This is a genomic window from Lachnospira hominis (ex Liu et al. 2021) (genome assembly GCF_014287955.1).
In the GTDB taxonomy this organism is placed as follows: Bacteria; Bacillota; Clostridia; order Lachnospirales; family Lachnospiraceae; genus Lachnospira; species Lachnospira hominis.
In genome coordinates this window covers 172,853-230,523 of record NZ_JACOPD010000003.1, presented here as the reverse complement: position 1 = coordinate 230,523, position 57,671 = coordinate 172,853, and the positions used below count along the sequence as shown (strand labels likewise).

Annotated in this window: 58 protein-coding genes, 1 pseudogene and 1 riboswitch (2 of these 60 running past the window's edge); of the genes and pseudogenes, 2 read left to right on the top strand and 57 right to left on the bottom strand. The window is 35.2% G+C overall.

What is annotated here, in order from left to right; translation table 11 throughout:
• The 22 genes from H8S01_RS05710 to H8S01_RS05605 all read right to left on the bottom strand — a co-directional run.
• Window positions 1–129 carry the 5' end (the start) of a hypothetical protein gene (locus H8S01_RS05710; protein ID WP_186836496.1) on the bottom strand. It extends 1,116 nt beyond the left edge of the window, so the window shows 129 of its 1,245 coding nt (coding positions 1–129); its start codon is at window positions 127–129; the stop codon falls past the left edge of the window.
• A 40-nt stretch (window positions 130–169) separates the two neighbouring features.
• Window positions 170–1,414 carry a hypothetical protein gene (locus H8S01_RS05705; RefSeq protein ID WP_186836495.1) on the bottom strand — a complete coding sequence of 415 codons (1,245 nt, stop codon included), beginning with the start codon at window positions 1,412–1,414 and terminating at the stop codon, window positions 170–172.
• Between the two features lie 83 nt (window positions 1,415–1,497).
• Window positions 1,498–2,034, bottom strand: a complete 537-nt coding sequence (locus H8S01_RS05700) for a hypothetical protein (protein ID WP_186836494.1) — start codon at window positions 2,032–2,034, stop codon at window positions 1,498–1,500.
• 132 nt (window positions 2,035–2,166) lie between these two features.
• Window positions 2,167–2,886, bottom strand: a complete 720-nt coding sequence (locus H8S01_RS05695) for a LytR/AlgR family response regulator transcription factor (RefSeq protein WP_186836493.1) — start codon at window positions 2,884–2,886, stop codon at window positions 2,167–2,169.
• Between the two features lie 71 nt (window positions 2,887–2,957).
• The gene (locus H8S01_RS05690; protein WP_186836492.1) at window positions 2,958–3,716 is read right to left on the bottom strand and encodes a hypothetical protein; all 759 of its coding nucleotides are present in this window, start codon (window positions 3,714–3,716) and stop codon (window positions 2,958–2,960) included.
• A complete protein-coding gene (locus H8S01_RS05685; RefSeq protein ID WP_186836491.1) occupies window positions 3,709–4,770 on the bottom strand; it encodes a hypothetical protein in 1,062 nt (353 codons plus the stop codon). Before H8S01_RS05685 ends, H8S01_RS05690 begins: the two co-directional genes overlap by 8 nt.
• The gene (locus tag H8S01_RS05680; RefSeq protein ID WP_186836490.1) at window positions 4,767–5,930 is read right to left on the bottom strand and encodes an ABC transporter permease subunit; all 1,164 of its coding nucleotides are present in this window, start codon (window positions 5,928–5,930) and stop codon (window positions 4,767–4,769) included. Before H8S01_RS05680 ends, H8S01_RS05685 begins: the two co-directional genes overlap by 4 nt.
• A 5-nt stretch (window positions 5,931–5,935) precedes the next feature.
• On the bottom strand, window positions 5,936–6,808 hold the full coding sequence (locus H8S01_RS05675) for an ABC transporter ATP-binding protein (protein WP_186836489.1): 873 nt from the start codon (window positions 6,806–6,808) through the stop codon (window positions 5,936–5,938).
• Between the two features lie 14 nt (window positions 6,809–6,822).
• Window positions 6,823–7,995: a hypothetical protein gene (locus H8S01_RS05670; protein WP_186836488.1), complete on the bottom strand. Its 1,173-nt coding sequence runs from the start codon at window positions 7,993–7,995 to the stop codon at window positions 6,823–6,825.
• A 90-nt stretch (window positions 7,996–8,085) separates the two neighbouring features.
• Complete coding sequence (locus H8S01_RS05665) at window positions 8,086–8,538, bottom strand: hypothetical protein (protein WP_186836487.1); 453 nt, start codon at window positions 8,536–8,538, stop codon at window positions 8,086–8,088.
• A gap of 51 nt (window positions 8,539–8,589) precedes the next feature.
• On the bottom strand, window positions 8,590–9,597 hold the full coding sequence (locus tag H8S01_RS05660) for a hypothetical protein (RefSeq protein WP_186836486.1): 1,008 nt from the start codon (window positions 9,595–9,597) through the stop codon (window positions 8,590–8,592).
• A 183-nt stretch (window positions 9,598–9,780) separates the two neighbouring features.
• Window positions 9,781–10,476: a LytR/AlgR family response regulator transcription factor gene (locus H8S01_RS05655; RefSeq protein ID WP_186836485.1), complete on the bottom strand. Its 696-nt coding sequence runs from the start codon at window positions 10,474–10,476 to the stop codon at window positions 9,781–9,783.
• A gap of 293 nt (window positions 10,477–10,769) precedes the next feature.
• Window positions 10,770–11,795, bottom strand: coding sequence for an aldo/keto reductase (locus tag H8S01_RS05650; RefSeq protein ID WP_186836484.1), 1,026 nt, complete (start codon window positions 11,793–11,795; stop codon window positions 10,770–10,772).
• Between the two features lie 26 nt (window positions 11,796–11,821).
• The gene (locus H8S01_RS05645; protein WP_186836483.1) at window positions 11,822–12,673 is read right to left on the bottom strand and encodes a hypothetical protein; all 852 of its coding nucleotides are present in this window, start codon (window positions 12,671–12,673) and stop codon (window positions 11,822–11,824) included.
• 123 nt (window positions 12,674–12,796) lie between these two features.
• Window positions 12,797–16,549 (bottom strand): phosphoribosylformylglycinamidine synthase, encoded by a 3,753-nt coding sequence (locus H8S01_RS05640; RefSeq protein ID WP_186836482.1) that lies wholly within the window; start codon window positions 16,547–16,549, stop codon window positions 12,797–12,799.
• 128 nt (window positions 16,550–16,677) lie between these two features.
• A complete protein-coding gene (locus H8S01_RS05635) occupies window positions 16,678–17,613 on the bottom strand; it encodes a M14 family metallopeptidase (protein WP_021867210.1) in 936 nt (311 codons plus the stop codon).
• Between the two features lie 3 nt (window positions 17,614–17,616).
• Window positions 17,617–18,558 carry a M14 family metallopeptidase gene (locus H8S01_RS05630; RefSeq protein WP_021867209.1) on the bottom strand — a complete coding sequence of 314 codons (942 nt, stop codon included), beginning with the start codon at window positions 18,556–18,558 and terminating at the stop codon, window positions 17,617–17,619.
• A gap of 40 nt (window positions 18,559–18,598) precedes the next feature.
• Complete coding sequence (locus tag H8S01_RS05625; RefSeq protein ID WP_021867208.1) at window positions 18,599–20,011, bottom strand: DUF342 domain-containing protein; 1,413 nt, start codon at window positions 20,009–20,011, stop codon at window positions 18,599–18,601.
• A gap of 15 nt (window positions 20,012–20,026) precedes the next feature.
• A complete protein-coding gene (locus H8S01_RS05620) occupies window positions 20,027–20,989 on the bottom strand; it encodes a hypothetical protein (protein ID WP_186836481.1) in 963 nt (320 codons plus the stop codon).
• Window positions 20,990–21,084: 95 nt separating this feature from the next.
• On the bottom strand, window positions 21,085–23,559 hold the full coding sequence (locus H8S01_RS05615; protein ID WP_186836480.1) for an ATP-dependent DNA helicase: 2,475 nt from the start codon (window positions 23,557–23,559) through the stop codon (window positions 21,085–21,087).
• Window positions 23,560–23,586: 27 nt separating this feature from the next.
• Window positions 23,587–24,153 carry an HdeD family acid-resistance protein gene (locus H8S01_RS05610; RefSeq protein WP_186836479.1) on the bottom strand — a complete coding sequence of 189 codons (567 nt, stop codon included), beginning with the start codon at window positions 24,151–24,153 and terminating at the stop codon, window positions 23,587–23,589.
• Window positions 24,154–24,169: 16 nt separating this feature from the next.
• Window positions 24,170–24,916 carry a hypothetical protein gene (locus H8S01_RS05605; RefSeq protein ID WP_186836478.1) on the bottom strand — a complete coding sequence of 249 codons (747 nt, stop codon included), beginning with the start codon at window positions 24,914–24,916 and terminating at the stop codon, window positions 24,170–24,172.
• Between the two features lie 123 nt (window positions 24,917–25,039).
• Here H8S01_RS05605 and H8S01_RS05600 point away from each other — a divergent pair, with 123 nt between their 5' ends.
• Window positions 25,040–26,104 carry a glycosyltransferase family 2 protein gene (locus tag H8S01_RS05600; RefSeq protein ID WP_021867203.1) on the top strand — a complete coding sequence of 355 codons (1,065 nt, stop codon included), beginning with the start codon at window positions 25,040–25,042 and terminating at the stop codon, window positions 26,102–26,104.
• An 18-nt stretch (window positions 26,105–26,122) separates the two neighbouring features.
• Here H8S01_RS05600 and H8S01_RS05595 read toward each other — a convergent pair whose 3' ends face one another.
• The 16 genes from H8S01_RS05595 to H8S01_RS05520 form a co-directional block, all read right to left on the bottom strand.
• Window positions 26,123–26,527, bottom strand: coding sequence for a hypothetical protein (locus H8S01_RS05595; protein WP_186836477.1), 405 nt, complete (start codon window positions 26,525–26,527; stop codon window positions 26,123–26,125).
• Window positions 26,528–26,649: 122 nt separating this feature from the next.
• Complete coding sequence (gene yfcE, locus H8S01_RS05590; protein ID WP_186836476.1) at window positions 26,650–27,189, bottom strand: phosphodiesterase; 540 nt, start codon at window positions 27,187–27,189, stop codon at window positions 26,650–26,652.
• 14 nt (window positions 27,190–27,203) lie between these two features.
• Window positions 27,204–28,208, bottom strand: coding sequence for a folate family ECF transporter S component (locus tag H8S01_RS05585; RefSeq protein WP_186836475.1), 1,005 nt, complete (start codon window positions 28,206–28,208; stop codon window positions 27,204–27,206).
• Between the two features lie 70 nt (window positions 28,209–28,278).
• Window positions 28,279–28,375, bottom strand: a riboswitch (THF riboswitch).
• 75 nt (window positions 28,376–28,450) lie between these two features.
• Window positions 28,451–29,128 (bottom strand): hypothetical protein, encoded by a 678-nt coding sequence (locus H8S01_RS05580; RefSeq protein WP_186836474.1) that lies wholly within the window; start codon window positions 29,126–29,128, stop codon window positions 28,451–28,453.
• Between the two features lie 17 nt (window positions 29,129–29,145).
• On the bottom strand, window positions 29,146–29,808 hold the full coding sequence (locus tag H8S01_RS05575) for a hypothetical protein (RefSeq protein WP_186836473.1): 663 nt from the start codon (window positions 29,806–29,808) through the stop codon (window positions 29,146–29,148).
• A gap of 102 nt (window positions 29,809–29,910) precedes the next feature.
• Window positions 29,911–30,570 (bottom strand): epoxyqueuosine reductase QueH, encoded by a 660-nt coding sequence (locus H8S01_RS05570; RefSeq protein ID WP_021866539.1) that lies wholly within the window; start codon window positions 30,568–30,570, stop codon window positions 29,911–29,913.
• Window positions 30,571–30,572: 2 nt separating this feature from the next.
• Window positions 30,573–31,637: a histidinol-phosphate transaminase gene (gene hisC, locus H8S01_RS05565; protein ID WP_186836472.1), complete on the bottom strand. Its 1,065-nt coding sequence runs from the start codon at window positions 31,635–31,637 to the stop codon at window positions 30,573–30,575.
• A gap of 84 nt (window positions 31,638–31,721) precedes the next feature.
• A complete protein-coding gene (locus tag H8S01_RS05560; protein ID WP_186836471.1) occupies window positions 31,722–33,554 on the bottom strand; it encodes a DUF2079 domain-containing protein in 1,833 nt (610 codons plus the stop codon).
• 26 nt (window positions 33,555–33,580) lie between these two features.
• A complete protein-coding gene (locus H8S01_RS05555) occupies window positions 33,581–34,729 on the bottom strand; it encodes an ROK family transcriptional regulator (RefSeq protein ID WP_186836470.1) in 1,149 nt (382 codons plus the stop codon).
• A gap of 2 nt (window positions 34,730–34,731) precedes the next feature.
• Window positions 34,732–35,385, bottom strand: coding sequence for a fructose-6-phosphate aldolase (gene fsa / locus H8S01_RS05550; RefSeq protein ID WP_021866535.1), 654 nt, complete (start codon window positions 35,383–35,385; stop codon window positions 34,732–34,734).
• A 51-nt stretch (window positions 35,386–35,436) separates the two neighbouring features.
• Complete coding sequence (xylB, locus tag H8S01_RS05545) at window positions 35,437–36,912, bottom strand: xylulokinase (RefSeq protein ID WP_021866534.1); 1,476 nt, start codon at window positions 36,910–36,912, stop codon at window positions 35,437–35,439.
• 26 nt (window positions 36,913–36,938) lie between these two features.
• Window positions 36,939–38,426, bottom strand: a complete 1,488-nt coding sequence (locus tag H8S01_RS05540; protein WP_186836551.1) for an L-fucose/L-arabinose isomerase family protein — start codon at window positions 38,424–38,426, stop codon at window positions 36,939–36,941.
• A gap of 30 nt (window positions 38,427–38,456) precedes the next feature.
• Window positions 38,457–39,068: a DUF4867 family protein gene (locus tag H8S01_RS05535; RefSeq protein ID WP_021866532.1), complete on the bottom strand. Its 612-nt coding sequence runs from the start codon at window positions 39,066–39,068 to the stop codon at window positions 38,457–38,459.
• A gap of 192 nt (window positions 39,069–39,260) precedes the next feature.
• Window positions 39,261–40,121, bottom strand: a complete 861-nt coding sequence (locus tag H8S01_RS05530; protein WP_186836469.1) for a putative manganese transporter — start codon at window positions 40,119–40,121, stop codon at window positions 39,261–39,263.
• Window positions 40,122–40,134: 13 nt separating this feature from the next.
• Window positions 40,135–40,344 (bottom strand): hypothetical protein, encoded by a 210-nt coding sequence (locus H8S01_RS05525; protein ID WP_021866530.1) that lies wholly within the window; start codon window positions 40,342–40,344, stop codon window positions 40,135–40,137.
• Between the two features lie 99 nt (window positions 40,345–40,443).
• On the bottom strand, window positions 40,444–41,028 hold the full coding sequence (locus H8S01_RS05520; protein ID WP_021866529.1) for a phosphatase PAP2 family protein: 585 nt from the start codon (window positions 41,026–41,028) through the stop codon (window positions 40,444–40,446).
• A gap of 128 nt (window positions 41,029–41,156) precedes the next feature.
• Between H8S01_RS05520 and H8S01_RS05515 the strand changes: the two genes are divergently transcribed.
• A complete protein-coding gene (locus H8S01_RS05515) occupies window positions 41,157–42,560 on the top strand; it encodes an alanine/glycine:cation symporter family protein (protein ID WP_186836468.1) in 1,404 nt (467 codons plus the stop codon).
• A gap of 68 nt (window positions 42,561–42,628) precedes the next feature.
• On the opposite strand, the gene H8S01_RS05510 is transcribed toward H8S01_RS05515, so the two are convergent.
• The 19 genes and pseudogenes from H8S01_RS05510 to H8S01_RS05420 form a co-directional block, all read right to left on the bottom strand.
• Complete coding sequence (locus H8S01_RS05510) at window positions 42,629–43,216, bottom strand: viroplasmin family protein (RefSeq protein ID WP_186836467.1); 588 nt, start codon at window positions 43,214–43,216, stop codon at window positions 42,629–42,631.
• 5 nt (window positions 43,217–43,221) lie between these two features.
• Window positions 43,222–43,527, bottom strand: coding sequence for a thioredoxin (trxA, locus tag H8S01_RS05505; protein ID WP_186836466.1), 306 nt, complete (start codon window positions 43,525–43,527; stop codon window positions 43,222–43,224).
• Window positions 43,528–43,639: 112 nt separating this feature from the next.
• Complete coding sequence (locus H8S01_RS05500; protein WP_186836465.1) at window positions 43,640–45,325, bottom strand: S8 family peptidase; 1,686 nt, start codon at window positions 45,323–45,325, stop codon at window positions 43,640–43,642.
• 177 nt (window positions 45,326–45,502) lie between these two features.
• Entirely contained in the window at window positions 45,503–46,120 is a 618-nt protein-coding gene (locus tag H8S01_RS05495) for a sugar O-acetyltransferase (protein WP_186836464.1), read from the bottom strand.
• A gap of 128 nt (window positions 46,121–46,248) precedes the next feature.
• Window positions 46,249–47,151, bottom strand: a complete 903-nt coding sequence (locus H8S01_RS05490; RefSeq protein ID WP_186836463.1) for an ABC transporter permease — start codon at window positions 47,149–47,151, stop codon at window positions 46,249–46,251.
• Window positions 47,151–48,062, bottom strand: a complete 912-nt coding sequence (locus H8S01_RS05485) for an ABC transporter ATP-binding protein (RefSeq protein ID WP_186836462.1) — start codon at window positions 48,060–48,062, stop codon at window positions 47,151–47,153. Before H8S01_RS05485 ends, H8S01_RS05490 begins: the two co-directional genes overlap by 1 nt.
• A gap of 172 nt (window positions 48,063–48,234) precedes the next feature.
• Entirely contained in the window at window positions 48,235–48,450 is a 216-nt protein-coding gene (locus H8S01_RS05480) for a helix-turn-helix domain-containing protein (protein ID WP_186836461.1), read from the bottom strand.
• Window positions 48,451–49,066: 616 nt separating this feature from the next.
• The gene (locus tag H8S01_RS05470; RefSeq protein ID WP_186836460.1) at window positions 49,067–50,134 is read right to left on the bottom strand and encodes a GGDEF domain-containing protein; all 1,068 of its coding nucleotides are present in this window, start codon (window positions 50,132–50,134) and stop codon (window positions 49,067–49,069) included.
• A 321-nt stretch (window positions 50,135–50,455) separates the two neighbouring features.
• Window positions 50,456–51,382 (bottom strand): sensor histidine kinase, encoded by a 927-nt coding sequence (locus H8S01_RS05465; RefSeq protein WP_186836459.1) that lies wholly within the window; start codon window positions 51,380–51,382, stop codon window positions 50,456–50,458.
• 252 nt (window positions 51,383–51,634) lie between these two features.
• A complete protein-coding gene (locus H8S01_RS05460) occupies window positions 51,635–52,033 on the bottom strand; it encodes a bacteriohemerythrin (protein WP_055288227.1) in 399 nt (132 codons plus the stop codon).
• 597 nt (window positions 52,034–52,630) lie between these two features.
• On the bottom strand, window positions 52,631–53,173 hold the full coding sequence (gene rbr / locus H8S01_RS14420; protein WP_117947600.1) for a rubrerythrin: 543 nt from the start codon (window positions 53,171–53,173) through the stop codon (window positions 52,631–52,633).
• Window positions 53,174–53,215: 42 nt separating this feature from the next.
• A pseudogene (locus H8S01_RS14415) lies at window positions 53,216–53,797 on the bottom strand (flavin reductase); the annotation flags it as partial.
• Window positions 53,798–53,804: 7 nt separating this feature from the next.
• The gene (locus H8S01_RS05445; protein ID WP_186836457.1) at window positions 53,805–54,212 is read right to left on the bottom strand and encodes a Fur family transcriptional regulator; all 408 of its coding nucleotides are present in this window, start codon (window positions 54,210–54,212) and stop codon (window positions 53,805–53,807) included.
• Window positions 54,213–54,339: 127 nt separating this feature from the next.
• Entirely contained in the window at window positions 54,340–55,089 is a 750-nt protein-coding gene (gene yaaA / locus H8S01_RS05440) for a peroxide stress protein YaaA (RefSeq protein ID WP_186836456.1), read from the bottom strand.
• Window positions 55,089–55,544: a thioredoxin-dependent thiol peroxidase gene (gene bcp, locus H8S01_RS05435; RefSeq protein WP_186836455.1), complete on the bottom strand. Its 456-nt coding sequence runs from the start codon at window positions 55,542–55,544 to the stop codon at window positions 55,089–55,091. Before bcp ends, yaaA begins: the two co-directional genes overlap by 1 nt.
• A 3-nt stretch (window positions 55,545–55,547) precedes the next feature.
• The gene (locus tag H8S01_RS05430) at window positions 55,548–55,757 is read right to left on the bottom strand and encodes a DUF6219 family protein (RefSeq protein ID WP_186836454.1); all 210 of its coding nucleotides are present in this window, start codon (window positions 55,755–55,757) and stop codon (window positions 55,548–55,550) included.
• Window positions 55,758–55,826: 69 nt separating this feature from the next.
• The gene (locus H8S01_RS14030; protein ID WP_330605501.1) at window positions 55,827–56,171 is read right to left on the bottom strand and encodes a zinc-ribbon domain-containing protein; all 345 of its coding nucleotides are present in this window, start codon (window positions 56,169–56,171) and stop codon (window positions 55,827–55,829) included.
• Between the two features lie 28 nt (window positions 56,172–56,199).
• Complete coding sequence (locus tag H8S01_RS14025) at window positions 56,200–56,736, bottom strand: zinc-ribbon domain-containing protein (protein WP_243204223.1); 537 nt, start codon at window positions 56,734–56,736, stop codon at window positions 56,200–56,202.
• A gap of 132 nt (window positions 56,737–56,868) precedes the next feature.
• Window positions 56,869–57,671, bottom strand: partial view of a MerR family transcriptional regulator gene (locus H8S01_RS05420; RefSeq protein ID WP_186836453.1) — the 3' portion only. 82 nt of this gene lie beyond the right edge of the window; the window shows 803 of its 885 coding nt (coding positions 83–885); the start codon falls outside the window, past its right edge — the gene reads right to left on this strand; its stop codon occupies window positions 56,869–56,871.

The window sequence follows — 57,671 nt, the reverse complement described above, 5'->3', positions numbered from 1 at the left end:
GGAAACATTATTTTTTATATCTTCTACTCTCACGCTCTGTGCCGATACAGCGTCAGCCTTACCTTTTCCACAGCCTGTAAGACTCATCAGAATACCTGTAACAATAATAAATGATGCTAATTTTTTCATAGAACCCCTCCACTACACTTTATATACAAGCACCAGCATATTACTTCTGCCATTCAGATTCACTCCACGTGTCGGCAGTATTAATTTCTGATTTCTTTATATATGTGAGTTTGTACAGGCTTGCATACTTTACTTCTTTTTTCTTTCCTACTTCAAAAAGCTTATATCTGTCATCACCAAAAAGTACTCTTCCCCTTGTTTCTATTGTATTTATTACGTTTCCGTCCTTATCAAGAACATATAATGTTCTCGTTAAATCTGCAGTCCTTGTAAACAGACACCATCTTGTATTATCAAGATATATATAATCTTCGTCAAAAGATATATAACATAATGTCGAATTTCTTTCTGCTTTATATATAAGATTTTCTTCTTTATCTTTGATTTTATATTTATATAACCCTTCGTTGATTACATAATAATAAATTATATTATCAGAGGTATCAATTATATAATCGCTTATGTTTTTATCTATTAATTTTGTTGTTTTTCCTGTCGATTCATTGTAACAGTATAAGCCATCACCCGTCATAACATTCTGTTTTGTCTCTTTTTTAAATTCTGTTGTTGAATATGTAAAGAAAACTTTATCACCATATGCCCTTACAGAATTAAATAAAACACTTTGCTCATCACTTGTTATAATATCTTCATTTATTTTATTATCAAGTGAAAATCTTTTTATGCTTATCTGTACTGTCTCAGGTAGTCTGCAATTTCCCGTATTGTTGTATACATATACACAGTCATTGTTAAATACAAGATCATAATCGTCCGCACTGTCTATAGGAACACTTCCTATATCAAACAATTCTTTTCTGTCTGTTCCATCAGGATTAATCTGCACAAGTACAGCCCGTCCCTCTGAACTGAATTTAATCATATATATATGATTTTTATAATACCATACTACCTCTGAATAATCAGAAAACACAGCAGTACAGTCTGGATTTACATGGTCACACTGTGCATTATTGCACAGTGGGATTAACTCGCAGGTTTCATCATCCATATAAGAGAGTATTTTACGCCCACCACTGCCAAATGTAACATAATAATATCCATACTCGCCTCTTGCTACAGAATGCACTGCTGATGAATTCCAATAAGGCTGGCTATCCTCAATATTGCCTGCAAATTCAATATCTTCTATACCGGAAACATTATTTTTTATATCTTCTACTCTCACGCTCTGTGCCGATACAGCATCAGCCTTGCCTTTTCCACAGCCTGTAAGACTCATCAGAATACCTGTAACAATAACAAATGATACTAATTTTTTCATAGAACCCCTCCTTTATACTTTATATACAAACGCCAGCATATGATATATTAAATATATCATATGCTGAGTTATAATTCAATTATTTAATTATGATCCTGGTCAACCAATTTAAAATATCCCTCACCTTCATCATCAGCAACATAAAATGTTCCTCCAGCTACTGTCCATACAGTATTTGGTGCTCTGAATATTCTCTGTCCATATAAATCGTATGCCTGGTCTCTTTGGACATGTAAATCATATTGCTTATCCCACTGGTCAATGCCATAAACATCGACTAAGAAATCGCATCGTACACTTGTATCCAAAGCAACCGTAAGACTTGGACAATAACCATATGATGCCTCAACATCATAGTAATGCTCCTGAAGTCTATAACTTCCACTTCCATATCCTGTAGGAGTTTCAATTTCTAAAATGTACTTATGAAAGTTATTTTCCGTTTGAGGCAAAATATAATCAAAATCTCCAAAATTTTCAAAATCAGGATTACTTCTGGTCTGACTGTACTCTGTCTCACTTTTTTCTTCTTCCTCAGCCGCAAATGTCTTCATTGGCATACACATCAATAATAAAGTCATTAACAGTGCCATTACTTTTAGTAGATAATTTTTCTTCATAGGCATCTTTCTCCTTATTGTAGTAATTATTTGTTTTCTCTTAAATTAACGTTAATTTTGATGTATATATATTATCATAAAAATCTTCCAAATTTTACTAAAAGGAATAACTTACAGTTTTAAAGGAATAACTTACATATTTTCCTTCTCATATTTTATAATTTTGCGAATTTCATCTTTAAAACTTCTTCCAACTTGTATCTCTTTGCCATTTGTCATAATAACATTCTCTAGCGTCATCCTTTTTATATAATAAATATTAACAATATAAGACTGACTCACAAATATAAAGTTATCCGGAAGTCTACTTTTTTCAGCTTTTAAAGAGCCTATAAATCTATGAGTATCCTCATTTTTCACATATATATTTATATACTTTTTATCACTCTCAAAATATAAAATGTCATCATATAAAATTTTATTTATACAACTATTGCTCACATATTTATAATTCTGCACACTAACTTTATCATACAAAATCAATTCTTCTAATATTCTAGTCACTTGTTCATATCCTTTTTTTACATTTAAAATATAATACGGATGTGTTTCAAATATTTTCAAATCAAATTTATCAGCATAAGTAAAATATATAATACTTATACATTTATCATTAAGAACATTTCTAATATACTTTCCTAATTCTGATGTAACTTTACCATCATCTTTCATTTCAATAAATATAATATTATATTTATTATTTAATATTAAGTTATTCTTTGCCACCTCAAATAAATTCCAAATATCAATATCCGGCTTGATTTTTTTACAGCTAAAAAAATCAATTATATTTTTCTCTATTAATGTACAAACATTCATTTGTGTTCCAAAAATACCTATGTGGTATTTCATATCTGAAGCCCTCCTATGTATTTATCTCTTGTTGCCGTTCACAAAAATACTTTTTATATTTATAATTCTTATTAATATATTTTATATATTTTCCATTTATTTATAAATATATCCTCATACATTACTCCCCCTTCTATTCCCCTTATCTTTTTTGCATATATATCATCAGCTTTGTGTGGTTTATAATCATTGACATTCATATAATACAATTCACCTATTCCATTTGTATAAAATATGCAATCATCAAAATTGGAAATAGCATTTACTTTCTCGGAAATTATGGTTTTTTCTGTTATACCATCATATATGGTTACTAACCCCTGTTTTCTTATTACTATTTTATTATTCATTATCAGAAAACCCATAATATAATTATCTGTTTTTGTTATTACATTATCATAATTATGAATTATATCTATTCCGAATAATTTGACTGATTCATCATAATTTTTAGATTTATATATAATTTTTTCCTCATATGTATCAAGTGATTTCTCTACTATATAATTGACATTATCTTTGCTTTCCAAAAAATAAACAATATTTGATTCACTACTTCCAACAAGATTAGTAACTGACTTATTACCTTCATCTATTTCCGGTATTAGTTTATATTTCAAATCATTTTCTTTTTGATTAACATAATAATTTTTGTTTTTAGTAATAATATAATCCTTTGTCTCTACCGCTTCACTAATATCCGACGTACTCCAATATACCTGTCTTATATGCAATTCACAGGATTTGATTCTAATAAATGTACCTGTAAAAAAAGTAACAATCAATAAAACCGCCATTATAGATATTTTTATTTTCTTTGATTTATTCATAATTTATTTCCCTCATATAATGAATAACCATAATTACAATAAGACATATACATATTAAAAAAGCTGTCATCAATATATAAATATGTTCTGATGTCAACATAAACCCTTTTGTCTGCATCATAGATACAGGATACGGCATTTTATATACATCATTGGATTTTCCAAATATAAAATCCAATAACAATATACTAAAAAATGTCAATACAAATCCAAGATATGATTTTTTTGTAAGTTCTGTTAAAAAAGCTGCTATTATTTCCAGATAAAACAAAGCAAATAACCGAACCAAAAATAAAATCACAAATGCTCCCACTATCGTTAAATCATATTTAAAATTTTTCATAGAAGGAACACTCCTTATAGGAGCATTTGCAAATGTAAAATCAAAAAACACCGCCACTCCGGTAAACTCAGCAACTACTGAAATCATTTCAACTAAAAACGATACTATTATCAGACATACAATTTTAGATAACAAAATATAATTTTTTCCATAATGTGTAGTTTTTATAATTTCTTCAAGTCCGCGATAACCGAATTCCGATGAAAAAATCATTGTTCCCGCCAATATTGCTATTATCGTCAATACATAATCTATTTTTTGCAACCCAAATAATATCTGCCAGGCATTAGCTTTTATAAGCCAGCCTCCATTTGACTCATTTTTACAATAACTATAACTTTTATAAAACTGTTCAAATATTGTGCTTTGTTGAATTAACGGAAATGTTTCATTTGTAACTTCCATATATTCTTCCGTTAATAGTTCTCCATTCACTTTCTTTGACATCATATCATCATATTTATTCTGTGCATTCTGTATTTGAACCAGCATATTTTCTATTTCACTGTTTTTTTGACTGTCTAATTCTCCTCCCCACCTGCTGTAATATATATCCATATACATTTTTTGTCTGATATTTTCTTTATTGTGCTGAACTCCGGGACTTGTTACAACGCTTATTATTTTAAAAATAAAATAAACTACAAAAATCAATATGCCTTTTTTCTGTACCATAAACTTATATAACTCATAACCAATACATCTAATCATATACGTTCCTTCTTCATGACTTTTCCCGATTCAGCCTCCAGCCACCACACTGCTGTATATACAGCTATAACAATCAATAATGCAAATATCATATTATAATTTGTTTTCAACATTGGCTTATTAAAAATTCTCACAATATCATATTCTTTAAGATATAGCTGCGGTGTTATCAGACACAATATATCCGTTTTGATTTTAATATTATTGAAAATCACTAATACAATAATAAATATAACCGCCAATACACTTGAAACAAAGTTTGTATCTGACATTGAAGATGCAAGAGCAACTAATGATGAAATCACAATAATTCCTGTAATTTTACATATAAATATATAAATACAAAACTGTAACATACTTACATTTAAAGGACACATTTTAAAAGTTCTTACAGAATATATTAAATTATCAAAACCATGTAAATTTGTCACGGTCATAAAAATAATAAAATCTTCAATATAAAAAACACACGCAATTATTAATGAAACTATTACACCGGCAATAATTTTATCCCTTATAAGATGTGTTTTACCACTTGATGTACTTATAATAAGAACTGCCATTTTTTCTTCTCGTTCATTACAAAATATTCCACAATTGATAAATATAATCAGCATAATTATTATTAAATTTGAAAAGCTGTATTTAAAATATATATCCCAACCTCTTGTATCATAAAATTCATCTATATACCTGTTTGAAAATATGACAGAATAATTTTTATAATACTCAACAAAATATTTATTATCTTTTATTTCATATATTTTTTCACATTCATTCGCTTTTTTACATATATTTTCTGCCTCTGTTTTATATTCTACATTGTATTTAAATTCATCATATATCTCTTTAAATATATTATAATCAAGAAATATATATCCCGAATATGTAGTCTCATCATATTCTTTTGAATAATCACCGCTTTCTATTGTTTTTTTTAATCTTTCATATTCTGTACTTATAAAATCAGCTTTATCCTGTGTTATCTTTCCTTCTATTTTTTTATATATATTTTTTTGACATTCCGACGCATTTTTATACTTTTTACTGTTTATTCTGTCAGCACTATTAAAACAATATATTCCGTTTATAAGCATTGACAATACTACAATTACATATACTATTCTTTTGCATACAAGTTTTTTAACTTCAAATTTCATTTAAGCTACTCTCCATAATAGTATAAAAAAGCATCTTCAAGTCCCGGCAACGACATAACTGCATTGTCGTCAGGTTTTTCATCTGATATAATTTTCAGTTCATATTTTTTATTATCTTCGACCATTCGTATGTTTGACACCATATATCTTACTATATACTCTTCTATTTTACTTTCATCTTCAACCTGTGTAATCCAGACATTTGTCTGCATTTTTCCCGGTAAATCAGAAAGATTATTTATTAATACAGCATGCTTGTCTTTTATAAATATTGCCTTTGAAGCAATACATTCCACATCTGAAACTATGTGTGTCGCTAATATAACTATTTTGGAACTACCAATCTGTGATATTATATTTCTGAATCTTATTCTTTCATTAGGGTCAAGTCCTGCGGTCGGCTCATCCAATATAAGAATATGTGGGTCATTAAGCAATGCCTGTGCTATACCAAGTCTCTGCCTCATGCCTCCTGAAAATGCCCCAATCTTTTTATTTCTTTCATCTCTAAGATTTACAAGTATAAGCAACTCATTGATTTTATTTTTCAGTTCTTTTTTTTCAATTCCTTTTAAAGTTCCCATATATTCAAGAAACTGAGCCGCAGTAAAATTTTTATAAAATTGTGGCATCTGCGGTAAATAACCTATATAGTCATAATATGATTCTTTTAATTTTCTAACATTATGATTATCATATATAACCTCTCCTCTATCAGGTTTATATAATGCCATTATTATATTAATAAGTGTTGTTTTTCCTGCTCCGTTGGGACCTAATAAAGCGGTCACACCTTTCTCAAGTACGATATTTATATCCTGTAAAACCTTATTTTTTCCATATGAAAAATCCACATTTTTTAAAATTAATTCTGCCAATCCCATTCCCTCTTTTAAAATTTATAAAAATATGCTTTTCTGATTCCTTCTTCAAAATATGAATATATAAAGCCATTATATTTTTCTGATATATTTATATTCTGCATTACAGCATTTTTATGTTTTTGTATATCTTTTTTGTATATACACTTATTTTCCTTTATATCATAAATAATAAATGTTGTTGTATCTTTGTCTTTAATATTATTCAAATCACTAAACAGAATATATTTACCATTTTCAGAAACAACAGACGTATATTTCATAATCCATTTATTATCTTCCATATTCAAGACTTCATTTTCCAAATTAACCGAACATAAACTTCTGACTTCATTTATCGTTATAGGATTTTCTAACGGATTTATCACATTTTTTATAATTAATCCACCATTATATGTAAATACCTCACTTGAATTATAATCAAATATTATTTCTTTTACATTACCTTGATTGTCAACCTGTCCATACAATCCATGAGTCTGTTGTCCTTTCCCTGTATTTTCAGCTAAACCGTTCCCATTAAATGAATAACCCTCTTCACCGTGTACAATATTATTTATAACTCTTATATTTAACGTATTCATTTCCGCAACAATTTCATCTTGACCTGTTTCTATATTATATTTTCTTATTTGTTTTTCATCATCGCATAAATAATAATACAAATATTTGCTTTCATAATTATTGGTATTTGATATATTCTTTTTTTCATTTACATCATATGTTCCAAGTACACTTTTTTTAATACTGCCGTCTTCCTGCAACTCGTAAACACTTCTCTCATATGTATTGTCATAATAATCTCTTGATTCAATAAGGACATCCGTTGCAATACCCTTATCACACTGCCATATGCTGTTTACTCTTCCAATTTTACACACATTTTCCTGACTAAATTCAGCCTCTTCAAAATTAATCGGATATATCTCATAACCACTGTCTTTCTTCTCTATTACAATCATTCCTGCGTCAAAAAAGACCTTATATCTTATTATATTATTGTTTTCTACAGCAAATAGTTTTGATATATCATATATATTATTATCAATTTGTGTATAACTATTTTTTATAACCTCTGGAATATTTGCATTTCTTTCCTCATTTGACACCTGATTATTATTTTTTTCCCCACATCCCACTAGTAAAATCATAAATAAACATATACCTGCAATTACTTTTTTCATAAATACCCCCACGTCATTAGAATGCAGCAATCAGTAGACGATTAACGCCTACTGAAACCACCTTCTAAATAGTTTTAAATTCACTTATTGTTATTCTTCTTCTTCATGACAATATACATTAGATGTATAAACAGCTTCTCCAACTTCGTATATAGATTCATGATTTCCATAAACTGTATATTTATTACCGTATGAATCATAATCATTCAAATCGAAAAATTCATAAAACCAATATGTCATACTCTGTCCATATACTGTGTTTGTTCTTTCTTTTCCAACGTAATCACCATTATAATAATCATACACTTCTATATTAGCTCTTATTAAACCTTCTTCCATTGGATTATCCACCTGTACAGTAAATTCCATTTGGTATCTGTCATCATCATATGCTTTCTCAAGCGTTCCTGTTAAAGTCCCAAAATAATCCACATCCTTACATTCTTCAACACGGTTTGACGCAAAAGCAATTGTAAATGACATTAATGTCATTACGACCACTAATACACTTAACACACATTTTTTAGTTACTTTCTTTAACATGTTATTACCTCCTCATTGTTGTTATATAAAATAGTCCTACTATTTAGAAGCTTACTTATATCCAAATGTACACACCCTTATTCTCTGACTTAAATTCTTTTTATTTCCAGATTCAGGAACTGCCACAAAAAACAAACTGTTATATTCATCTAATTTATATTTATTCTTATCTAATTTAGTCAAGTCAACATCAAATTCTTTTTTTGTTATGTATCTTCCTCCCTGAATCTGAAAAATAGCATTAAATATATCTTTTTCCAATACTACTCCGTTTACATATGCTGTTATATTATAATAGTCGTTATTACCTCCACAACCTTCAATTACAAAATTCAACACTCCATTATCTGTTTTTATGTAATTTTGTATTTCCTCATCGTTATTATTTTTCATTACAAAATCTGCTGTATCCAACGTATTCCTGTATTTTCCGTATTTATCATAAACTTTAGAATCATACTCTTCTTGTGTCATTTCTTTACATAATACAATATTTTTTTCTGTACCACCTTTATTTTTACTCTCTACATTCATATGTATATTAATCGGATATACCTGATTCATATTTGTATCATGAGCATATACAAAGCTTTCTTTATCAGGAACTGTATCAGGATTTATCACAAATAAAAATCTTAATGACAAATCATCCCCTTCATTACCTATATCCGGAACAAATTTTATCTCGTTTATTTTTTTTTCGCCGGCTTTTACATCATATATATGATTAATTCCTTCTTCTTTTGTTGAACAATCCTCATAGCTTTGTATTCTTCCGTCTGCAAACAAATATATTCCAATTTTAATATCCGTACTGCAATTCACAAAACTATGTAAACTTACAGGTTCACCGTTATATTCCAATCTAAAATCATTTTGCTTAACCTCTTCAATCCCATAACTAATATTAAAATCTGTACTCTTTGTATTATCCGACATTTCAATTTTCGAATTATTATCAGATTCGCCTTTTCCGTTTTCATTTCCAACTTTCGGACCACAGCCTGAAATTAAACAAACAATCAAAACCAAAAATACACCTTCAATTTTATATCTCACTTCCAACTCCCCTTTTTTATATTCTGATACTTATATATTAAACGTTTTAATATCAAAAGCATCTTTTAATCTTGTGTATATATTCCACACTCAAACATTACTTATAATTTCATTATATATGCCATTGTATTTATGTCAATACAACTTGCCCCAAATGCACTTTTTTTGCCCCAAATGCAAACATTAATTTTTGTTTGACCGTAAACTGTTTAATCTCTGAATAACCGTTTGTTTTTTCTGCCTGCTTAAAGGAACTCTTTGCCCGTTATTTAATATAACCTCATTTCTGATTATATCTTCTATCCAAAGATAATTTGCAATGTAACTTTTATGTACCCTGATAAAACCTTTCGCTTCCAAAGTTTTTTCAAGAATTTCTAATGTAGCTTTTATACGAACCTCTTTATCTTCCAGTTTTATTTTCAATTCGTGACGAAATACTTCAAACATCACTATATCTTTTATATTAAATCTTAGCGGTTTTCTCTCTCCCGGAATCTTAAAATTAATATATTGCAGTTCCTCTTCACTTTTTTCTTTTAAAACTGCAATTACCTCTTTAATATCTTCCTCCAAGTGTTCTTTTCTTATGAATCGATACGGATTATATTTCATAACTTCAACTACTGCATCCAGTTTTGATAATATAAATATCATCTTTGTAAATGTATATTTTTCTCTTATGCATCTTGCCATATCAATACCATTTATATCCGGCATATCCATGTACAGAAACACGCAATCATATACTTTGTCTGATTGCATAAGTAATTTACTGTCTGTATAAATATCCACATCAACACTACCAAGTTTCTCCTCTATCTTTAATTTAATAATTGACGCAAATTCTTTATCAATATCGCATATCGCTATATTCATATGTACCCCCTTATATTTCATAAAATATATTTTAAAATCCCCCTTCATATTTGTACCATATCACATATAATTTTTATGTGCAATAGCCTTGTAACGAACGGTACTGTATTTGCAACCAAAGGTATGTAATTTTACATTTATAAACTTTTTGTGCTATTTATTATATATTATGGATATTTTGAATCGTATAACAGCATCATAATGTTTCTGCTTTTTCTCATCACTGCAATACAAAAAAAGACGCGGAAATTTCCGCGTCATGAATACTCATATTTTCTATATTTATGCTACATTCAAATCTTCTTTCCGGCAAGAACCTCTTTATAATCCTTGTAATTTTCTGCAAGAAGTGTTGGTGTATCAAGACCGTAAGGACAGTGTGCCGAACATTGTCCACAATGTATACAGTCTTCTATTTTTTTCATCTTTGCCTGAACCGCTTCTGTAAGCTGAAGCTCTGATGGTGAACGGCGAAGAAGAAGTGACATTCTTGCACAGTTGTTAATTTCAATGTGAGCCGGACATGTCGGAACACAGTATCCGCAGCCCCGGCAGAAATTACCGGCAAGCTCTTTCTTATCTTTTTCTATAACCGCACGAATCTCATCGTCCATAACAGGCGGATTATCTATATAACTTATAAATTCCTCAAGTTCTGACTTTCTCTGTACACCCCATATAGGAAGAACATTATCATATTCTGCCTGATATGCGTATGCCGCTTTTGAATTGGTTATAAGCCCTCCCGAAAGTGCTTTCATAGCAATAAATCCCATATTTTTACTGCGACAGACTTCTACCAGCTCATGTTCTTTTTCTGTTGCAAGATAATTAAACGGAAATTGCAATGTCTCATATAAGCCTGATTCTATAGCTTCATTTGCAACATTAAGCCTGTGGTTTGTAATTCCTATATGTCGGATTTTCCCCTGTGCCTTTGCTTCAAGCATAGCCTCATAAAGTCCTGTTCCGTCTCCCGGCTTAGGACAAAATGACGGATTGTGGAACTGATAAATATCAATATAATCCGTTTTTAAATTATTAAGACTTGTATTTAAATCTTTCCAGAAATCATCAGAATTCTGTGCTGCTGTCTTTGTTGCAATATAAATATTTTCACGCACATCTCCAAGTGCTTCTCCGATTTTGGTTTCACTGTCAGTATAAAATCTTGCCGTATCAAAAAAATTAATTCCCGCATTATATGCCATTTTAAGAAGTTCTCCGGCATCTTCATGGCTTATTCTCTGAATCGGCAATGCCCCGAAACCGTTTTTATTAACCTTAATTTCTGTGCTTCCCAATACAACTTCTGTCATATTAATTTCCTCCTGCCTGTAATTTTTTAATTATTATTTTTCTTTATAACCTGTGCCACAACAATCATAACCACACCGGCTGCCACACAGATGCCACTGAACAGATACCAGCCATTCATTGAAAAATCAACTGTTCTTCCCACTATCCTGTTACTGAGCCTCATTCCGACATTTACAAACATTTTAGACAGAATAAATAATACAAGGCCTCCTGCTGTCGTTCCAAGTCCCAGACCTCTTATAACTCCTGCTTTTTCTTTGTATGCCGCAAATATCAAAAGTGCGTTAATAACTGTAAGGATTATACATATCACATGAGCTGCAACAGATGTAAACATTGCATATATTTTAATAATCATACGCTGCTTTGTGCTCATTCCATCCACAACTCCAGCCGTATAATACGACACTGCTTCTGTAACTTTCAATGAAACAGACTGTTTTACAGCGTTATATAATGTGGCTGCAATGCCGCTTATATTATTTGCTTCATCTCCAAAAACCTTACTTACAAGATTATCCGTAAATGAAGAGACTGCATTATTCATCTCTGATGTCTGCGTTTCACTAAGCATTTCCTCAAGAGTCTTATCCTTATTTTTATTGGATGATGCAACCTTTATTGCAGCATCAACATACATATCAGCTATTTTTCTTAAATCTTTGTCATTTTCAAGATAATCAAACACTTTATCAAGCTCATCGCCTTTGAGATTAGGATCTACTGACGCAATCGCATCTGTTATCTTATCCTCACTTTTGTATACAACTATATCCGATATTGCTGTCTTACATGTACTCCCCATAAGAAACGACACACCTGTAATTGCAAGCATCAGACAATATAAGCACAGAACAAATCCTCTTAAAACCTTCATAAATCTTCCTTCCTTTGCAAAGCAAAATCCCAATATGCATCTTTGATGCACTATATCCTTGTTTTGCGAAGCAAAATCCCTGAAAACCAGGCATATTATACCAGATTTTCAGGGATAATAATCTTACTTAAAATATGCTACGCCTGATTCAAATATTCTTAAATCCTGCTCGCCATAAATGTTAATTGCAACGCCATCGCCGCGTCTTTCTGAATGTGCCATCTTACCTAAGCATCTTCCGTCAGGACTTGTGATACCTTCAATAGCCATATATGAACCATTGACATTCCACTCCTCATCCATTGAAATATTGCCGTTGATGTCACAATACTGTGTTGCAACCTGTCCGTTTGCAAATAATTTGTCAAGCCATTCCTTAGGTGCAACAAATCTTCCTTCACCGTGTGAAGCAGGATTGCAATAAACACCGCCAAGCTCAGCACCTGCAAGCCATGGGCTTAAATTACTTACAACCTTTGTATATACCATCTTAGATATATGACGGTTGATTGTATTAAATGTAAGTGTAGGTGACTGCTCATTCTGACCTGTAATTGCTCCGTTTGGAACAAGTCCAAGCTTGATAAGTGCCTGGAAACCGTTACAGATACCAAGTGCAAGACCGTCACGCTCATTGAGAAGTTTCTCAACTGCTTCTTTCATCTTTGCATTTCTGAATGCAGTGGCAAAGAACTTAGCTGAACCATCAGGCTCATCACCTGCTGAGAATCCACCAGGGAACATAATAATCTGTGACTGTGCGATTGCTTTCTCAAACTCATCAACAGACTCTCTGATACCTGCCGCATCAAGGTTTTTAAATACCTTTACAATAACATCTGCTCCAGCTCTTTCAAATGCCTTTGTGCTGTCATACTCACAGTTTGTACCTGGGAATACCGGAATAAATACTGTAGGCTTTGCAACCTTATTCTTGCATACATGTACATTTTCAGCATTAAAAAGCTTTGTCTCAATAGAAGTTGTCTCCTTTGAAACCTTTGTAGGGAATACCTTTTCAAGCTTGTCTTCCCATACACTTAATGCCTCTTCTACATTGATTGAAACTTCCTTATATGTAAATGCAGCTTTTTCTTTAACTTCACCAAGCTTTGTATAAGCTGTCTTAATATTATCAAGCTTATCCTTTGCAACCTCGGCAACTATACATCCATATGCAGGTGCAAATAATGATTCTTCTTTCAAATCACTGTTTAATGCAAATCCAAGCTTATTACCGAATGCCATCTTGCAGAGTGCAGGAACAAAACCATTTGCATCACATACATAAGCAGATACGATTGTACCATTTTCAGTAAGTTCATGGATACTGTTGTAGAGTGCCTTAACCTGTTCAAATACAGGAATATCATATTCATCATGTTCTATATCAAACTTAACAAGAACATTTCCCGGAGTCTTTAATTCAGGTGTGATAATGTCGCCTTCTTTTGCCACATCTATAGCAAATGAACAAAGTGTTGGCGGAACATCTATCTCTTCAAATGTACCTGACATACTATCTTTACCGCCGATTGATGGAAGTCCAAATCCAAGCTGTGCCTCATAAGCACCGAGAAGTGCTGCAAATGGCTGGCTCCAACGTGATGGGTCTTCTGTCATTCTTCTGAAATATTCCTGGAAAGTAAATCTTATCTTGTTAAAATCACCGCCTGCCGCAACAATCTTTGCAACTGAATCTGTAACAGCATATATAGCACCGTGATATGGACTCCACTTAGAAAGATAAGGGTCAAATCCATAAGACATCATTGTAACTGTATCGCACTTTCCTTTAAGTACAGGAAGCTTTGCTACCATTGCCTGTGTCTCTGTAAGCTGATACTTGCCGCCAAATGGCATGTATACAGAACCGGCTCCGATTGAACCATCAAATCTTTCAACAAGACCTTTCTGTGAACACTCGTTAAGGTCAGAAAGAACTTTTAACCACTTGCCTCTTACATCTTCTATCTTTGAAGACTTAAGATATGAATCTTCTTTTGAAGGAATATCAACAAGAACAGATGTCTCCTGATGAGCACCGTTTGTATCAAGGAAAGCTCTTGAAATATTAACTATCTCTTTGCCTCTCCACTCAAGTACAAGTCTTGGTTCTTCTGTTACAGTTGCAACTTCAACTGCCTCAAGGTTTTCTTCTGCCGCATAATTAAGAAATGCTCTAACATCCTTAGGGTCAATTACAACAGCCATTCTTTCCTGTGATTCAGAAATGGCAAGCTCTGTTCCATCAAGACCTTCATACTTTTTAGGAACCTTATCAAGTGAAACTCTGAGTCCGGCAGCAAGCTCTCCGATTGCAACCGAAACGCCGCCTGCACCAAAATCGTTACATTTCTTAATAAGCTTTGTAACTTCAGGTCTTCTGAAAAGTCTCTGCATCTTACGCTCTGTAGGTGCATTACCTTTCTGTACCTCTGCTCCACATGTTTCGATAGACTTTTCTGTATGAACTTTAGATGAACCTGTAGCACCGCCACAGCCGTCACGTCCTGTACGTCCACCGAGAAGAATTATAATATCACCCGGATCTGAATTTTCTCTCTTTACGGCACTTCTTGGAGCTGCCGCAATAACTGCACCGATTTCCATTCTCTTAGCTACATAGTCAGGATGATAAATCTCTTTTACATAACCTGTTGCAAGACCAATCTGGTTACCATATGAACTGTAACCATGTGCTGCACCTGTTACAAGCTTTTTCTGAGGAAGCTTGCCGTGAAGTGTCTCTGACATAGGCTTTGTGGGATCTGCTGCACCTGTTACACGCATTGCCTGATATACATATGTACGTCCTGACAATGGATCTCTTATAGCACCGCCAAGACATGTTGCAGCACCACCAAATGGTTCAATTTCTGTAGGATGATTATGTGTTTCATTCTTGAAATTAACAAGCCACTCTTCTTCCTTGCCGTCTATAGTTACAGGAACTACTATACTGCATGCATTAATTTCATCTGATTCTTCCTGGTCGTTAAGCTTGCCTTCTGCCTTTAACTTCTTCATTGCCATAAGGGCAAGATCCATAAGGCATACAAATTTATCTTTTCTCCCCTTATAAATCTCTGCTCTGTCAGAAAGATACTTCTTATATGTATCTTCCATAGGTTTTCTGTAAAAACCATCTTTGAACTTAACATCTTTAAGTTCTGTCGCAAATGTTGTATGACGGCAGTGGTCTGACCAATATGTATCAAGCACTCTTATCTCCGTCATAGAAGGGTCTCTTTTTTCTTCGTTTTTAAAATATTCCTGTATAAAGATGAAATCTTTAAATGTCATGGCAAGTCCAAGTGAATCATATAACTCCTTCAAATCTGCCTCTGCCATATCTTTAAATCCGTCAAAAATAATTACATCAGCAGGAACCTTGAACTCTGTAACAAGTGTATCAGGTATCTTGCTGTCAGCTTCTCTTGAATCAACAGGGTTAATGCAGAGTTCTTTAATCTTTTCTTTCTGCTCATCTGTCAATGTTCCACTGATTACATAAGTTGTAGCTGTCTTAATGACCGGTATTTCATTTTCATTAAAAAACTTTACACACTGTTCTGCTGAATCCGCTCTCTGGTCAAACTGTCCCGGAAGGTACTCAACCGAGAATACATAATCATCACTGCCTGATTCAAACTGCATCTCATACACATCATCTACCGGTGGTTCTGAAAATACAGTTGTAAGTGCTTTCTTATAAGTGTCATCTGACAGATTTTCAATGTCATATCTTATAAGAACTCTTACACCGGTAACAGTCTTAATACCGAGATAATCTGTTATCTCATCATAAAGTTCCTTTGCTTTAACAGCATACGGTTTCTTCTTTTCAACAAAAACTCTCTTAACGCCGCTCATCATAATCCTCCTGCTAACCTTTGTATGATTAGAATATTTATTGCCGGATAACCGATACAATAATAAAATTTATATTAACACATTTATTTGTATTTAACAATCCCACCATTAGTTAGAAATATCAGATTTTATTCATGCATTCTTCGTATAATTTTGTATACTACCTGATTTCCCATAACTGTAGGTGCTGTATGTGCAAAAAATACAATTCCGTCTGTCTGTGATACAATCTGCGACTTCACAAAACCCTCAAACGGATCTATTACTTCACCTATTATATCTCCGTGAAATACCGGATCCCCCGGTGATTTCAGTCTCCTGTAAAAACCACCGTCATAAGTCTTTACAGCAAGAAGCTCATGCTCGTTAATCACGCTTGCTATATAGCCGCTGTGATTATTATATTTTAAAATTCCCATTCTTGTAAGGAATCTAAGAACAGACGATACTGCCTGTCTTGCCGATTTATCATCAATCGTGTCCGTCGCATTGGTATATATCGAAAAGGCATTAGTTCCGTTCATCTGCCAGCTGTAATTAAGCGTAGCCGTATCCATTGGCTTAGGCTTTCTGATAACAACATATTGCAAGCCGAAAAGATTTGCAAGACTTGCACTCTGATACCCCGTCTCCATCATCCTTACATGCGGAATAAAATCACCCGGCATATAAAAACTTGCAAACTGAATACCGTAATTGTATCCTTTAACATTCTCAAACAGTGCTGCAGCAATCTGTTTTGTCGTATCGCCCTGTGCATCTCCCGGAAATGTTCTGTTAATATCAATATTGTCAATAGCCCAGAATCTTTTTCCTACATTCATCGAATATTTATTTACCGACGGAATCACAAGAATCTCATGATTATGTGTAATCGAACCATGTGCCTCAAGTTCTTTTAATGCATTAATAAGAAGAGAACAGATATAGAGCTGCTGCATCTCATTGCCACGCATTGCACCCACTATACATGCTGATTTCTCTCCGCCTCCGAATCTGTATCCTTCTATCTCAAAATCTTCCCTGTATAATCCTTTTAATGTATATAAAACTTCTTTTCTCAAATCTTACTCCTGCTTTCTTCCACCATATACACGGGCAATTAATGCTCCCTTGTAAACAACCGGGTGTTCCCTTAACGAAAATATTATGCCATCAGTAGGCGACTCTATTCGCTGGATTACTTTTCCAGTTATAGGTTCTATAATATCTCCTATATGTGTCCCCATTCCTATCGTTCCCATAGAATTAATGGATGAAACAAATATTCCGCTTCCCGCAGCAGATATGAAACTCACCTGTCCTTCCGTTGAAACTATAGAATTCCTGACATTTACAGGTGCATCATCCCATACTTCAAGCTCTGTCATTAGATTAAATATACCTTCAATAAGCTGCTGACAGTATTCATTATTAATTCTGTGTCCAACTCCCATCTCAGCAACAAGTGTCGGAACTCCCATATTATTAAGGCTGTATGCAAGTGTTGCATCAAGAACTGTCTTAGAAGAATATATCCATATAAAATCAGCATTCAGCTTTTTTGCATATGGCAGAAGCTTATCTTTATTTTCCTCTGTCATTCTAAGCTGTGGCATTTCTTTTAAGAATATATTGCTTGAATGAATATCAAGGCAGAAATCACTGCCTATAATATCATCAATCAGACCGGCAGCAGTATATTCAGCTACTGCACCATTATTATCTCCCGGAAAGACTCTATTCATATCAAGGTCAAACATCGGAATTCCTCTTGAACCCATATCAATTCCCAACGGATTAACATCCGGATATATATCAACTATTCCTTTTAGTTTTTCCGGATACATCTGTATCTTTTTTATTATCTCATAGCAGATATACTGCCCGTCAAGTTCATCACCATGAGTGCCTGTAACTATAGAAATCCTCTTTTCTTTTCCTGTCATATTTTCAGGCTCAAGACGGTTCTTTTTTATAACAAGCCTTTCATGTACCGGCAAATCTACCGAAACTACTTCCTGTATCATATAAACTCCAATTCTGCTGCCGCAAAGCGGCCGTTAATCTTTACTCATCATCGCCCAGTTCAATAATTCTCATTGCATCCCCGCCTCTTCTTAGAAGGATATGGTTCCTTTCCGTCTGGGCATCATATATAACATTTTCCGCATAAATCCTCACGCCCGGATATAATGTCTTATAAACTTTTACTCCCGAAACTGTCGCTTCTTTTATGAGGTCAAAAAGCTGCTTATTTTCTTCCTGAAGTTTGGCTTTCTGCGAATTTTTTATTATCTTTGACTGTATAATTTTATTATAATTTTCCCTGTCAAATCTTTCCGGTGCGGCTTCACGCAGCCTTTCATACTTATGTGTAACAATTTCAAGCGTATCTATCTCAGCTGTAATTTCTTTTAACTTCACAAGCGTATCCTGATAATCTTTATGTACCTGCTTTGCTGCACCTATTCTTACAATCGTAGAAACATTTGACGAGTTACCGATTGATGCTGACTCAACACCAAGCATTCCTGTTACATCACCACCATATATGACGCCTTTGCTCCCCGAAACAATAACCTTTCCTTTTGCTGATATTTCACAGTTAAGAATCGAATTAGAATATACATTGCCATCACAGTAAACACGCAGATTTTCAAGAAAGCTCGCTGTGACATTGCCTTTTGCCTCTATCTTGGCAACGCCTTTTCCGTTAGAGCCTTTCTTTAAAATAATATCTTTATCCGCTTTTATGACAGCACCTTCAACAAAGCCGCCAACCGTAACATTTCCTTTTGCAGTAACAGAAACCCCACTTATAACATTGCCGCTTATTTCAACATCACCGTTAAAATCAACATTACCTATATTAAGATCAACATCACCTTCTATCTGCAAAACCCCAATAACATTAAGGTCCGTATTCCTGTATTCAACTTTTCCGTCAATAGCTGAATAATATGTATTGCCATCCTCCGATACGGTAAATCCTTTTCCTCTTAACTTTGTCTTAGGTTTGCCCGGTTTTGGCACAAGAAGCTTACCCCTTACGTCATATCCAAACACACCTTTTGTAGGAGGTATATATTCTGCAAGCTTGTCTCCTTCGCTCACAAGTTCATAAAGTCTCAGATTATAATAATCGACCGAACCATCTTCACGTATTACCGGCTTGTTACTGACATCTGTATTAAAAAATAATTGATATCTTGCATCTTCACCGTCTTCAACATGTTTTCCTTCTGCCACTGTTTCCATACTGTTATATCTTTTTTCCGATAAAATTCTGTGGATAAGTTCATCATTGATTCCCATTTTTACACCGGCATCTGCCAGTGCTTTTTTAACATCTTCATAACCATAACAGATTTCCGTTCCCGGATTTTTAAGGCAGATATATGCAGTCATACAGTCATCAGCAATAGATACCAGGATGTCTTTATTTAATTGTTCAAGTGAATCTTTACTTGTATTATCCATACCTGCCACCACCTTTTACTTTAAACTCTGTCTTATCTTGCACATCTGCTCTGCACTTAAATTCTTATCAAGAATAGGCGAGACATCAAGATTATCCTCAAGGCCAAGCCTTATCTGTCTCATCTGTTCTGCACTGTAATCTGTATCCGCATACAGGCTTACATCGAGTCCTTTTTCAAGTCCTGCAAGAATCTCTTTTGACTGATTCTCATCCGGCTGTCTCGGTGCTTCAGGAACCTTACCCTCACGCCAGTCTTTTATCTGGAGTGCCTCAACAAATGGGTCACCGTATTCTTCAACATCAAGCCCGTCTTTTAATGCCAGCCTTATCTGTTCCATCTGTGTCGATGAAAATCCCGTCATTGAGTATTTTGAAACATCCACTTTTTGTTCAAGTCCAAGCCTTATCTGCTTCATCTGTTCCCCATTATATTCATGATACAGATACTTATTAACATCGACACAGTGCATAAGGCCAAGCCTTATCTCATTAAGCTGATATTCGTCATACCCTTCCTGAACATAAAAATCAATATTGACATCCGCTTGTGCCGCAAGCCTTATCTGCTTCAGCACCCCGCTGTCACAGCCTTCATCGGCAAATTTTAATATACGCTTCTGATAATCTCCTGCCATTCTTATTTCACGCATAACTGAAAAATCAAACAGCGGATTACATAACTGTGCGACATCCATTCCGTCTTTTATTGCACTCTTAATCTCTTCCATCTGGATATAATCATATTCAGGCTTTGCGAATGCCTCAACATCCATTCCATCCTCAAGTGCAAGTCTTATAGACTTCATCTGTGCCGCATCAAATTCAGGCGAAGCATATTTCAAAACATCAACATGGGACTGTATTCCTTTCTGAATCTCTATTGACTGGAATCTGTCAAAGTTCATCTTTTCAAGTTCCTGTTTGTAAGTACCGTCTTCTATGGCTCTTTTAACTTTTTCTCTAAACTTATCATCCATACAGTTACCATCCCTTTCACCGTATATCTTACTTATGATTATACATTACCATGCATCATAATGCACTATTAAATTTATATAAATATTTATATTTTTTAGTTTTTCCAAAAAATATCAAGCTGTTTTCTGACATTTTCTCTTCTTACCGAAATAACATTTTCCCATTCCCTCGGGTACATTTTCTGATATTCAGGACGAAGAAACCTGTCATCAAGCAGTTCTATCACTCCCCTGTCTTCATCTGTTCTTATAACACGGCCTGCTGCCTGCAGTACCTTGTTCATTCCCGGATAAACATAGGCATATGAATATCCGTCTTTTTCATTTGCATCAAAATAATCTCTTAAAATATTTCTCTCCCTGCATATCATAGGAAGCCCTGTTCCGACAATTACAGCACCTATAAGACTGTCGTTCTTTAAATCAATCCCCTCAGAAAATATACCTCCTGTAACACACATTCCAATAAGAGACCCATCAAATTTTTCTTCTTCAAAAAGTTTTAAAAACTGTTCCCTGTCTTCTTCATTCATTCCGTTTCTCTGTGTCGCAATATATATATTTATATAATCCTTATTCCCACAGATGTCTTCTCCGGCTGTAAAAGCTGTTTCTGCCGGACGGCAGCTGTAATTTTCCATAAACATATTCTTTACATTTTCCATATATCCATATGATGGGAAAAATACCATATAATTACCTTTTTTTGCATTGACAGTCTCATATATATAACGGCAGATTTTTTCGTATTCATTATCATTGCGTCTTGTATAACGGCTGCTCACATCTTTTGAAGCAACTATACATTTTTTCTCAGCTTTGAAGGGCGAATGTGCATATACAGCATAATCATCAATCTCTCCTGACAGCATTTCTTTGTAATAATTGACAGGCAGAAGCGTTGCCGAAAAAAATATTGTACTGCATCCCATGGAAATCCTGTCTGATATATTTCCGGACGGGTCAACACAATACAGACGCAGCACAAAATTCCCTTCATCATCATGCTCGCAATATATTACATATTTTTCATCTGCACAGTCATACATCGCAAGAAAATGTTTTATCTTAAAAAAGAATTCGAGAAGTTCATCCTTTTTTTCAAACTTCTTATTTTTATCGAGAAATGATGATATTCCCATTGAAAGATATTCAAGATATTCCGGCAGTCTTTTAAGTGAAGTTATATCACCAAAAACCCTGTAATCATCACACTCTCTTTTCATTTCAAGAAGACTTTTATTACATTTATCAAGCCATGACACAAGTCTTTTATCTATATACCCTGCATCCGTTGTCTTAAGCAGTTTTTTTATCTCAAGAAAATCTTCTTTTACTATTGATGCACTATACATTTCCCTGGCTCTGTCAACTAGATTATGTGCTTCATCAACAAGAAATATATAATCACCTTTTACTTTTTCACCAAAATACCTTTTCAGTGCAACATTCGGGTCAAATACATAATTGTAATCACAGATTATGCCGTCACACCAGTATGAAATATCAAGGCTCATCTCAAACGGACACACTCTGTGCTTTAATGCATATTTCTCTATGCATGTCCTGTCTATAACTTCATTATTGGATATCGCATCAAAAATCGCATCATTTACACGGTCAAAATGACCTTTGGCATACTCACAGTTTACCGGATTACATTCTCTTTTTTCTGCCATACATATCTTATCTCTTGCTGTAAGCGTAACTGTCCTGAAATGCAGTCCATTTTCTCTTAACAATACATATGTATTTTCGGCAACTGTGCGTGTTATCGTTTTTGATGTAAGATAAAATATTTTATCAGCCTTGTTCTGTCCCATGGCGGCAACAGCCGGAAATATTGTTGCAATTGTTTTCCCGACCCCTGTCGGTGCCTGTATATACAAAGTCTTTCCACGGTTTATCGTCTTGTATACACTGACCACAAGTTCTCTTTGTCCCTCTCTGTATTCAAAAGGAAACTCCAGATTCCCTATTGATTCCTGTCTTAATTGTCTCTGTTCAAATATAAAATCCGTCCACTTTTTAAACTGTTTCATCAGATTTTCATACCACTTATTTATCTCATCATATGAAAAATCTTCTGCAAATCTTTTTATTTCTTCCGTTTCAGAATTGCAATATGTCATCTGGACTGTAATTTTCTCAAGATTATGCTGTGTGGCATATATGTATGCATAGCACATTGCCTGTGCCTTATGGACATATACAGCCTCTTTCATCTTTGTCACATCTGTCTGCATTGTTTTAATTTCATCTATAATAACATCAGATACAGGTGTCTTATTTCCATCCTCATCTTCATCCATATCACAGATTATACCATCAGCCCTGCCCTCAATGCTTATACTGTATTCATCATAATCACATTTATACTTTAAAGGTACTTCTGCGTGATATTTTGCTCCCATCCTGTGCTGAATAAGTCTGTGGATCCTTGCTCCTTCCTGCATCGCTATAACATCTGTGCCCAAACCGCTTCCTGCATCTATATCACCGCCGCGGCATAAAAACTCCACAAGATTTCTTACTGAAATACGCAGAGCACTGCCCTTTATAACATACATATCAATTCCTTTTCAACTGAATAACTTTTAATAAAATTTGCCGTTTTTTCTAAGCATGACAATGCTTGAAATACTGAGTACACCGTCAACTGTAAAGAAAAGTCCGACCATTCTTGTAAAAAGAAGACCTGTTCCAAATGGATTAAGAAGTACGACAATGCCTAAAATAACAGATATAACAGCAAATCCCAATACAAGAAACCATCTGTCATAATTAAATCTTTTAAGATTAATTCCGTCCTGAACTTTGATTAGTCCGCTGAACACAAGTACAATGCCCACTATAAATGGCAGTATTGATATAATTACTGATGGCCTTACAATTGTCACAATGCCGAATACGCATATAATAACCGAAAGAACAAAATCAGGCTCAATATACATTCGATTCATGCTGCCTGTAAAATATTTGATAAGATTTGCAATTGCATAAATGACACATACCGCACCGATTGCATAACATATAACAGTTGTTGATAACTCTGGCTTAACAAGCAGACTGAGCCCGAATACAACGTATGCGACAGCCATAACAATATAGCTCCCCTGCATCTTCTTAAAAAAAGTTCCTATTCCATCTTCATTTTTCTTCATCTCAAACATCCTCCTTTTATTCAACTTCATAAATATACGAATTTCCCTGTTTCCCTGTTCTTTTTACCATTCCCATATAATTAAGGATATTAAGTGCAAGACCTGCCGTGCTTTTATTTATTCTGCACACCCTTGCAAAATCTTTTGATGTAAATCCATCTTCCAGTTCATATGGAACAAACTGCATATAATCCTCAGGCTGTTCAAGCACAACAATCTCCCGGATTCCTACGGGAATTCTGTCATACCGCCACGCTCCTCTTTTCTTTGAATTATCCCAGCCATTGAGAAGCTTATATTCCTCAACATCCATAAGAACAAGCTTTATCGTCAGATTAGGGTTTTTCAGGTATGATTTTATCTTGTAAAGTTCAAAAAAAGAATCATATATTGTAAAATGTCTCGGCGACTTTCTTCGTCCTCCGGTCTCCCCCGTCTCAGGATTTATCCACGAAAGCCATTTGTTAGCCGGCATCGGATAAACGACTGTGACAGGATAATAATTAAGAAATACCGCAAGCTTTTCTCTTAGCTTGTTAAGTTGTCTTGTCTGAATCTCTATAACACCGCTGTCATTGTATATATCAGCAAAATAACCGTTAAGTGCCACTTCATGGCAATCCTCATCGGGTTCAAAAAAATGTTTCAACACACCGTGAACAGTCTTTTCTGAAAGCGTTCCGATTCCTTTATCATTATGCTTTTTACCTATAATCTTTTCTTTTGCCGCATTGAAGCGTTCATTTTCAATATATTCTTCCATAATTTTTACCTTTATATTATTATACTTTCAACGCAGACTTAAATCAAGAAAAGTATTGACTTTAATCTTTTTCGTATGCAAAATAATCATATCAGATACATTTTTGATTAATAAGGAGTTTCTATGATATCTATATCTATGTGTATGATAGCCAAAAATGAAGAATCCGTTCTTAAACGCTGTCTTGACTCATACAGCGGACTTTTTGATGAAATAATAATTGTTGATACCGGCTCAACGGATAACACAAAAAATATTGCTGCCGGATACACCGATAAAATATATGATTTTGAATGGACAGGTGATTTTTCCGAAGCAAGAAATTTTGCATTTTCAAAAGCATCATGCGATTACATTTTCTCTGCTGATGCCGACGAAGTTCTTGATGATTACAACCGTAATTTATTTATGCGTTTAAAGTCAGTTCTACTGCCGGAGATTGATATCGTACAGATGAAATATGTCAACTGTTCACACAATACAGTCTATAATTCCAAAAAAGAACTGCGTCCGAAGCTGTATAAACGTCTGCGTACATTTACATGGATTTCACCGATACACGAAACAGTGCGGCTGCAGCCCGTGATATTTGACAGTGACATTGAAATACTGCATATGCCGCAGTCATCTCATTCAAAAAGAGATTTTTCAATATTCAAAAAATCAATTGATAATGGAACACATCTTGAAAATTATGTTCTTAGAATGTTTTGCAAGGAATTGCTCATATCAGGAAGCGATGATGACTTTGAAGAATTTTATGATATATTTACCAGACGACTCATATACGAATATACAGACAATGACTGTCTTGAAGCAATATCATGCGTCCTTGCCAGAATGTACCGTCTTAAAAATCTTAGCGATGATTTTTTTAAGATTGCACTTAAAAATGTTGCTGTATCACCATGTTCTGAAATCTGTCTGGAAATTGGCGACTATTTTTTCAATAAAAACGACATATCTGAGGCTGTCTTATGGTATATCAATGCCAGCAGTGAAACAGAGAGCGTTCTTGACATAAGAACAAGCGGTGACATTCCATTAAGAAGGCTTGCACAATGCTACACCACTCTTGCCTCAGAAGCTGTTGCACATGGCGATGATGTACTTGCCGATACATATAACAATAATGCCAGCGAATATGAAAAACAGGCTGACAACTGGAAAATGCCGGAAGAACTTTGATGTTCAACCGGCATTTTTTTATGTTCTTTTTATAAATTCAATTCTGCACTTAGGACACTTGATACTAATCCTGCCTTTGCCTCTCGGAACTCTGATTTTCTGTGAGCAGCCCGGACACTTAAATACCCTGTGTGTCTTTCTGTCACGCATCCTTGCCTTGAATCCGTTAAACTTAGCTATCACCTTATATCTGCACTTCAGATATATCTGATTCTCATTATATCTTCTTGAAATGTTACGTGATAACATTCTGAAATATGTATATATAAGCAATACGAGTGCCAAAAAATATATAAATGTATTGTGCCAGAAAATTGTAACAATAAGACATGCAAATGAAATATACATCGTCAGTCTGGCAAGCTGATCTGAACCATATCTTCCCTGCATAAATCTCATCATCTTATTCTTAAACTTATCCATAACCCTAATTATGCAAATTGCACAGCCTTTCTATAAATTTTTCTTATGTTAAATACTGTACCATATGCCCAATTAAAATCAATTAAATATATATAAAATATTATAATAAAACGATTATGATTTTATTCTTCTGTCTTATAAACTTCTCCGTCAAGATTTTTCCAATAGAACTTATCTGACAAAATTATATATCCGTGTTCACTGTTCTCCTTTGGAATTGATACAGAACCCGGATTAACATATGTATATGTACCTCTCTTTTCCCATGCAGGAATATGTGTATGACCGCATACAAGATAATCACCGTCTCTTAATGCCGGAATATTTTTCTCGTCAAGCTTGTGTCCGTGTGCAAGAACAAGATGTCTGTCGTTGACATAAATATGAGCCTGTTCAAAAAGCACATTAAAATCAAGAACCATCTGGTCAACCTCTGTATCACAGTTGCCTCTTACACAGATAATTTCATTTTTGAGCGGATTAAGCATTGCGATTACTTTTTTAGGTGCATAATCTTCCGGCAGGTCATTTCTCGGGCCATGATAGAGAATGTCCCCTAAAAGAACAAGCATATCTGCTTTCTCATTTTTGTAACATTCAAGCATTTTTTCACAATAATATGCAGAACCGTGTATATCAGAAGCAATCATAATCTTTTTCATAACTTTTACCATCCTTATCTCAATCTGTCATTGATTGTCTTTATAAATCCAAGTACATAATACGTCAATATTATATTAATTGGCAACTGGATTATGTTTTTTATAAATCTGGTTATAAAATAAAATGCAAAACCTTTTCCATACATAACAGATACCCAGTATGTTCCAATCAAAACGTTCACAAGCATAGTATCAAATGTAAGCACCAGCGTTACACGGGCAAGAAATCCAAGATCAAGTGCATGTTTATCTGCCATATTTTTAATACATATTCCCATATAAATTATAATCAGGATTACAGCCACATAAAATCCCCAGCCTGCCGTTGTCGTTTTTTTATCAGTATAGATTGCCAATGCTGATGCAAAGCAGCCAAATACAGTTACCATAAGAGCTACGGCATTAATTTTAAATATAGCAAATACTACCATAGCCACTGAAACCGCTATAAGAATAATTCCAACAATTGCACTGTTTCGTCCGGGACCTGTAAATCCATGTTTCACAATATCAAATACACTTCCTGTTAAAATAATCTCCTTTGATGCCTTATCTCTTACTGTCACATATGGTGCTGCCATAAGAAATACAAATACACAGACACTGATAAGAATCTTTGCTGTCATATAAAGCTTTTCAAGCTGACCAAAATTTCCTGTGTCATCTGTTGCTTTTTTTACTTTCTGTGGAAATTTCTTATATAAAAAGGCTCCATAAATAAATCCGGCAAGTGCCGCACTCAGCGTCCAGCCCGGGAAATATGGTCCCGTAGGTTTTAATATAAACTGGATTATATCACCAATTCCACCGCAGACAAAACCCATAACAGGTCCAAAAAGACAGCCTGCAGCCACATTTGCGATAAATGATACTGAAATACGTAATGAATCAGTTACCTGTATTGACAAAAACATTGCAAATACAGTGTGAAGTGCCACAAGAAGTGCAGCCATTATGACTGACTTCAGATTTTTGAATTCTTTTGCAGAATCCACAAAAATTCCAAAAAATTTTTGCATAAAAAATATACCTCCTTTGCAGTAGTTTCGCTCTACATAAGAGGTATAAAAATAAATGACCATGATATGTAACAGCGGGATGCGAATCATGTACCGCAAGAAACCTTTTCGTCCTGATGACAACTCCCTGTTCACCAGGCACTTAACGCACACAATTCTACTCTGCTTTTTTAAATTTCTAAATCATTATATTATTATCTTATTAAGTTGTAAATAGAAAAGAAAAATATTTATAAATATATTTAATGTTTTGCAATTCTTTGCACCGGAGGAACCTTATATCTTGATGCATAACTTAAATATTTCTGAAGTGAATTTTCCACTTTATACATATCAAGTATTTTTTTCATAAATGCAATTGTGCTTTTCTTGTATTTCATATGTTCAAGAACATAAACTGTTCTTTCGTCATTGTATCCGATTGCAAACTGTCTCGCAAACCGGGCGAATTTATATTTATCAATATTCTCTATTTTATAATAATTCTGAAGAATCTCAAGTGCCTCAATAACACGGGCGTTCTCATAATCAAGTTCAATATCTGCTTTTTTCACATGAATATTGTCTATATTACAAGTTTCGTTTTTGATAGAGTTAGAATATAGCCATATTTCATCTGATCTTACATCTGAAATACCGTATTTATTATAAAGCCGTGTCCCGATATACACTCCGTTATCATTATTTTCACCAAAAAAATGGTTCAGCACGTCATCACCTTTCGATGAGGCACTTTTCATATACATGCCTTTTGCAACACGCTGTATTATTCCTGATTTTGCCAGTCTCTCCAACGCCTTAAAAAAGGCCGCCTCTGACATCTTAGAAAATTCCTTTTCATAGAGTTCATTAGCAGCCACAACAACACCGTCAGGACAACCGTCAAAATACGCAATTATTTTATCTTTGTATTTTACCATAAAATCCCGTTATGCCTTTAATCCTCTTTAACTTCTTTAATCTCAAGTTCATCTTCCTGCTCAGCTTCTTCATCTGAATCATTATCAGCCGAAGCTTCCTCATCTGAATCCTGTGCAGGAACATCTTCTTTATTTTCTGCCTCATCAGAAGATTCATCTTCAAAATCATCTTCTGAATCATCAATATCTTCAAAGTCGTCATCATCGATATAGAAATTAACAGGAATAATTTCAACATTACTGCATACTGCTTTACCGATTATATATACTGTATGCACACCATCTTCGTCACTGTTCTCAACAAGATTGCGTACGCCGCTTAGCTTCTTCTCAACGTCGCACGTTACATTAACACCTTCCGGAAGAATAATTGTAACTGTACTTGCATTGCTTGAAAAATTAATATATACATCCCTTTCAAATACTGCAAGTCCAAGGTCGATAACTGCCTTTGAACCGACTGCCTTAACTTCACAGCCCATGAACTCCTCATCTTCTACTTCGACAACCTTCTTTTCAAAAATGGCATTATACTTTTTAACATCATCTTCAGCACTTGCTGTCTCTTCCTTAACAAAATCATCTTTTACATTTTTATACTTATCATAAGCAATCTTTGATGCGACACCGATTGCACCAAGTGCCACAACTACTTTTGCGAATTTACTTTTCTTAGCCATAATAATCCTCCTTGTTTTTACGGAGTAAAAATGCGACTGTCCTTACAGGAGCAGAGGATTTGTCCTCCTTGTTTCTACTTTTTCATTACTTTATTATATTAATTATATATCACTTGTTTTTTCTTTGCAACTGTTTTCATTCTCAGTTTTTGAGAATACGCATCCGCAATAATTCTGTCTGTAAAGTGAATACTCCTTTGATAATTCTATTGAGCGTTTGTAGCCTTCCTTCTTCTTAAAATCGGACAAAAGGTATTCTACTCCATATGTATTGCCAAGTTCATATCCAATCTCATTAAGCTTTACACTTTTCTTCAACGGACTGATTGTAAGCGTCGTTGTAAAATAGTCAAAATTCATTTGTTTTGCAAGCTGTGCTGTCTTTTCAAGACGCATGCGGTAACATATAAAACATCGTTCGCCACCTTCACGGCATTTTTCATAGCCTCGTACATTTTCAAAGAACTTCTGTGGTTCATAATCACCCTCTATAAACGAAACAGGATATTTTGCCGGAAATTCTTTTATAAAACGCTGCTGTTCATGCACTCTTTTGCAGTATTCCTCATCCTGTGAAATATTCGGATTATAATAAAAAACAGTAATATTAAAATAATCAGAAAGATATTCTATTACATAACTGCTGCACGGTGCACAACAGCTGTGTAAAAGAAGTGTCGGGACTTTCTCTTCTTTTTTTATGAGTTCAAGCTTTTTATCAAGTTCTTTCTGAAAATTTCTGTTTTCAAATGAAACAGGCATATTTACTTTTCCTCTTTTATAATTTCTTTTAATGCAGCATATAATTTTTCCATCTGCTCATCTGTGCCGATTGATATTCTTAAATAATTGTCAATCTTTTCTTTATTGAAATATCTTACATAAATTCCACGCTGCTTTAATTTATCAAAAATCACTTTTGCCGGCACACTCTCATGTTTTGCAAATATGAAGTTTGCCTTTGAATCAGGAAATGAAAATCCAAGCTCTTTAAGCTTACTTTTTGCTGTTTCTCTTGTATTAATGATTTTGCTTACACCTGCATTAAAGTAATCTTCATCTTCCATTGCCGCAACACCGCATATAAGTGAATATGCATTCATTGTATATGAGTTAAATGAAAATTTGACATCATTTAATGCTTTTATAAGTTCAGGGCTTCCGAATGCAAATCCTATTCTCACACCGGCCATTGAACGTGACTTTGAATATGTCTGAACAACAATTACATTGTCATATTTATTGACAAAATCTATAGCTGACTTTCCACCAAAGTCAATATATGCCTCATCAATAATAACTACACTATCCTGATTATGGCGTATTATATCTTCAACTTTATCGAGTTCCATATATATAGCTGTAGGTGCATTAGGATTAGGGAATATTATTCCTCCGTTTTCTTTATAAAAAGTCTCTGGAATAATATTAAAATTCTCATCAAGTGCAACTGTCTCATATTTTACTTTATGAACATCTGCCCACACTGAATAAAAAGAATATGAAATATCCGGAAATAATACCGGCTTGTCAGAATTAAAAAATGTCATAAAACACATAGATATAACATCATCAGAACCAACACCGACAAATATCTGATTTTTGTTTATATTGTACCTTTTTGATATTGCTTCTATAAGAACCGATGCTTCAGGGTCAGGATATAGTCTTAATCTGTCAATATCAAATGCTGCAACAGCTTCAAGTGCCTTAGGTGTAGGCGGATAAGGATTCTCGTTTGTATTAAGCTTTACTACATTCACATCCTTAGGCTGCTCACCCGGAACATATGGTTCAACTTTTCTAATATATTTTTCCCAATTTCTCATATTCAGCTCCTATCTGTCCCTTACATTGCGGGGCTATAAATTCATTTATTATTATACAGAAATTTATATAATATGACAATCGCTTTATTTATGTTTAAGAATTATTATGCACGATTCTTTATAATATAAAGTTTCATACTCATCACTCATAATATATTTTCTGCTTTTGCTGTCAAGCTGTGATACATCTATTCCATCCGCATAAATAGTCGAAGACCCGATTCCCCGCAAATCTATTGCCACATAGCCGGTCTCTTTGTCAGTATAATAAACCTCATACAGATATTTTCTTTCTGAAAGATGTGGCACAAGAAATGTGCTTGCAGCAACACTTGCATCATCAGGTATCATATCAAGAGCCTCATTTATTATATTGTATGTCTCTCTCTTTTCAGATGAATCAATTTTGTCTGCAACATTAATCTTACTCCATGAAAGCGATGCAAAAAATATAACTGAAAATATTGCCATAACTGATGCCTTTTTTATTTTTACGGCATCTTCACATTCATTCATATTGCAGATTGCCGCATATATAAGCATACATCCGCTTCCAAATACATACTGGAATCCTATATTATGTGCATAAGCATAATCAGGCAGAAGATTAAACAATATAAATGGTCCAAACAGTATGAGTGTCTGCCACTTTTTTACCGCAAACGGCACAAATGCAAGTGCACCTGCAACTGATATTATGAATTCTATATTATCTTTACTCATAATCTGTGTTATCATGTATGCTGGATTTGTAATAAATGTTCTTATCATTCCAAATACATTGCCGTCGCCTGCCGGTATCACATTATTATATCTGAATGTGAGCGTCCCATCACCATATTGGTTAAGCCATGTAACTGCCAAAATAAAATATAGTGTCGCTGCGATAAATGTTACAATTCCCTTTTTATATTTTTTGTCCGCTAATATCATATATAATGAAATAAATATGACATAGACTGCCGCGTCCTCTTTTATTCCAAGCGTAAAAATGACTGATAAGACAAGAAGCCATGTTTTATCTGTCTCAAAGGCAAGTATAAGCATAAATAATGCAAGCGGCAGAAACATATTTTCGTGTGCATCATAACCACAGCCTGAACTTATAACAGGAAAAAACAAGTATGCTGCACATATAAGTATCGTCACCTTTTTTGAAAAATTATGATTTGAACATATTTTTGCAAGCAGTATAACAGGGATAGCGAGTATTACAGCCTGCATAACCTGAATTGTCACAGGGCTTTCAAATATTGCATAGAATGGAAGTATAAGAAACCACGCTGGAGATATGTGAACTTTCATATGTGACATCAGCATATCTCTTTCACATGTTGTTTTCATTGTAAATGTATGTTTCATATAATAAAACATCTGAGAAAATATGCCAAAATCAAAATTAGGACTTGAATATGTCAGATACCTTATAACTGTATAAGTTCCTATAAATCCTGCCGTAAAAATCATCAATACAGAAAGCAGTGCCACATACTGCCAATTTTTTAAATCTTTTAAGCCGCCTGCCACGTCTTGTTCTTTTACCAGATTATTAAAACAATACATAAGTATAACTGATGTTACTGACGCAGCAAAAAGACCATAATAAACATTATTATATATTCCGGAACTTATGACTGCATATAAAAAAACTGATATAAAAAGAAGCACATTCTGTATATTTTCTGCCCTTTTTCCAAGAACAATCATTAACACAGAAAGTATCAGAAATAATGATAAAACCATTGCACAATGCCCGGCAATGCTGATATTGGAAACGGATGATATATCACTAACAGGATTTATTCCACACGATATGTTAAATGGCATCTCCATAAGACAAATAAAACACCATGCCGTCAAAAGGATGACAGCACAGTGTTTTATATAATAATTTAACCTGAAATCATGAATTTTCATATAAAGCCTCATCATTAATAAACATATTATATCTGACTTATAAAATCAGAAAAGAATGTTAATGCGGCACCTGAATCAGCCTGCTGCTGTGTGCATTTCGCAAAACTCAGATATGAACCATCAATATCAAATGAACATTTGTCAATAAGCATTTTACTTATTATATCTTTGTATTTTCCAAGATATACAGCAACAGGTCCGCCAACAATAACATCGCCATCACTCATAATATAAAGGTTATTAATGCCTGTTGTCAAATCATCAAGATATTTATCAAATATTTTTTTATACTCTTCATTGCCATTTTCAAGTTTGTCAAAGAATATATCAAGTGTAATTCCCAAATCAGTTGATAGACACCTTGCTGACACATAACTCTCAAAGCATCCTCTTTTTCCACAAAAACATGGTCTTCCGGCAGGATAAAGTGTCATATGTCCAAACTCACCATAACGGTTATGCTTGCCAAAACGGATATTTTCCCTGTCAATATAAGAACCTCCGACACCTGTATTTAACATAAGATATGTCTTTCCTTCTCTCTTTTCAGGATTAATATCTTTCTTATCAAACCAATACTCAGCAAATGCACCTGAACGTGCATCATTCATGCCACGGCACTCATAAGGGAGAAGCCTCTGTATATTTTCAAGAGAATAATTTTTAATTCCCATTGTTGGTGCATATACAACAGTTGAATTCTCAATGTCAAATATTCCGGGAACTGTAATGCCTACACCAAGAATAGCCGCTTTATCAATGCCTGTATGTTCAACAAGCCTTGTTACAGTATCAGCCACCATCTCACCATATGCACTGCCTTTCTCATATTTAACAGGAACACGCATATTGCCTATTACATTACAATTCAAATCAAGTATGTCTGCTTTGATTCCTTTGTCCGACAGATTGACACTTATAACATATCTTGCTGCACCGTTTATTGATATAACCTGTGCTTTTCTTCCGCCTGTAGACTCAAAATTACCCTCGTATATAAGAAGGTTCTTCTCAAAAAGAATCTTTAAATTCTGATTTACTGTCGGAAGTGAAAGCTGAAGCACATCCGCTATCTCCTGACGTGAAATTTTTCCTGTAGTATATATAAGCTGGAATATTCTGTTTTTATTATATCTTTTAACATCTGTTGTTGTAATCTTAGAAGTAGTTATCATAATTATTTACCAAATACGGCCTCGTAATCTTTTTTAAACTTATCAATTCCTGCATCTGTGAGTGGATGATGAACCATCTGCTCAATTACCTTGTATGGAACAGTTGCTATATCTGCACCCGCAAGTGCACAATCTGTAATATGTATAGGATTTCTCACGCTGGCACATATTATTTCTGTAGAAATATCATAGTTGGCAAATATATCTACAATATCACGTATAAGATCTATACCCGGCTGTGAAATATCATCTAGTCTTCCAAGGAAAGGTGATACATATGCAGCACCTGCTCTTGCTGCAAGAAGTGCCTGATTTGCTGAAAAAATAAGTGTCACATTTACTTTTATTCCCTCTGATGAAAGAACTTTTGTAGCCTTTAATCCTTCAACTGTCATAGGTATCTTTACAACCATGTTTGGATGTATTGCTGCAATCTGTCTGCCTTCTGCAATCATGCCCTGGGCATCTTCAGTAGTTGCCTTAACTTCACCGCTTATTGGTCCGTCAACTATTGATGTGATTTCTTTGATTACTTCATTAAAATCTCTTCCCTCTTTTGCAATAAGTGAAGGATTTGTTGTAACTCCGCAAATAACTCCCATGTCATTTGCTTTTTTAATATCTTCTACGTTTGCAGTATCAATAAAAAACTTCATAAAGAACCACCTTTCCTTTTAAAAATACAATCTGATAATATTTTATATGCATTAATCGAATTCGTCAAATACTGATTTAAGTGCCGGATAAATTTTTTTAAACTGCTGATATTTTTTCTCATATCTTGCCGCAATCTCTTTATCAGGCTCTATTGTTTCTTTGATTTTTACAATATGCGAAGCTGCTTCTTCTACATTTTTATAAGCACCTGTTCCCACTGCCGCAAGCATTGCAGCACCGAGTGCCGGACCTTCCTCTGTGACAGGAACTGATACCTTAATATTAAGAATATTAGCTATCATCTTACGCCAGAGCGGACTCTTTGCTCCACCACCGCAGATTTTTGTCTCTGTCACATTTATTCCGAGACTTTTAGCGACTTCAAACGAATCACGTATTGCAAATGCAACACCCTCAAGAACTGCCTGTGTCATATCAGTTCTGTCCGTATCCATTGTCATTCCTGTAAATGTTGCTCTTGCCGCCGGATTATTGTGTGGTGAACGCTCTCCCATAAGATATGGCAGGAAAAATACTCTGTTATTTCCAAGCATATCATCTGTAACGGGTTTCTGCTCTTCTGAATACTCTTTTGTTTTTATAATTTCATCCATCCACCATTTATTACATGAAGCTGCACTGAGCATACAGCCCATAAGATGAAAATGTCCGTCTGCATGGTCAAATGAATGAAGGGCATTATTATCATCAACGCCGAATTTATCACTTGAAATAAATATTGTGCCACTTGTTCCGAGTGAAATATTACATTTGCCGTCACCTACTGTTCCGGTTCCGACTGCTGCCGCCGCATTGTCTCCTGCACCTGCTATCACTTTGACATTTTCTGTAAGTCCCATGCGTTGTGCAGCTTCTTTTGTAAGATTTCCTACACATTCATAGCTCTCAAATACTTTCGCCATGCAGTTTTCATCTATGCCACATATATCAAGCATTTCCTTAGACCAGCATCTGTTTTTTACGTCAAAGAGCAACATTCCTGAAGCATCTGAAACATCTGTGCAATGCACACCTGTCATCTTATATGCAAGATAATCTTTTGGAAGCATTATTTTGCTTATTTTTTTGAAATTTTCAGGCTCGTTTTCCCTAAGCCACAAAATCTTTGGTGCTGTAAATCCTGCAAATGCGATATTTGCTGTATATTCTGCTATTTTATCTTTACCTATAGTATTGTTAAGATAATCACATTCTTTTGTTGTTCTGCCATCATTCCAGAGTATCGCCGGTCTTATTACTTCATTGTCCTTATCAAGAATTACAAGCCCATGCATCTGTCCGCCGAAGCTGATGCCTGCAACTTGTGCCGCATCAACTCCGTCTGTAAGTTCTTTTATTCCCTCAACCGCATTTTCATACCAGTCTGACGGATTCTGTTCTGACCAGCCCGGCTTAGGAAAATAAAGCGGATATTCTCTTGAAACTGTCTTAACTACATTACCTTCTTTGTCCATTAAAATCAATTTAACGGCAGATGTTCCCAAATCAACACCTATATAATACATATGCGTCTCCCATCTATAATCAAGAATTAATTTGCAAATGGATTTTCACTCTTGTAAAGCATTCCCGCCGGCTGGTTAAAGCCTATTTCTTCTACTCCGAGATACTTAAATACTTCATAAAGCTGCTTTCCGAAATGGCCGAATGCAACAGCACCATGATGTGGGAAATTCTTTTCGATAAGCCAGTGTCTGTAGAATCTGCCCATCTGTGGAATTGCAAATATACCGATTGCTCCGAATGAACGTGTCGCAACAGGAAGTACCTCCCCCTGTGCCACATATGCTGTAAGCTTGGCGTCTGATGTGCTCTGGAGTCTGAAAAATGTGATATCGCCAGGAATAATATCTCCCTCAAGTGTACCATTTGTAACTTCTTCAGGAAGTGAACGTGCCATAATCATCTGATTTCTCATCTCACAGAATGAAAGTTTGCATGCTGCTGTATTTCCGCAGTGGAATCCCATAAATGTATCTTTGATTGTATATGGGAACTTGCCCTTAATATCCTGCTCATAAATATCTGAAGGAACTGTATTATTAATATCAAGAAGCGTAACTGTATCATCACTTACAACTGCACCGATAAATTCACTCAACGCTCCGTAAATATCAACCTCACATGATACAGGAATTCCCATAGCTGTAAGTCTTGAATTCACATAACATGGAACGAAACCAAACTGTGTCTGGAATGCCGGCCAGCATTTTCCTGCGACTGCAACAAACTTTCTTGAGCCTTTGTGCTGTTCTACCCAATCGAGGAGTGTGAGCTCATACTGTGCAAGCTTAGGTAAAATTTCAGGCTTCTTATTGCCATTTCCGAGTTCTTTTTCCATGCTCTTTACGACTTCAGGAATTCTTTCATCTCCCGCATGCTTATTAAATGCTTCAAAAAGGTCAAGTTCTGAATTTTCCTCAATTTCAACTCCGAGATTATAAAGCTGCTTGATAGGAGCGTTACATGCAAGGAAATTAGTAGGACGAGGTCCGAAGCTTATTATTTTGAGATTTGAAAGTGCATAAACTGCCTTCGCAACAGGTATGAATTCATGAATCATATCTGCACATTCTTCTGCAGTTCCTACAGGATATTCAGGAATGTATGCTTTTACATTACGAAGCTTTAAATTATAACTTGCATTTAACATACCACAGTATGCATCGCCTCTGCCCTGTACAAGTCCGCCATTCTCAGATGTCTCTTCTGCTGCCGCAACAAACATCTTAGGACCGTCAAAATACTGTGCAAGCATAGTCTCTGAAATCTCAGGGCCAAAGTTTCCAAGATATACACAAAGTGCATTACATCCTGCTTTTTTGATATCATCCAGTGCCTGCATCATATGTATCTCGCTCTCAACGATACATACAGGACATTCGTAAATTTCATCTGCGTTATACTTAGCCTTATATGCATTTACGAGATTCTGTCTTCTTGTTACTGAAAGTGATTCCGGGAAACAATCTCTGCTGACTGCTACAATTCCCACTTTAACTGTCGGTTTGTTCATGATAAATTCTCCTATTCTTTGTTATATTTTCTTTCAGACTTCTGGATTTTCCCCGATAAGTCCCTCAAATGCTCCGTCTATATGTGCTTCTTTGTGTGCTATGAGCCATTTATTTGTTGCTGCAAGCAGTCTGTCCTCACCTGTATTCTTCTGTCTTTTTACATCATAATTTGTGCCCTTTGGAAGAACTACCGTACACCTGAAACCTGAATTATTCACGCCGCATGGTGCATAGTGAAGCGTTGTCGCATAAACTTCAACAGCCGTACCCGCAGGTACAAGAAACGCCTCAATATCTGCCGTATCATATGTATAATCTTCCTTTATATCCTGCTGTTTTCCCAGAAGTAAAATCATATCAGTAGCAGCTACATTTATCTCAGAACTTCTATGATATTCCACTGCATTAAGTTTCTGGTTATGTCCGTTACAGTATCCTATCTGAACAGGCATATCACCGTAAACCACTTTTGACATTACATCATACACGTTAAGTGACTCTAATTCTTTGTCGGATGGAACATATATAACATCATCCGGCACAGGTGTCTTTTCCATTGCACTTATAAGTTCTTTTGTATCAAGTTCTGTAAGAACTCTTCCGTACTGTGCAAATTCTTTGTCACAGACACTATGAATTTTCATGCTTTCCTCCATTCCCGCCGGATTATTATATGACTCTCAGTTCCGGCTTATTAAAACAACTTTTATAAAATGTGTTTTTCAAAGTTGTTATCATAATATCACTTCACGCATCATTTATCAACAAAAATATATAAATTTTTATCAAAAAATAAAAAACCGGAATAACGCACAAAACGCTATTCCGGTAATATCTTAAATCAGTCTTATTACAAGTTCAATTATAATTCCTGATACTACACCAAAAGCATATAAAAGACCAAGTATTTTTATATTTTCTTTTATATCTGTATTTTCTTTAAAAAGCACAAGTATGCCGACACCCGAACCGGCAAGCAGTCCTGCCATAGCAGTTCCAAGAGGCATAAGCCCTTCAATATAAAGCTGTGTTATAACAACAGATGACGCACAGTTCGGTATAAGTCCAACAAGTGCTGATACCATCGGTCCGATAACCGGCTTGTCAAGCATGAAGCTGCCAAGTGTTTCCTCTCCTACAAAATGTATTATCGTATTAAGGATAAATGATATAATAAGGATATATCCAAATATAACAAGAGTGTGCCTTAATGAAGACGCAAATATGCTCTTTTCACAGTGACAATGGTCATGGTCACATACATGACCGATTTTCTGTGTTATATCATCCTGATTTCTTGATTTTGCTTTTCTTATTACAAAATCAATTATAAATCCGGCAGCCATTCCGATAACTATTTTCCATAAAATAATTGTAAGTATTGTGCTTGCCGGAACTTTCTCAGATAAAAACACCGGCAGCATCTCATCTGATGTCGAAAGATATATCGCAATCAGCGTTCCAAGCGTAATTACTCTTCCGGCATAAAGATTGGACGCAGCCGCCGAGAAACCACACTGAGGCACAGCACCAAGGATAGCACCTGCAAAAGGACCTGCCTTGCCGGAATTCTTTATCATCCGCTTCGTTTTTGCTGTCGTCTTATGCTCTATATATTCCATCGCCAGATATGTAAAAAACAAAAACGGCAGCAGTTTTACACTGTCAATAAGTGTATCAATTATTACATCTAACATATAAATCTCCATTTTATTTTTTCAGGAATTTCTTAATAAACCCTTTTATATCCGGAAATTTTGAGCCCTTAATTTTTAATGGTACATATTCACTGTCTATGACACTGATATTTCCACTCCTGCATGGCTTTTTTGTCATGTCATGCCCACTCTCATAAGAATTATCTTTGTTATATAAAAGTTCCATAAGCTCATCATTAACCGGTCCGATTCCTCCCACCATAGATAAATACCTCCTAGAAAAATAAATCTGACATTTCTTTAATTATTTGTCTATAGCTATATACGAAATCATCTGCAAAAAAGTTTAACCTGTCATTAATTATTTTTGAAATAACGTTTTATAAGGTGCTCCTTCATCAAATACTTTACGCATCTTTTCTGATTTTTTCATAATAAACTTAACTATGTAATATGAAATAATTCCATAAATGCTTCCCAGTATAAGGCTGACAAGAACATCTGTAGGATAGTGTACTGTAAGGTAAAGTCTTGAAATTGCTATAAGTGCTGCTATAACAATAGCAAATCCACCTTCTTTTTTATACCACATGAAAATGGCAAGTGCTGCCGCAAAAGCTGCTGATGTGTGACCTGAAGGGAATGACCAGTCATCAATTGTGGCAAAAATATTATACAAACTCTCAAATGATGTATCTACATTGAAAGGTCTGACCCTTGCAAATGCATTTTTCATAACTCCATTGCACATTATAAGCGATATTATAAGTGCAAATGCCATTGTAAGTCCTACTTTTCTATATTTTTTAGGTAAAACCGTAAGAGCTGCCAGTGCTACCAGTATAAGAAATATTCCTTTCTCGCCAAGCATTGTTATGCCATACATAATTGGATTGAGAAACGGATTGTGCAGGCTTTCAAACCAATGTAAAATCTGTAATTCCATTTAAAAAACTCCTCTTTAATTTTTATTCTGCCTTATACATTTTATCTGCTAATATTTTTTTTTGCAAGTAAAACATTTTTGTGTTATAGTTTTAAGAAAATATCATTTTTGAACGGAGAGACTTATTTATGTTTGAAAGCTTTAATTCAATCCTTAAAACGATTGATAGTTTCGTTTGGGGACTTCCCCTTATTATTCTTATTATTTCTGTTGGTTTGTTTCTTACAATCCGTCTGAAAGGACTGCAGATTACAAAGCTTGGACTTGCCATTAAGCATACGGTAAAAAATGAAGCATCCGGCGATGGCGAAGTATCCGGTTTTGCTTCACTTTGTACAGCTTTATCAGCCACAATAGGTACAGGTAATATCGTTGGTGTAGCAACTGCTCTTGTTGCAGGCGGTCCCGGTGCTTTATTCTGGATGTGGATTGCCGCCCTTGTAGGTACGGCAACAAAATATTCGGAATGTCTTCTTGCTGTAAAATACCGTGTCATCCAGAAGGACGGACATATTCTCGGAGGACCTTTCTACTATATTGAACATGGAATGGGAAAAAAATGGAAATGGCTTGCCAAGTTATTTGCATTTTTCGGTGTTGGCGTTGGTCTTCTTGGTATCGGTACATTTACACAGATTAACGGTATTACAAGTGCTGTAAATAATTTCTTCGATGCCAATAACCAATGGACGGTAACACTGTTTGGACGTGAATATTCATGGTCTGTTATTATATCCGGCATACTTCTTACAATATTTGCCGCTCTTGTACTCATTGGCGGTCTCAAAAGAATTTCATCTGTTGCACAGGTTATAGTTCCTTTTATGGCTGTTACATATTTTATTGTTACACTTGCTATTCTTGTATACAATTTCAGGGAAATTCCAAATGCTCTTGCAACTATTGTCCAGAGTGCATTTGGTCTGCGTGCTGTCGGCGGTGGTGCTATAGGCTCTATGATGATGGCTATGCAGATGGGTGTTGCCAGAGGTATCTTTTCTAACGAAGCAGGTCTTGGTAGTGCTCCTATTGCTGCTGCCGCTGCCGTTGCTGATGCACCTGCACAGCAGGGTCTTATCTCTATGATGGGTACTTTTATTGACACAATTGTAATCTGTACAATGACAGGACTCACAATTGTTATAACAGGTTCATGGAATATCGGTCTTGAAGGCGTTTCTGTTACAACAAGAGCGTTCCAGATGGGACTTCCTCTTCCGGCACAGTTCTCTTCATTCATACTCATGCTCTGTCTTGTATTCTTTGCATTTACAACAATACTTGGATGGAATTATTACAGCGAACGCTGTCTCGAATATATTATCGGAGATAAGAAAAATGTTATCAAAGCCTACAAATGGTTATATATCTTATGTATTTTCATAGGTCCTTTTATGACTGTTTCAGCTGTATGGACAATTGCAGATATATTCAATGGTCTTATGGCTATACCTAACCTTATTGCACTTATTGCATTAAATGGCGTTGTTGTATCCGAGACTAATAAATATCTTAACAGTCTGAAAAAATAATAACAATCCCGGCATTTACGGAATAAACATGGGTTCTGCTCATTTTCCGTAAATGCCGGGTTATTTGTTTATTGTATGCCCACCGCTTTTTTTGCCAGCCTGTCGGCTTCTTCATTGCCTTCTACGCCTGAGTGACCTTTGACTTTTACAAAATGCAGTTCTATATCATTTTTTACTGACTGAATATAATCGTAATATGCTATAGTTCCGGCTTTATTACGCTTCCATTCACCTGTTGCCCACATCTGGATTCCCATATAATCATAATAAATATCAAGCGACCTGATTCCCAGCTCTATCGCCTTTTTTACTGCCGCCATACTGCCAAGCACTTCTCCTGCAACATTTCTCATTAATGCCATATCAGCATCGTTTCCATTTCCCATAAGTTCATAGCGTTCACCTTTATACTCTATAAATCCGCCATAACCATATACTGATGTCGATGTATTAAATGAACCATCAACAAATGCAAATGCTTCAGATCTGACATGACTGCATTTTGCCGCACTCATATATTCATCTGCATCCTCTCTTGTCGTAAAACTTTTGTACTGTGCTCCTGCAAAGCCATGAACCTGTGTTTTACATGCTTCCCACGACATATATATTCCAGGTTTTCTTCCGGCACGCACTGCGTAAAATTTCTGTGCCATCAAAATTATTTCAGCTTGAATATTTCCTCAAGCTCTTCCTTTCCTTTGAAACCTACAGATGTAATCTCCGGTTTTCCATTTTTAAATAAAATAAGTGTAGGAATACTGACAACCATAAATTTCTGTGCAAGTACCATCTCCTCATCTACATTAACTTTTCCAACCTTAATTTCAGGATGTTCTTTTTCTATCTGCTCCACTACAGGTGACATCATCATACATGGACCGCACCATGATGCCCAGAAATCAATAAGAACAGGCTTATCACTATTTTCAACTTCCGAATTAAAATTATTCTGTGTTATAACCATAATAAAACCTCTTTTCTGAATGTTTTTTGTTTTTATATCTGACAAACCGTTTATATCACGGAATGTATTGTGGAATTATTATACCCATATGGCTGTTATAAAATCAAGAAAATTATATACTTTGTGCCATGCACATTTTCCCCCACCCGGTAACATCATCAGGTATATTCATTCCATTAAGCGGTAATGATCCCTTTATAAGATGTGCCTTTAATTTTTCACCATAAAGAAACAGGTCATTGCCACGCACAATTCCCCATTCCATCAGAAGTGCTGATGCTCCCGTGACAAATGGTACTGCATATGACGTACCGCTTACTATAGTCCTTTCATCTATACGCACATTTTCCCCAGGTGCCACTATGTCCGGCTTTACTGCAATTCCTGATTCTGACTGTGTCACATACCCTCTTCCTGAAAACGGAGATGGCGTGTTTGTCGCTGCATTGTATGAACCAACAGTTATAACATTGGATGATGTTGACGGAACAGTATAAGTAAGGGAAGAATCAGGACGTGTAAATCCTGTCTTAGGATTCAGTGAAGCTGCAGTCGGAAGCCACATGTCAAAGAAGCCGGTTCTTATTTTATCCGGTATGAAATTAATTCTCCACAAGCCTGATGTTATATAATTATTTACCGGAACAATATCTATATATATTTCCTGCCTCATGCTGAACGGAAGCGGCTGTGCATAATAACACAGCACTTTTTCCGTCCCGGTACTTACCGTGTTCAATGTATTATATCGGCTAATACGCCCCAGATTTATGCCAGCCGGAGTTATTACCTCAATATTAAAATCATCCCAATAATCTTTCCATATCTGGATATTAAGTGATGTCTCGTATTCAGAAACAGCTATCTGGACGTATTGTTCCTCTCCCTGTCGAAGCCTGCCTGATGTATGTCCTGCTCCAAGCCCCTCATTGCCGCTTCCGACACATATTGCACATTTCCATGATGCAGAAGCTGTATTAATAAAGCTTTCCTGAATTGAGCTGCCACTGTGATCACCATAATTATTGCCATAACTTATATTTATTGCTACAGGTTTTCCCAAATCTGCAGCTTTTTTTATACAAAAATCAATCCCTTTAATAAGCTGCGTTGTACCAGAAAATGATGTTCTGTCTGTATTTCCCATCTTTACTACAAGTATATCGGATTTTGACGCAACACCTCTGTTACCACATGCAATTCTTGCAACATTCGTTCCATGTCCGCTTATATCAAATCCCGGGGCTCTTTGTGCATGCATCCCTTTTGGATTTTCCCCATCCAAATATCTGTCTATCTGACTGCTGTCATAAAATATATCTCTGTCCTGATCCCATATACCGATAATTCTTGTTGTTCCATTCTCATTTTTAAAATCAGGATTCGTCACATCTATTCCTGAATCTATAATTGCAGTTATAACTCCTTCTCCAAATAATCCGTATGGATTGTCAGATCCTGCCTGTACCGGTGTTATACAGGCAGCTGATTTCTCATTACTCAATTGAAAATACAATCTTTTAGGCTTTTCTATAAACTGTATCTGTTTTTCCTGTGACAATGAATCAATGTATTCTTTTTTTATTTTTATAATTGCATATCCACCCAGTAATTCATATATTTCCATACCCGGATATTTTGCTGAAAATTGTGATAAATCCTGTGTATATTTAACTATAATTTCCCATATACCTGCTTCTTCATCTACTCCTGCCGATAAATCAGGCGATTTGGCCCTGTCTTCCTGCGTTGCCTGCATGCTGACATTTAACAGCGTTTCCAGCTTCTGATTTGCCATATATGCTCCTTTTTTATATTTCATATTATTCTTATTCCGATAATTACAAAATATATCATATCTGCTTTAAATCTATAATATGCAAACATTAAAAAAGTACCTGCCTGATAAACTTCCCAAAAATATACAGAAACTATATGACAAAGGACATGAATAAATGATTTTTTCTACATCAAACTAGAATTTTTCAATTCCATCTGACATATGATCTTTCTCAGTTATTTTGCGGATAACCCGGCATGGATTTCCAGCTGCCAGACTATAGGGTGGAATATCTCTTGTCACAACGCTTCCTGCACCAATTACACACCCTTCTCCTATGGTGACACCACCGCAAACAACCACATTAGATGCCAGCCAGCAATTATCTTTTATAGTTATTGGTTTCGCATATTCAAGATTATAAAAACTGCCATCTTCTCTTTTTCGGATATTGCGTTCTTCGGGTAATAATGGATGCATAGGAGTTGCCAATGTGACATTGGGACCAATCATCACATTATCCCCTATATGTATTTCGCATACATCCAAACATGTAAAATTAAAATTAGCAGAGCTGAATTTTCCAAAGAACGTATTACATCCATAATCAAAATAAACAGGTGCCTGTAAATACGGAAGTTCCTCTGTTGCCGACAATAATTCTCTCAATATCTGCATTTGCTCTTCTAAGCAATCTTCGTCCGTCAAATTATATTTTCTTGATAATTTACGTGCATTCAGACGTAATTGTTCTAATTCCTTATCCGCTGAATCATACAACTCTCCGTTTATCATTTTTTCTCTTTCTGTCATTCCTGATAACCTCCAATCCAAAGTTATAATTAGACGTTTAAAAACGCCACCGGCCGCATAAATACTGCATTTTTTATTACTAAATTAAAATAATTCCTCTCCGGCAATACTTTCGGAGATAATATTTCCTATCGTCTACCTTCACCCTTTGACAGCAATATAACCAAATAATAAATAATTCCAAATACAGCTATACTTCCAATCATAATGCCAATCATCTGATTTACACTTACCACATTTCCATGAAATACCGGATTGCAATCAAGAGTGTCTCTTATCGCTTCAACCATTTCACCCGGATAATGTTTTCTCTCCATCTCCCTGAATACTCCGTGAAGCATATGATTCTTAATCAATGAAGTGGCATATGTACTCGGAAGATAAGACAGTGCCTTCTGAAGACCTGAACCAAAATTTGAAATCGGCATATAAGCTCCACATATAAAACCATATCCTGCACTGACAATTGTACCCACAGCCGAAAGCTGTCCCTGTGTTGTCAATGGAAAGCTAATGATACTTGAAAGCGTACTTCCAAACAGGACGAGCAGTATCATATCAAATAAAACCCATAATACATCTGCTGTATTCATATACCATCCCATTTTAAGCAGATATCCCAGGCATAATACAAACGCAAGTCCATTGACCATCAAAGAATTAGCAACTGTTGAGAGAAAATATCCCAAATAGATTTTTCCCCTGCTGACCGGTGAAACATTAAAATCCTTCCTTGTTCCATTTGCCTTGTCCTGCACCATAGTCAGATTCACACAGAATGTTACAGTGATACAGCTCACTGCCATAAGTGATGCTGTCAGCTGTGCTGCCACGGTTCCATTAATGAGCTCATCCGAAATCGTAATCATATCCGGAATTGCTGCTGTAAAAGAATCTCTGAAAACCTTTGCCAGAAACGTAGCATACAAAACAATCAGAATGACTGGTGTGATCATTGATGTAAACAACATACCTTTATCTTTAAAAAAGAGTTTTCTGTTCCTGTTCATTAATGCCAATACTGTTCTCATCAGCGTTCACCTCCAAGCTTCTTTCCTGTGACTGCAAGAAATACATCATCCATACCGCCTTTTACTACCTCATAATCCCTAAACAGCTCCTGATTTTCTACAATAAGTTCCGTTGCTTCCTGCGTATTTCTTACTTTTATCTGATATCCGTCACGTATTTTTTTATATTCTCTGTTCAATGTCTTTATTTCATCTTCGGAAACACCGTAAACAGACACGATATCCTGTACATAATCATTTTTAAGTTCAAACGGTGTACCTTCTGCTGCAATACTTCCTTTGTCAAGAATCACAACATACCCGGCATTAGCAGCCTCTTCCATATAATGTGTAGTCAGAAATACTGTCATATTTTCTGTTTTCTGAAGTTTCTCAATAACATTCCAGATTAACTGCCTTGTCTGCGGATCAAGCCCTGTAGTAGGCTCGTCAAGAATCAAAATCTCCGGTCTGTGCAATAATGCACGGGCAATATCAATTCTTCTTCTCTGACCTCCCGACAGCTTACCCACAGGCCTGTTTAAAAACTCGTCAAAATCCAGAATCTCGACCAACTCCTGTAATCTCTTATCAAAAGCCTTTCCTGTAATGCCATACAAAGCAGCTCTGCTCATTAGGTTCTCTTTCACCGTAAGCGGTTTATCAAGTGCACTATCCTGAAATACAACACCAATCATCCTTTTTGTCTGTTCACCGGCTTTGTCAGTTTCTATTCCGTTTACCTGAACCGTTCCACTATCTTTTTTCTGCAGTCCACAGAGAATAGAAATGGTTGTACTTTTCCCCGCACCGTTTACTCCAAGAAACGCAAACAATTCTCCTTTTTTCACACGAAAGCTTAAATCATTTACTGCTTTTACTTCGCCAAAGCTTTTATTCAGATGGCTGATTTTAATTATATCTGATTCCATATCATTTTCCTCCTTATTCTAATGTTGCAAGTTCGTTTTCTAAAACTTCATCCGATACAGTTCTATTCCAAGCATTGCATTATACCCTGTCGCAGCAAACACACTGAATCATATTACCATAATGAGCATAAATTGGTGCAGAGCTTTCCGATTTGCCCTCTCAATTTCATTTTTATCCATTATCTTCTTCCTCCTGTAAATAAAAAACTTCTTCCACCGCAACACCGCACACTTTTGCAATCGTTAAGGCAAGGGTAACGGACGGCGAATAATCGCCACGTTCAATCAAACTAATCGTCTGCCTTGATACACCACATAAGCGTCCCATTTCCTGCTGATTAACATTCAATGCAGCCCTGCGTTCCTTTAAACGATTTCGCAGTATCATATAGCACCTCCGTTCGACAATTTTGCTTGTCTATTTGACAATTTTAGTTGTCATAATGTATTATACCCTTGTCATTCTGATTCGTCAATGGTAAATTATTCTACACACAACCCCTCCATCAACTACAAATACTACCTTTCCTTTATCCTTATCTTCAATTTTGTCATATTAGCACATTTTGGTGTTTGATACGGCAGACAATGCTTTACTTAGAAATCCTGGTTCGCATCCACTGTTTCACAGTGACAGAGGATTCCAATATACGAACAGGACATTTCATACAAAACTTGCAAATGCCGGAATAATACAAAGCATGTCGCGAGTTGCTAAATGTATCGACAATGGACCAATGGAAGACTTTTGGGGGATTCTGAAGAGATAGCGATACTATGGAAAAACACGAAATTTACATGCAAGTTGCATAAAAACTGCCAGCAGATAAATTTCTGCTGGCAGGAAAATTTATATTTTTTCAATTGTCTACTTGACAGGGAGCAGTTCATTTATTAGGTACAACAGCCCCTTGATATCTACAGTTTGTTTTTTGCTACACTCTCCCACAATCCTACCTAATTATACACCGACATGCACAAAATATCATTTTCTAATTTTTATTTCAGGATTTCTTAGACTTTTTATATGCCTGTTTGTTTTCATACATATAATAATCTGCCTTATCTAATAGCATCTGTATTGTACACTCACTATCAGCATCTGATATTGCCCATCCACATGCATAGTCGATTGGCATATTATTACCACTGCTGTTTAATCTGTCTTTTTCCCTGCTTAGCTGCTTTAATATATCCTCAATTTCCGTTTTGCTTGTATTGTAGATAACTGCCATGAATTCATCTCCGCCATATCTTCCAACAAAATCTTTTTGTGGAATTACATTGCGTAAAAGCCTGGCAAAGTTCAATATAAGCTGATCTCCCTTTGAATGTCCCTTTGTATCATTAATAATCTTAAGATTATTTAAATCAAACATCATGCACGCTGTATGCTTTGCAACTGTTTCCTTATTGTTAAGAAGCACTTCACAGGCATCTTTATTTGGCAATCCCGTATGGGCATCTGTATATGCTCTTTGTTCTAACAGCTTGTTTAGTACAGACATTTTCATGGCTGCTAAGGTCTGTATAACAATCAATATCACAAGACATAGCATGTCAAGTACTGACAACAGCTCTAAAGTACGGATTTTAACAGCTATCCTTTCTGAATAGTTTTCCGCAGCGGATACTGTTTCATCTGCCATCTTAAAATATATTTCACTCATATTAACAATATCTGTATTTTGATAGCCTACTTCTCTTACTGCTTTGATTTCTTTTTTTAATTCTTCCCAGTAGTCACTTAGAATCTGTAACTTGTCATGATATTCCTTATCTTGAAGATCTACAAGATTGTATTGTCCATTCTGATATTTCAAATCATTAAGAATATCATCAAGATATTTAATTAATTCATCATTCTGGTTTTCTGTAATTTCCAGCTTCACTTCACGCTGCGTAGCTCCACGTACCAGACCTGCATAATTTATTACGCGGGCTGTACCCTGCAGCCTGCTGATATTCACCATAATAAATATAATAAGAACTATCAGTATCAATATTAAACAGCTTTGGATAATTCCTACTATATTCTTACTTTTCTTATATGATTGTTCTTCTTTCTCCATACTAACGCCTCAATAATACACAATTTTATATTTATTGTACATTATTTCATATTATTTTATTTACGCATATTATTTCTAGCTTTATCTATACCTTATTTAATTATATCTATATAATGATGAGAATGTCAAAAGTAAATTTTGCCACTTACTGATGTAACCGGACCGCTTAATTGCTATGTAATTCCCGCAATCCTCAAACACCTTAAATCTATATTATATAATATAAAAATTACATAAATAAGTCAACAAAATAGTAATAATTACTACTTTAGTTATTACTTTATTGTATGTGTTATTTAATAGACTGTATGTCTAGACAGCTTAAGCTGTTGTTCTGTTAACTGCAAACTGCACTTCTATTATTGTTCCTCCTGATGGATTAGGCCTGATTGCAATACTGCCATCGTGTACCCGCACAATTTCATTAACAAGCGCAAGTCCAAGTCCAACACCACCAAGTTCACGGCTTCTTGATTTATCTACGCGAAAGAACGGTTCAAACACACGTTCCTTAAGTTCCTCTGGAATTCCGTTTCCCGTATCCTTTACTGACAGATAAACCTGCTTTTCCCTCTGATATGCCTCTACTGAAACCTGTCCACCTGAATGATTATATTTTATGGCATTCTCAACAAGATTATATACAAGCCTGTATATAAGAATATCACTTCCGACCATATTTACATCCTTACATTTTCCAATAAGCTTTATATTCTTTTCCTGTGCAAGCGGCTCCAGATCCGCCAATACCTCATCAACAAGTGCATTAACTATAATCGTCTCATCACGTCCCACTGTCTGAAGCTCGTGTGCCGCATTCTCAGTAAACTGCCTCTGTATCTTAAATGCCTCCGATAGACGTTCAAGCATCTTATTATACGAAACACTAAGTCTGTTCAGTTCTTTAACCTGGTTTTCTTCTATCTGAGAATCGGACAGATTCTGTAACTGCACCTCTTCAATTTTATCAGAAAACTCACCAATTGGTTTAAGTGCCCGTCCACTTATAAAATATGTAACACCGCCTCCAAGAAGTGCCAGTAACACTGAAATTATTAAACTATTTCTTTTATAATCTGCCTTATTATTGTACACCTGGACAAAAAAATCCTTTGCAAATTCATCCCATTTATCCTCTGGAATACTTATATATATCTGTTCTGAATCATCACCCTTATTATCCCCCTGGGCTTCAACAGCCTCCTGCAATGAATCAATGTAATACACACCATTTCTATATACAAACATTGTCAGACAACCACATATAAGTGCAATATCCCAATGCTCAGCTATCTTGTCGCTTTCTACTCTCCAAAGTCATAGTAAGCAGTTGGTTTATCGCCAAAGATACCTCCTTTTACTGCCAGTACAAAGTTTCGCTTAGCAAGCACTTGATGCGTTTCCTCTATGTATGCATATTGTCAAGTGTATGTGTCATATTTTATATTCAAAATAAAAAAGGCTGCTACTCTCTAAAAAATAACAGCCTTTCTTACTATATCAGCCTTTTGGAATTTGACCATCGACATACAGAATGTGATTAACTAACCACTCTGTGAGATATTTTAAAATCCCCATAATCTGTTCATCTTGATCTTCTACCTCATCATTGTGATGTTCCATAAATTCATCAAGTTTATGTATAAATTCCTGATGTTGAACTTTCTGTGTAAATATCTTCTTATAATTAATAGATTCCATATACTGCTCTTCATCACTAAAGTGTTTTACTGTATAATTTCGGAGATTTTCTAATATTATATCAATCCTATCATATTTATCCGGTGTAAACTCATCATGAAGCAGTTCATATGCCTCATCTGCATATTTAAATAACTGCTTGTGTTCTTCGTCTATCATATCTATGCCGATATAATATTCTGGTTTCATTTCATACATAAATTAATCCTACTTTCAGTTTTATTTGTTTTATGAACCTGTTCTATACGATCTAATCATAATAGGCAAATGCATTAATGCATTTCTCATGAATTTCCTATATTTTCTCTTTTTTAATGTTAGATTCCACCAAAACATTCCCTAATTTTCTTGGAAATATCAGAATCAACAAAACCTTTCTGCACCATGTCATCGAGCATCTCACATGTTTTTTCATGCGATAAACCTTTCTTATATGGTCTGTCCTCGGTTAATGCCTGATAGATATCAATAGCCTCATTTCAAAAGAATTATCACTTAAACACATTCTGAATCGAATAATCCTTGTAAACAATGGAATTTCATTCCACTTTTTTTAAGGACCGGTTCCATCGGCATGTTCATGATGAAACAAAATCACATTTGACACATCTGTTTTAAATGGAATTTTAGTAATATTTTTTTCACCATAAATACAATGAAGATTTGTTTTTTTCTCGGATAAATCTTTTTTACAATTAATGACACTATGAATCATGTGCAATACCGGAAGTCCACAGCCTATCATTACTGCCTTTTTGAATTAATCACTCTCTTCTTCGTAATAATCTCATCTCCTTAATAGTTTTCTTCATGTACTTCAAAATAGCTCTGCGGATGATTACATACCGGACATACCTCAGGAGCCTTTGTTCCTACCACGATATGTCCGCAGTTACGGCATTCCCATACCTTAACTTCACTCTTTTCAAATACCTGTGCAGTTTCAATATTCTTAAGAAGTGCACGATATCTCTCCTCGTGATGCTTCTCAATTTCTCCTACTGCTCTGAATTTGGCTGCAAGTTCAGGGAAACCTTCTTCTTCGGCTGTTTTCGCAAAGCCTTCATACATATCTGTCCACTCATAATTCTCGCCTTCAGCAGCTGCAGCCAGATTTTCCTTTGTATCACCAATTCCTGCTAATTCCTTGAACCACATCTTTGCATGTTCTTTCTCATTGTCCGCTGTTTTTAAAAATAAAGCTGACATCTGCTCGTAGCCTTCCTTCTTTGCTACAGATGCAAAATAGGTATACTTATTTCTTGCCTGAGACTCTCCCGCAAATGCCTCCTGTAAATTCTTCTCTGTCTGTGTTCCTGCATATTTGTTTGCTGCCATCTCTTTTACATCCGTTTTCTTTACTACTTTTTCAAAATCTGATGCCGGGTGCTTGCACAAAGGACATATAAAGTCATCTGGTAATTCCTCGCCTACATATTCGTATCCGCAAATTCTGCAACGCCATATTGTCTGACTGTCCTCTGTTTTTCCAACCTCCTGTGGCTTAGGCTTAATATTATTCTGATAATAATCATATGTTACTGAAGGAACATTGCTTAAAACTTCCATATCGGTTATCTCACCGATAAACATCGTATGTGAACCCAAGTCCTCTGTTTTAGTAACTGTCACAGAAATGTATGCATTTGTACCTTCTGTAATATAATAAATACCATTTGTGCCCCTGGCACACTGCTCAAATGCTTCAAACTTATTGGTATCTCTTCCTGATTGGAATCCAAAATGTTTGAACAATTCAAATTGTGCCTTCTGACTTAAGACTGATACAGTAAATTTTCCGGTTCTTTGAATCATATCATGCGTATAATTTGCCTTATTTACACAGATACTTAACTGGTTCGGTTCCGAAGCTGCCTGAATGGCTGTATTAATGATGCATCCGTTATCTTTTGCTGCTTCTTTAGCGGTCAATATAAACAGTCCATAACTCAACTTATACATTGCTTTCCTATCCATGCTGTTCCTCCTTTACCTTCTCCCTGCATTTCGGGCAAATGCCTTTAAATAAAATATCATAATCCACAAATTCAATTCCATGAGTGTTATGAATTCTTTCCAGCAAATCCGGTATTTGATCCATATCCACATCAAAAACTTCACCGCACTTTATACATCTTACATGGTAATGATTTTTCAATGTAAAATCAAATCGGTTCGGTCCATCCGGAACTTCAACCTTTCTTAATGCACCTTCCTCTACCAATATATCAAGATTTCTATATACAGTTCCTTTTCCAATTGTTGGATATGCTTCTTTTATAAATTCATACACTTCATTTGCCGTAACGTGTCTTCTCATTTCGTATACGGTATTTCTTACAAGATCTTTTTGAATGGTATTTCTCCTACTTGTCATTTGTTCTCCTTATTAGGATTAATTCTTAATAAGGATTGTATACCACTATTATCCTGTTGTCAATAAAAATAGTAATAATTCTCATTATTATAAAATTTTTCAAACTGAGCATCTTTTTCCTGAATAACTATTTTATTTTGCGTTCAAATACATATTCTGAATCTGAAGATAAATCAGACCTAAACAAATATCCTAGTCTGTCAAATTTCTGAATCTCCACCGGATTTTCAATATTATTTTCCGCTATGAATCTGACCATTTCACCACGAGCCATCTTGGCATAGGTACCTTTTGTTACCAATTTATCTCCGGATAACTCACAAAATACAATCGTAATATATCTGTCCTGTGGTGTCAGATACTTTTCTATACATTTTGAGTATTCTTTTGATGCAAGATTAATGATAATCCTACTGTCATCGATTACTGAGCGGTATAACAATTCTCCCCAGTACTCATACAGATTTTTTGCATCTCCAATTCCAACCTTTGCCTGCATTTCAAGACGATAAGGAGTCACACCATCCATTGGTTTTAAAATGCCATAAAACGCAGACAGGATTCTTAAATGATTTTGCAAATACTCAAACTGCTGGATTTCAAACACAGATGGTGCCATATATTGAAATGCAATCCCTTCATATGCTAAAATAGCCGGAGTAAGCCTGTTATAAAGATTCATATTTTCCAATCTGTTAAAGTTCTGCTCTGCAATCTTGTCATTACATTTCCAGATAGCTTTCAGTTCTTCTTTTGATTTGCTTTTCATCCAGTTTAATACTTCTGCTGTCTTATCAATAAAAACAGGCAACTCAACCGGTGCTAAGTTATCGGTATCTACAATCATCTTTTTTGCAGGTGATAAAATAATCTTCATTATGCCAATTCCTTAAGCATATTTTCAGGATCATCTGCCGCCTTGACTTTATCATTTGCCTTTATAATGATTCCCTGCTCGTCAATAAGATATGTGGTTCTTACCACGCCCATAGAGACTTTTCCATAGTTTTTCTTTTCTTTCCAGACATCATATGCTTCAATAACTTTACGCTCCGGATCTGCTAATAGCGTAAATGCCAGTCCGTATTTTTCTTCAAATCTCTTGTGAGACGCTACAGAGTCCTTGCTTACTCCGAGAATAACAGCTCCCTTCTCAGTAAACTGTGGATAACGCTCAGAAAAGCCACATGCCTGCTTTGTACAGCCTGCCGTGTTATCCTTTGGATAAAAATATAAGATTACTTTTTTTCCTGCATAATCGCTTAATTTATGTATTTCTCCATTCTGATCCGGCAATTCAAAGTCCGGTGCTTTTTTTCCTACTTCTAACATATTTTATTCCTCCACTTCTTTCAATTCCATCTGTTTTCTTGTCCTCTTATTGCCAGAAATCATTTTATGACCAGAATAGACTGCCATAATCATGCATATCAGAGAGCCAAATGCAAAGTATTTGTGTGCTGCTTTTAACCCTTTATATACTGTATAAAAAGTTCCAACCATTGTAACTATTGCTCCGATTGACCAATATTTATGTGCTTTCATGATACACCTCCATATTTTATTATCAACATCATAATACAACAATTTATTATTTTTCAAAACCTGCATTTTTCATAGTTTTCTTTTATTTAACAAATCACATAAGATTACTCTTGTATTGTTTTCAACTTCTTTAATCTTACAAACAACCTTATACCCTTCGGACACATACTCCTGCTCACATATTCTGCACCCTTTTCCGAGAACAGTACACTCGTTTATCTTCATACTCCAAGAATGACCATATCTACATTGCCACCATGCTCTCTTTGCTGAATTTCTTGAAACTTCCGTCAGCTTCAACTTATTTAATTTATAATCCCCTTCTGTCAAAAGCTGCTTATCCGTCGTAGCCAAATCATTATATCCGGCAAGTACCTCCCGCTCTGCACAAACAGGGCAGACCGTTCCTTTCACACGAGCATTGATAACCGACTTCCACTAGCTACCGCATCTCTTGCAATGCCACCATACATTTTGCATTGACTTCATCCGGTTGCAGAGGATAGTTTTTCTCTGACCATTCTTTGGCTATCTGTGGGTGTGTACTTTTTAGGTCATTCTTGCCTTTTATAAATATATATCCACTGCAACAAGGACATTTACTGCCGCCTGAGCGTGTAGAGATAAGCGTATTCCATTCATAACCGCAGGTTCTGCACTTCCACCAAGCCTTGCTGTTTGCAAACGCCATAACTTCGGTAGGCTTATTTTCATTCTTATCAGACCATTCGTCTGCAACTTCCGGGAACAGAGTTGCAAGGTCATTAAATCCTGCAATCACTTTATTATGGGAGCAGTACGGGCAACCTGTTTTGTTGATGGTTCTGCTCTTTACAGTGGCTATCCATTCGTGTCCTAATTTACACTTCCATATCACTTTCTTGTGTGAGCCGATAGATACCTCTGTCGGCTTGATTTCATTTTTCTCCGACCACTCCGAAACAAGTTCCGGATGTACTTCCGCTAAACTGTTATTCATAGCCAAACCTCAACCTCCTTGTGCTTAGAGTATATGAAGTTTTGGCTTTATCTTGTAGTTTGCGAATATCCGTACAAATAGAAAAGCCCTTTGAAAAAAGGATTTCTCCTCTCTCAAAGGGTAGTTTAACTTTTACTTAGAATTATCTTTTTTAATAACTAAGTTGTAATTGCTATCATAATACAGTCCAAGTTCTCTACACATTCTATCGTTCACATTATCTAACGCTTTCTTATATTCTGCATACGTTGGAGACAGAACCATCAAATTAGGAATGAATATATCGTTATAGCCTTTATTTTGTAACTTTTTCTGCATTTTTCTCTGTGCAATAAATGCCGGATGGTATTTCATTATACCGTTTTTCATTTTAGCACCTTTCCATACTTTTTCTTTTAGTCTTTCATATTCGCTTTCACTCATATCACGATAATAGGCTATCATCTCATCTGCGGTTCTGGTTTCTTGTGCAATCCCACCTATCATCTTCGCACCGATTCCCATAATAAAAGGAACTTTCAATGTCGTTTCATCGCAATATTCTAATATATTCTGTAGTGCCTGCTTCTGTTCCAAAGTCTTCAACCTTACATTAAGAAATGGTTTGAAATGACTTTTAAAATAATCTCCCCATTCTTTTCCCGGTAGCAAAGACTCAATCGCATTTTCAACGATTTGATAATCAAGTGCCTCATTTGCTCTGTCTGCGTCACCATCATCTATAAATTGCTTCAAAGCTTCAAGTTCTGAGTCCTTTAAAACTTTTTCCTGCACTTTTTCTTGATAAATACGAAGAAGAATACTTTTGTCGCCAGTTTCCAAAAGGCTCTGTATGTCTTTAATACTAATACCGAGTTTTCTATATACTGAAATCTTTTTTAAAGTTTCAACATCTTGTGCAGTATAGTTACGATAACCATTGTTATCTTTATCCA

Excerpts from the sequence above, each read along its gene's own strand:
- H8S01_RS05705 (WP_186836495.1), bottom strand. The coding sequence starts at position 1,414 with ATGAAAAAATTAGTATCATTTGTTATTGTTACAGGTATTCTGATGAGT.
- H8S01_RS05700 (WP_186836494.1), bottom strand. The coding sequence starts at position 2,034 with ATGAAGAAAAATTATCTACTAAAAGTAATGGCACTGTTAATGACTTTA.
- H8S01_RS05695 (WP_186836493.1), bottom strand. The coding sequence starts at position 2,886 with ATGAAATACCACATAGGTATTTTTGGAACACAAATGAATGTTTGTACA.
- H8S01_RS05690 (WP_186836492.1), bottom strand. The coding sequence starts at position 3,716 with ATGAATAAATCAAAGAAAATAAAAATATCTATAATGGCGGTTTTATTG.
- H8S01_RS05685 (WP_186836491.1), bottom strand. The coding sequence starts at position 4,770 with ATGATTAGATGTATTGGTTATGAGTTATATAAGTTTATGGTACAGAAA.
- H8S01_RS05680 (WP_186836490.1), bottom strand. The coding sequence starts at position 5,930 with ATGAAATTTGAAGTTAAAAAACTTGTATGCAAAAGAATAGTATATGTA.
- H8S01_RS05670 (WP_186836488.1), bottom strand. The coding sequence starts at position 7,995 with ATGAAAAAAGTAATTGCAGGTATATGTTTATTTATGATTTTACTAGTG.
- H8S01_RS05665 (WP_186836487.1), bottom strand. The coding sequence starts at position 8,538 with ATGTTAAAGAAAGTAACTAAAAAATGTGTGTTAAGTGTATTAGTGGTC.
- H8S01_RS05655 (WP_186836485.1), bottom strand. The coding sequence starts at position 10,476 with ATGAATATAGCGATATGCGATATTGATAAAGAATTTGCGTCAATTATT.
- H8S01_RS05650 (WP_186836484.1), bottom strand. The coding sequence starts at position 11,795 with ATGACAGAAGTTGTATTGGGAAGCACAGAAATTAAGGTTAATAAAAAC.
- H8S01_RS05645 (WP_186836483.1), bottom strand. The coding sequence starts at position 12,673 with ATGAAGGTTTTAAGAGGATTTGTTCTGTGCTTATATTGTCTGATGCTT.
- H8S01_RS05640 (WP_186836482.1), bottom strand. The coding sequence starts at position 16,549 with ATGAGCGGCGTTAAGAGAGTTTTTGTTGAAAAGAAGAAACCGTATGCT.
- H8S01_RS05630 (WP_021867209.1), bottom strand. The coding sequence starts at position 18,558 with ATGATACAGGAAGTAGTTTCGGTAGATTTGCCGGTACATGAAAGGCTT.
- H8S01_RS05625 (WP_021867208.1), bottom strand. The coding sequence starts at position 20,011 with ATGGATAATACAAGTAAAGATTCACTTGAACAATTAAATAAAGACATC.
- H8S01_RS05620 (WP_186836481.1), bottom strand. The coding sequence starts at position 20,989 with ATGGATGATAAGTTTAGAGAAAAAGTTAAAAGAGCCATAGAAGACGGT.
- H8S01_RS05615 (WP_186836480.1), bottom strand. The coding sequence starts at position 23,559 with ATGTATGTTATAAAGGGCAGTGCTCTGCGTATTTCAGTAAGAAATCTT.
- H8S01_RS05610 (WP_186836479.1), bottom strand. The coding sequence starts at position 24,153 with ATGAAGAAAAATGAAGATGGAATAGGAACTTTTTTTAAGAAGATGCAG.
- H8S01_RS05605 (WP_186836478.1), bottom strand. The coding sequence starts at position 24,916 with ATGGAAGAATATATTGAAAATGAACGCTTCAATGCGGCAAAAGAAAAG.
- H8S01_RS05600 (WP_021867203.1), top strand. The coding sequence starts at position 25,040 with ATGATATCTATATCTATGTGTATGATAGCCAAAAATGAAGAATCCGTT.
- H8S01_RS05595 (WP_186836477.1), bottom strand. The coding sequence starts at position 26,527 with ATGGATAAGTTTAAGAATAAGATGATGAGATTTATGCAGGGAAGATAT.
- yfcE (WP_186836476.1), bottom strand. The coding sequence starts at position 27,189 with ATGAAAAAGATTATGATTGCTTCTGATATACACGGTTCTGCATATTAT.
- H8S01_RS05585 (WP_186836475.1), bottom strand. The coding sequence starts at position 28,208 with ATGCAAAAATTTTTTGGAATTTTTGTGGATTCTGCAAAAGAATTCAAA.
- H8S01_RS05580 (WP_186836474.1), bottom strand. The coding sequence starts at position 29,128 with ATGGTAAAATACAAAGATAAAATAATTGCGTATTTTGACGGTTGTCCT.
- H8S01_RS05575 (WP_186836473.1), bottom strand. The coding sequence starts at position 29,808 with ATGGCTAAGAAAAGTAAATTCGCAAAAGTAGTTGTGGCACTTGGTGCA.
- H8S01_RS05570 (WP_021866539.1), bottom strand. The coding sequence starts at position 30,570 with ATGCCTGTTTCATTTGAAAACAGAAATTTTCAGAAAGAACTTGATAAA.
- hisC (WP_186836472.1), bottom strand. The coding sequence starts at position 31,637 with ATGAGAAATTGGGAAAAATATATTAGAAAAGTTGAACCATATGTTCCG.
- H8S01_RS05560 (WP_186836471.1), bottom strand. The coding sequence starts at position 33,554 with ATGAAAATTCATGATTTCAGGTTAAATTATTATATAAAACACTGTGCT.
- H8S01_RS05555 (WP_186836470.1), bottom strand. The coding sequence starts at position 34,729 with ATGATAACTACTTCTAAGATTACAACAACAGATGTTAAAAGATATAAT.
- fsa (WP_021866535.1), bottom strand. The coding sequence starts at position 35,385 with ATGAAGTTTTTTATTGATACTGCAAACGTAGAAGATATTAAAAAAGCA.
- xylB (WP_021866534.1), bottom strand. The coding sequence starts at position 36,912 with ATGTATTATATAGGTGTTGATTTGGGAACATCTGCCGTTAAATTGATT.
- H8S01_RS05535 (WP_021866532.1), bottom strand. The coding sequence starts at position 39,068 with ATGAAAATTCATAGTGTCTGTGACAAAGAATTTGCACAGTACGGAAGA.
- H8S01_RS05530 (WP_186836469.1), bottom strand. The coding sequence starts at position 40,121 with ATGTTAGATGTAATAATTGATACACTTATTGACAGTGTAAAACTGCTG.
- H8S01_RS05525 (WP_021866530.1), bottom strand. The coding sequence starts at position 40,344 with ATGGTGGGAGGAATCGGACCGGTTAATGATGAGCTTATGGAACTTTTA.
- H8S01_RS05520 (WP_021866529.1), bottom strand. The coding sequence starts at position 41,028 with ATGGAATTACAGATTTTACATTGGTTTGAAAGCCTGCACAATCCGTTT.
- H8S01_RS05515 (WP_186836468.1), top strand. The coding sequence starts at position 41,157 with ATGTTTGAAAGCTTTAATTCAATCCTTAAAACGATTGATAGTTTCGTT.
- H8S01_RS05510 (WP_186836467.1), bottom strand. The coding sequence starts at position 43,216 with ATGGCACAGAAATTTTACGCAGTGCGTGCCGGAAGAAAACCTGGAATA.
- trxA (WP_186836466.1), bottom strand. The coding sequence starts at position 43,527 with ATGGTTATAACACAGAATAATTTTAATTCGGAAGTTGAAAATAGTGAT.
- H8S01_RS05500 (WP_186836465.1), bottom strand. The coding sequence starts at position 45,325 with ATGGCAAATCAGAAGCTGGAAACGCTGTTAAATGTCAGCATGCAGGCA.
- H8S01_RS05495 (WP_186836464.1), bottom strand. The coding sequence starts at position 46,120 with ATGACAGAAAGAGAAAAAATGATAAACGGAGAGTTGTATGATTCAGCG.
- H8S01_RS05490 (WP_186836463.1), bottom strand. The coding sequence starts at position 47,151 with ATGAGAACAGTATTGGCATTAATGAACAGGAACAGAAAACTCTTTTTT.
- H8S01_RS05485 (WP_186836462.1), bottom strand. The coding sequence starts at position 48,062 with ATGGAATCAGATATAATTAAAATCAGCCATCTGAATAAAAGCTTTGGC.
- H8S01_RS05480 (WP_186836461.1), bottom strand. The coding sequence starts at position 48,450 with ATGATACTGCGAAATCGTTTAAAGGAACGCAGGGCTGCATTGAATGTT.
- H8S01_RS05470 (WP_186836460.1), bottom strand. The coding sequence starts at position 50,134 with ATGGAGAAAGAAGAACAATCATATAAGAAAAGTAAGAATATAGTAGGA.
- H8S01_RS05465 (WP_186836459.1), bottom strand. The coding sequence starts at position 51,382 with ATGTTTGTATATAGAAATGGTGTGTATTACATTGATTCATTGCAGGAG.
- H8S01_RS05460 (WP_055288227.1), bottom strand. The coding sequence starts at position 52,033 with ATGTATGAAATGAAACCAGAATATTATATCGGCATAGATATGATAGAC.
- rbr (WP_117947600.1), bottom strand. The coding sequence starts at position 53,173 with ATGGCAGCAAACAAATATGCAGGAACACAGACAGAGAAGAATTTACAG.
- H8S01_RS05445 (WP_186836457.1), bottom strand. The coding sequence starts at position 54,212 with ATGACAAGTAGGAGAAATACCATTCAAAAAGATCTTGTAAGAAATACC.
- yaaA (WP_186836456.1), bottom strand. The coding sequence starts at position 55,089 with ATGAAGATTATTTTATCACCTGCAAAAAAGATGATTGTAGATACCGAT.
- bcp (WP_186836455.1), bottom strand. The coding sequence starts at position 55,544 with ATGTTAGAAGTAGGAAAAAAAGCACCGGACTTTGAATTGCCGGATCAG.
- H8S01_RS05430 (WP_186836454.1), bottom strand. The coding sequence starts at position 55,757 with ATGAAAGCACATAAATATTGGTCAATCGGAGCAATAGTTACAATGGTT.
- H8S01_RS14025 (WP_243204223.1), bottom strand. The coding sequence starts at position 56,736 with ATGAATAACAGTTTAGCGGAAGTACATCCGGAACTTGTTTCGGAGTGG.